This window comes from Pelomonas sp. Root1237, assembly GCF_001425055.1.
Taxonomy (GTDB): Bacteria; Pseudomonadota; Gammaproteobacteria; order Burkholderiales; family Burkholderiaceae_C; genus Pelomonas.
Window position 1 is genome coordinate 111,599 of record NZ_LMDK01000002.1, and the last position, 54,436, is coordinate 166,034.

Annotated in this window: 58 protein-coding genes (2 of these 58 cut by a window edge); 31 read left to right on the plus strand and 27 right to left on the minus strand. The window is 67.7% G+C overall.

Annotated features, from left to right (window positions below):
• From htpG to tldD, 5 genes are all read right to left on the minus strand, one after another.
• Positions 1-2: a 2-nt sliver of a molecular chaperone HtpG gene (gene htpG, locus ASC91_RS04620; protein WP_056192970.1), read on the minus strand. It extends 1,879 nt beyond the left edge of the window; a 2-nt sliver of its 1,881-nt coding sequence is all that appears in the window; only part of the start codon is in view: it crosses the left edge, with 2 bases visible at positions 1-2; the stop codon falls past the left edge of the window.
• 69 nt (positions 3-71) lie between these two features.
• Entirely contained in the window at positions 72-383 is a 312-nt protein-coding gene (locus ASC91_RS04625; protein WP_056192972.1) for a hypothetical protein, read from the minus strand.
• Between the two features lie 62 nt (positions 384-445).
• A complete protein-coding gene (locus ASC91_RS04630) occupies positions 446-1,153 on the minus strand; it encodes a PEP-CTERM sorting domain-containing protein (protein ID WP_157281151.1) in 708 nt (235 codons plus the stop codon).
• Between the two features lie 116 nt (positions 1,154-1,269).
• Positions 1,270-2,397, minus strand: a complete 1,128-nt coding sequence (locus ASC91_RS04635; protein WP_056192978.1) for a 3-deoxy-7-phosphoheptulonate synthase — start codon at positions 2,395-2,397, stop codon at positions 1,270-1,272.
• Positions 2,398-2,602: 205 nt separating this feature from the next.
• Positions 2,603-4,066, minus strand: coding sequence for a metalloprotease TldD (gene tldD / locus ASC91_RS04640; RefSeq protein ID WP_056192981.1), 1,464 nt, complete (start codon positions 4,064-4,066; stop codon positions 2,603-2,605).
• Positions 4,067-4,201: 135 nt separating this feature from the next.
• Between tldD and ASC91_RS04645 the strand changes: the two genes are divergently transcribed.
• Together ASC91_RS04645 and ASC91_RS04650 are read left to right on the plus strand one after the other, a co-directional pair.
• Positions 4,202-4,528: a hypothetical protein gene (locus ASC91_RS04645; RefSeq protein ID WP_056192984.1), complete on the plus strand. Its 327-nt coding sequence runs from the start codon at positions 4,202-4,204 to the stop codon at positions 4,526-4,528.
• Between the two features lie 149 nt (positions 4,529-4,677).
• The gene (locus ASC91_RS04650) at positions 4,678-5,865 is read left to right on the plus strand and encodes a sorbosone dehydrogenase family protein (RefSeq protein WP_056192987.1); all 1,188 of its coding nucleotides are present in this window, start codon (positions 4,678-4,680) and stop codon (positions 5,863-5,865) included.
• Here the strand turns inward: ASC91_RS04650 and rsmI are convergent.
• The gene (gene rsmI, locus ASC91_RS04655; RefSeq protein ID WP_056192990.1) at positions 5,843-6,763 is read right to left on the minus strand and encodes a 16S rRNA (cytidine(1402)-2'-O)-methyltransferase; all 921 of its coding nucleotides are present in this window, start codon (positions 6,761-6,763) and stop codon (positions 5,843-5,845) included. The genes ASC91_RS04650 and rsmI overlap by 23 nt on opposite strands.
• Here rsmI and ASC91_RS04660 point away from each other — a divergent pair.
• Genes ASC91_RS04660 through ASC91_RS04670 form a run of 3 tightly spaced genes read left to right on the plus strand, consistent with a single transcriptional unit; the run spans position 6,756 to position 8,397 of the window.
• Positions 6,756-7,148, plus strand: coding sequence for a YraN family protein (locus tag ASC91_RS04660; protein ID WP_056193141.1), 393 nt, complete (start codon positions 6,756-6,758; stop codon positions 7,146-7,148). The two genes, rsmI and ASC91_RS04660, sit on opposite strands and share 8 nt — an antisense overlap.
• A gap of 39 nt (positions 7,149-7,187) precedes the next feature.
• Complete coding sequence (locus ASC91_RS04665) at positions 7,188-7,766, plus strand: SIS domain-containing protein (RefSeq protein WP_056192992.1); 579 nt, start codon at positions 7,188-7,190, stop codon at positions 7,764-7,766.
• A gap of 19 nt (positions 7,767-7,785) precedes the next feature.
• Complete coding sequence (locus ASC91_RS04670) at positions 7,786-8,397, plus strand: BON domain-containing protein (RefSeq protein WP_056193000.1); 612 nt, start codon at positions 7,786-7,788, stop codon at positions 8,395-8,397.
• Positions 8,398-8,484: 87 nt separating this feature from the next.
• On the opposite strand, the gene ASC91_RS04675 is transcribed toward ASC91_RS04670, so the two are convergent.
• The 3 genes from ASC91_RS04675 to ASC91_RS04685 all read right to left on the minus strand — a co-directional run bounded on the left by ASC91_RS04675 (position 8,485) and on the right by ASC91_RS04685 (position 11,643).
• The gene (locus ASC91_RS04675) at positions 8,485-9,375 is read right to left on the minus strand and encodes an NAD(P)-dependent oxidoreductase (protein ID WP_056193003.1); all 891 of its coding nucleotides are present in this window, start codon (positions 9,373-9,375) and stop codon (positions 8,485-8,487) included.
• 10 nt (positions 9,376-9,385) lie between these two features.
• Positions 9,386-10,522 carry a PilT/PilU family type 4a pilus ATPase gene (locus ASC91_RS04680; RefSeq protein WP_056193006.1) on the minus strand — a complete coding sequence of 379 codons (1,137 nt, stop codon included), beginning with the start codon at positions 10,520-10,522 and terminating at the stop codon, positions 9,386-9,388.
• 77 nt (positions 10,523-10,599) lie between these two features.
• Complete coding sequence (locus ASC91_RS04685) at positions 10,600-11,643, minus strand: type IV pilus twitching motility protein PilT (RefSeq protein ID WP_056193010.1); 1,044 nt, start codon at positions 11,641-11,643, stop codon at positions 10,600-10,602.
• A 27-nt stretch (positions 11,644-11,670) separates the two neighbouring features.
• Here ASC91_RS04685 and ASC91_RS04690 point away from each other — a divergent pair, with 27 nt between their 5' ends.
• From ASC91_RS04690 to ASC91_RS04710, 5 genes are all read left to right on the plus strand, one after another.
• Positions 11,671-12,348 carry a YggS family pyridoxal phosphate-dependent enzyme gene (locus tag ASC91_RS04690; RefSeq protein ID WP_056193013.1) on the plus strand — a complete coding sequence of 226 codons (678 nt, stop codon included), beginning with the start codon at positions 11,671-11,673 and terminating at the stop codon, positions 12,346-12,348.
• Positions 12,345-13,022, plus strand: coding sequence for a c-type cytochrome (locus ASC91_RS04695; RefSeq protein ID WP_056193016.1), 678 nt, complete (start codon positions 12,345-12,347; stop codon positions 13,020-13,022). Before ASC91_RS04690 ends, ASC91_RS04695 begins: the two co-directional genes overlap by 4 nt.
• A complete protein-coding gene (locus tag ASC91_RS04700) occupies positions 13,019-14,296 on the plus strand; it encodes a cytochrome c (protein WP_056193019.1) in 1,278 nt (425 codons plus the stop codon). The genes ASC91_RS04695 and ASC91_RS04700 overlap by 4 nt, the downstream gene beginning before the upstream one ends.
• Positions 14,297-14,507: 211 nt before the next feature.
• A complete protein-coding gene (locus ASC91_RS04705; RefSeq protein WP_056193022.1) occupies positions 14,508-16,055 on the plus strand; it encodes a methyl-accepting chemotaxis protein in 1,548 nt (515 codons plus the stop codon).
• Positions 16,056-16,083: 28 nt separating this feature from the next.
• Positions 16,084-16,401, plus strand: a complete 318-nt coding sequence (locus ASC91_RS04710) for an energy transducer TonB (protein WP_056193025.1) — start codon at positions 16,084-16,086, stop codon at positions 16,399-16,401.
• A gap of 98 nt (positions 16,402-16,499) precedes the next feature.
• Here the strand turns inward: ASC91_RS04710 and ASC91_RS04715 are convergent, their stop codons facing one another.
• Positions 16,500-16,898: a cold-shock protein gene (locus tag ASC91_RS04715; protein WP_157281153.1), complete on the minus strand. Its 399-nt coding sequence runs from the start codon at positions 16,896-16,898 to the stop codon at positions 16,500-16,502.
• 108 nt (positions 16,899-17,006) lie between these two features.
• Between ASC91_RS04715 and ylqF the strand changes: the two genes are divergently transcribed.
• The 4 genes from ylqF to ASC91_RS04735 all read left to right on the plus strand — a co-directional run bounded on the left by ylqF (position 17,007) and on the right by ASC91_RS04735 (position 21,815).
• Positions 17,007-17,972, plus strand: coding sequence for a ribosome biogenesis GTPase YlqF (gene ylqF / locus ASC91_RS04720; protein WP_056193029.1), 966 nt, complete (start codon positions 17,007-17,009; stop codon positions 17,970-17,972).
• 65 nt (positions 17,973-18,037) lie between these two features.
• Positions 18,038-19,432, plus strand: coding sequence for a wax ester/triacylglycerol synthase domain-containing protein (locus ASC91_RS04725; RefSeq protein ID WP_056193032.1), 1,395 nt, complete (start codon positions 18,038-18,040; stop codon positions 19,430-19,432).
• On the plus strand, positions 19,429-20,595 hold the full coding sequence (locus tag ASC91_RS04730; RefSeq protein ID WP_056193035.1) for an acyl-CoA dehydrogenase family protein: 1,167 nt from the start codon (positions 19,429-19,431) through the stop codon (positions 20,593-20,595). The genes ASC91_RS04725 and ASC91_RS04730 overlap by 4 nt, the downstream gene beginning before the upstream one ends.
• Positions 20,596-20,612: 17 nt before the next feature.
• Positions 20,613-21,815: an acetyl-CoA C-acetyltransferase gene (locus ASC91_RS04735; RefSeq protein WP_056193038.1), complete on the plus strand. Its 1,203-nt coding sequence runs from the start codon at positions 20,613-20,615 to the stop codon at positions 21,813-21,815.
• A gap of 49 nt (positions 21,816-21,864) precedes the next feature.
• Here ASC91_RS04735 and ASC91_RS04740 read toward each other — a convergent pair whose 3' ends face one another.
• Positions 21,865-22,197 carry a YXWGXW repeat-containing protein gene (locus tag ASC91_RS04740; protein WP_056193040.1) on the minus strand — a complete coding sequence of 111 codons (333 nt, stop codon included), beginning with the start codon at positions 22,195-22,197 and terminating at the stop codon, positions 21,865-21,867.
• A 39-nt stretch (positions 22,198-22,236) separates the two neighbouring features.
• Positions 22,237-22,413: a hypothetical protein gene (locus tag ASC91_RS29950; protein WP_200955217.1), complete on the minus strand. Its 177-nt coding sequence runs from the start codon at positions 22,411-22,413 to the stop codon at positions 22,237-22,239.
• Positions 22,414-22,750: 337 nt separating this feature from the next.
• Here ASC91_RS29950 and ASC91_RS29240 point away from each other — a divergent pair, with 337 nt between their 5' ends.
• Complete coding sequence (locus ASC91_RS29240; RefSeq protein WP_157281155.1) at positions 22,751-23,005, plus strand: hypothetical protein; 255 nt, start codon at positions 22,751-22,753, stop codon at positions 23,003-23,005.
• Between the two features lie 9 nt (positions 23,006-23,014).
• Here ASC91_RS29240 and ASC91_RS04750 read toward each other — a convergent pair whose 3' ends face one another.
• Positions 23,015-24,178, minus strand: coding sequence for a YbfB/YjiJ family MFS transporter (locus tag ASC91_RS04750; protein WP_056193046.1), 1,164 nt, complete (start codon positions 24,176-24,178; stop codon positions 23,015-23,017).
• A gap of 79 nt (positions 24,179-24,257) precedes the next feature.
• Between ASC91_RS04750 and ASC91_RS04755 the strand changes: the two genes are divergently transcribed.
• Positions 24,258-25,079, plus strand: coding sequence for a zinc-dependent peptidase (locus ASC91_RS04755; RefSeq protein WP_056193048.1), 822 nt, complete (start codon positions 24,258-24,260; stop codon positions 25,077-25,079).
• Here the strand turns inward: ASC91_RS04755 and ASC91_RS04760 are convergent.
• The 7 genes from ASC91_RS04760 to ASC91_RS04790 form a co-directional block, all read right to left on the minus strand.
• Positions 25,076-25,630: a protein phosphatase CheZ gene (locus tag ASC91_RS04760; RefSeq protein WP_056193051.1), complete on the minus strand. Its 555-nt coding sequence runs from the start codon at positions 25,628-25,630 to the stop codon at positions 25,076-25,078. The genes ASC91_RS04755 and ASC91_RS04760 overlap by 4 nt on opposite strands.
• Before the next feature lie 131 nt (positions 25,631-25,761).
• Positions 25,762-26,565: a DUF2520 domain-containing protein gene (locus ASC91_RS04765; RefSeq protein ID WP_157281157.1), complete on the minus strand. Its 804-nt coding sequence runs from the start codon at positions 26,563-26,565 to the stop codon at positions 25,762-25,764.
• 35 nt (positions 26,566-26,600) lie between these two features.
• Positions 26,601-27,377, minus strand: coding sequence for a class I SAM-dependent methyltransferase (locus ASC91_RS04770; protein WP_056193056.1), 777 nt, complete (start codon positions 27,375-27,377; stop codon positions 26,601-26,603).
• A 58-nt stretch (positions 27,378-27,435) separates the two neighbouring features.
• Positions 27,436-28,575, minus strand: a complete 1,140-nt coding sequence (locus ASC91_RS04775; RefSeq protein ID WP_056193059.1) for an MFS transporter — start codon at positions 28,573-28,575, stop codon at positions 27,436-27,438.
• Between the two features lie 43 nt (positions 28,576-28,618).
• The gene (locus ASC91_RS04780) at positions 28,619-29,218 is read right to left on the minus strand and encodes a TVP38/TMEM64 family protein (protein ID WP_082532430.1); all 600 of its coding nucleotides are present in this window, start codon (positions 29,216-29,218) and stop codon (positions 28,619-28,621) included.
• A 67-nt stretch (positions 29,219-29,285) separates the two neighbouring features.
• Positions 29,286-30,977 (minus strand): gamma-glutamyltransferase, encoded by a 1,692-nt coding sequence (gene ggt, locus ASC91_RS04785; RefSeq protein WP_235531828.1) that lies wholly within the window; start codon positions 30,975-30,977, stop codon positions 29,286-29,288.
• 129 nt (positions 30,978-31,106) lie between these two features.
• Complete coding sequence (locus ASC91_RS04790; RefSeq protein ID WP_056193065.1) at positions 31,107-31,850, minus strand: Crp/Fnr family transcriptional regulator; 744 nt, start codon at positions 31,848-31,850, stop codon at positions 31,107-31,109.
• A 188-nt stretch (positions 31,851-32,038) separates the two neighbouring features.
• On the opposite strand from ASC91_RS04790, the gene ASC91_RS04795 reads away from it, so the two are divergent.
• Entirely contained in the window at positions 32,039-32,587 is a 549-nt protein-coding gene (locus ASC91_RS04795) for a hypothetical protein (protein ID WP_056193067.1), read from the plus strand.
• On the opposite strand, the gene ASC91_RS04800 is transcribed toward ASC91_RS04795, so the two are convergent.
• Together ASC91_RS04800 and ASC91_RS04805 are read right to left on the minus strand one after the other, a co-directional pair.
• Positions 32,584-33,258, minus strand: a complete 675-nt coding sequence (locus ASC91_RS04800) for a cytochrome b/b6 domain-containing protein (protein WP_056193069.1) — start codon at positions 33,256-33,258, stop codon at positions 32,584-32,586. The two genes, ASC91_RS04795 and ASC91_RS04800, sit on opposite strands and share 4 nt — an antisense overlap.
• Positions 33,233-33,724: a hypothetical protein gene (locus ASC91_RS04805; protein ID WP_056193147.1), complete on the minus strand. Its 492-nt coding sequence runs from the start codon at positions 33,722-33,724 to the stop codon at positions 33,233-33,235. Before ASC91_RS04805 ends, ASC91_RS04800 begins: the two co-directional genes overlap by 26 nt.
• Before the next feature lie 335 nt (positions 33,725-34,059).
• Between ASC91_RS04805 and ASC91_RS04810 the strand changes: the two genes are divergently transcribed.
• The 9 genes from ASC91_RS04810 (at position 34,060) to ASC91_RS04845 (ending at position 43,873) form a co-directional block, all read left to right on the plus strand.
• The gene (locus tag ASC91_RS04810) at positions 34,060-36,660 is read left to right on the plus strand and encodes a TonB-dependent receptor (protein WP_056193072.1); all 2,601 of its coding nucleotides are present in this window, start codon (positions 34,060-34,062) and stop codon (positions 36,658-36,660) included.
• 151 nt (positions 36,661-36,811) lie between these two features.
• The gene (locus ASC91_RS04815) at positions 36,812-39,283 is read left to right on the plus strand and encodes a DUF1549 and DUF1553 domain-containing protein (protein ID WP_056193075.1); all 2,472 of its coding nucleotides are present in this window, start codon (positions 36,812-36,814) and stop codon (positions 39,281-39,283) included.
• Between the two features lie 12 nt (positions 39,284-39,295).
• Entirely contained in the window at positions 39,296-40,732 is a 1,437-nt protein-coding gene (locus ASC91_RS04820; RefSeq protein ID WP_056193078.1) for a DUF1501 domain-containing protein, read from the plus strand.
• Positions 40,733-41,111: 379 nt separating this feature from the next.
• Positions 41,112-41,258 carry a hypothetical protein gene (locus ASC91_RS30170; protein ID WP_235531824.1) on the plus strand — a complete coding sequence of 49 codons (147 nt, stop codon included), beginning with the start codon at positions 41,112-41,114 and terminating at the stop codon, positions 41,256-41,258.
• Positions 41,259-41,377: 119 nt separating this feature from the next.
• The gene (locus ASC91_RS04825; RefSeq protein ID WP_056193081.1) at positions 41,378-41,761 is read left to right on the plus strand and encodes a cytochrome c; all 384 of its coding nucleotides are present in this window, start codon (positions 41,378-41,380) and stop codon (positions 41,759-41,761) included.
• Positions 41,758-42,144 (plus strand): hypothetical protein, encoded by a 387-nt coding sequence (locus ASC91_RS04830; protein ID WP_056193084.1) that lies wholly within the window; start codon positions 41,758-41,760, stop codon positions 42,142-42,144. Before ASC91_RS04825 ends, ASC91_RS04830 begins: the two co-directional genes overlap by 4 nt.
• Positions 42,141-42,710 carry a peroxiredoxin gene (locus ASC91_RS04835; RefSeq protein ID WP_056193086.1) on the plus strand — a complete coding sequence of 190 codons (570 nt, stop codon included), beginning with the start codon at positions 42,141-42,143 and terminating at the stop codon, positions 42,708-42,710. Before ASC91_RS04830 ends, ASC91_RS04835 begins: the two co-directional genes overlap by 4 nt.
• Positions 42,711-42,737: 27 nt before the next feature.
• Positions 42,738-43,193 carry a cytochrome c gene (locus ASC91_RS04840; protein ID WP_056193089.1) on the plus strand — a complete coding sequence of 152 codons (456 nt, stop codon included), beginning with the start codon at positions 42,738-42,740 and terminating at the stop codon, positions 43,191-43,193.
• A gap of 2 nt (positions 43,194-43,195) precedes the next feature.
• The gene (locus tag ASC91_RS04845) at positions 43,196-43,873 is read left to right on the plus strand and encodes a hypothetical protein (RefSeq protein ID WP_056193090.1); all 678 of its coding nucleotides are present in this window, start codon (positions 43,196-43,198) and stop codon (positions 43,871-43,873) included.
• A 53-nt stretch (positions 43,874-43,926) separates the two neighbouring features.
• Here the strand turns inward: ASC91_RS04845 and ASC91_RS04850 are convergent, their stop codons facing one another.
• Positions 43,927-44,727, minus strand: coding sequence for an ABC transporter substrate-binding protein (locus tag ASC91_RS04850; protein ID WP_162247737.1), 801 nt, complete (start codon positions 44,725-44,727; stop codon positions 43,927-43,929).
• A gap of 161 nt (positions 44,728-44,888) precedes the next feature.
• Between ASC91_RS04850 and ASC91_RS04855 the strand changes: the two genes are divergently transcribed.
• Entirely contained in the window at positions 44,889-45,569 is a 681-nt protein-coding gene (locus ASC91_RS04855) for a hypothetical protein (RefSeq protein ID WP_056193096.1), read from the plus strand.
• A 362-nt stretch (positions 45,570-45,931) separates the two neighbouring features.
• Here ASC91_RS04855 and ASC91_RS04860 read toward each other — a convergent pair whose 3' ends face one another.
• Positions 45,932-46,288, minus strand: coding sequence for a DUF2200 domain-containing protein (locus ASC91_RS04860; RefSeq protein WP_056193150.1), 357 nt, complete (start codon positions 46,286-46,288; stop codon positions 45,932-45,934).
• 76 nt (positions 46,289-46,364) lie between these two features.
• The gene (locus ASC91_RS04865) at positions 46,365-47,003 is read right to left on the minus strand and encodes a hypothetical protein (protein ID WP_056193099.1); all 639 of its coding nucleotides are present in this window, start codon (positions 47,001-47,003) and stop codon (positions 46,365-46,367) included.
• Positions 47,004-47,173: 170 nt separating this feature from the next.
• Here ASC91_RS04865 and ASC91_RS04870 point away from each other — a divergent pair, with 170 nt between their 5' ends.
• Together ASC91_RS04870 and ASC91_RS04875 are read left to right on the plus strand one after the other, a co-directional pair.
• On the plus strand, positions 47,174-51,970 hold the full coding sequence (locus ASC91_RS04870) for an NAD-glutamate dehydrogenase (RefSeq protein ID WP_200955218.1): 4,797 nt from the start codon (positions 47,174-47,176) through the stop codon (positions 51,968-51,970).
• Positions 51,971-52,016: 46 nt separating this feature from the next.
• On the plus strand, positions 52,017-52,355 hold the full coding sequence (locus ASC91_RS04875) for a thioredoxin family protein (RefSeq protein ID WP_056193102.1): 339 nt from the start codon (positions 52,017-52,019) through the stop codon (positions 52,353-52,355).
• Here the strand turns inward: ASC91_RS04875 and ASC91_RS04880 are convergent.
• Positions 52,352-52,780, minus strand: coding sequence for a VOC family protein (locus ASC91_RS04880; RefSeq protein ID WP_056193105.1), 429 nt, complete (start codon positions 52,778-52,780; stop codon positions 52,352-52,354). The two genes, ASC91_RS04875 and ASC91_RS04880, sit on opposite strands and share 4 nt — an antisense overlap.
• A 218-nt stretch (positions 52,781-52,998) precedes the next feature.
• On the opposite strand from ASC91_RS04880, the gene ASC91_RS04885 reads away from it, so the two are divergent.
• Complete coding sequence (locus tag ASC91_RS04885) at positions 52,999-53,253, plus strand: hypothetical protein (protein WP_056193108.1); 255 nt, start codon at positions 52,999-53,001, stop codon at positions 53,251-53,253.
• A 14-nt stretch (positions 53,254-53,267) separates the two neighbouring features.
• Here ASC91_RS04885 and ASC91_RS04890 read toward each other — a convergent pair whose 3' ends face one another.
• Positions 53,268-53,753 (minus strand): AAC(3)-I family aminoglycoside N-acetyltransferase, encoded by a 486-nt coding sequence (locus ASC91_RS04890; protein WP_157281161.1) that lies wholly within the window; start codon positions 53,751-53,753, stop codon positions 53,268-53,270.
• Between the two features lie 194 nt (positions 53,754-53,947).
• Between ASC91_RS04890 and ASC91_RS04895 the strand changes: the two genes are divergently transcribed.
• Positions 53,948-54,436 carry the beginning of a cellulase family glycosylhydrolase gene (locus ASC91_RS04895; protein WP_200955219.1) on the plus strand. The gene runs 2,100 nt beyond the window's last position, so 489 of the gene's 2,589 nt are visible here — the first part of the coding sequence; it begins with the start codon at positions 53,948-53,950; its stop codon lies beyond the right edge, outside the window.

Sequence of the window (54,436 nt, forward strand, 5' to 3'; positions counted from 1 at the left end):
ATGGTGAGGTGTCCATCAAAACAAAACGCGGCCTCAGGTCGGGCCGCGCGGCAGGAGTTCAAGTGGGGGCGTCAGTAGGAAACTGCAAGCCGTGGCACATCGACTTTGATCAGCGCCTTGGACAGCGAACCAGCCGCCGCGCGGGCGTAGTCCAGCGCCCAGGCGGCATCGGCAAACGCGGCCGGCCCTGCGGCCAGCGCGACGCCCACCAGCTTGTCGGCCAGCAGCACCTTGCCCGAGCCTCGCAGGGGCTCGCACTCCAGGCGGACGAAGTTCTCGTCCAGCCAGCGGCGGGCGGCCTCGAAGCCCAGCACCTCGGTGCCGTCGAGCTGGATGTCGACCGGCGCGCCGGTGGCGAAGATGACGGTGATCCGGGCTTGCATGGCCCGGATTGTGTCAGTGGACCGACGATCCGGGTCGAGGACGACTGCTGGAGGACCCGCGCTCAGTCACGCGACCGGGGCAGGGCTTGGCGCCGCCCCAGGACAGTCAGCGATGCAAGGCCGAGCATCAAGCTCAGCCAGGCTGCGGGCTCCGGCACGGGAGACTGCGGGTCGTTGGCGCCCAGGGTCAGGTCGTCCCACACCACCTTGCCCGGCTGCCCGGTAAACACCACCGACTTCGCCACGCCCGAGAAGGAGTACCCGCCCGGCCCGAAGGGGCACCGGCTGGCGTTGTAGGCCGCGCAACCTGGCGAGCCCGGCAGCAGCACCAGCGGCGGCGCCAACAGTGCACCGTTGCCGCCCAGGCCGCTGTAGGCAGAAATAGTTGCCACCGAGCCAGGCGCCACCGCGTAGCTGAAGCCGATCGCGAAGCTGAAGCCGCTGGGAAAGTCGAAATACGTTGAGGTGCCACTGCCGATGCCCATACCGCCCTGCGACGAGGTCACCGACAGGCCGCCGCGCGAGGCATTCGAGCAGCTTCCGCCCAGCGCATTCAGGCAAACCGCCACCGCGTTGCTCGCGAAGGTCGCGCCCAGATTGGCGCCCGTCGTGCCCTGGCTGCTGGTGCCGCCGCTGTAAAAGCTCAGGATGTCGGCGTAGCTGGTGCTGGGATAAGTGGCGTTCACGCCTTCGAACCCAATGACCACCACCGCCTGCGCGGGGGCGGCGAGCAGGGCAGAGAAAGCGGCCGCAAGCAGTAGATGTCGCATGGTGCTGATCCTCAGGATGCCCAAAGGCTCAGGCTACTCCCGGGCGCGCCGGGCCGCGCCCCCGACCCCTTGATTTACCCCTTGATTCGGGGGCCCGCACTCAAGCGCCAGTGCGATCAGGCCCGTGTCGCGCGAACCGCCTCGGACAGCACGTCCAGCACGGCCAGGGAGTCGTCCCAGCCCAGGCAGGCATCGGTGATGCTCTTGCCGTATTCGAGTGCGGCCGGGTCGTCCTTGCCGGGCGTGAACTTCTGGGCGCCGTCATGCAGGTGGCTTTCCACCATGACGCCGAAGATGCTCTTGCCGCCCTCGCGCATCTGGCCGGCAATGTCGCGCGCCACGTCCAGCTGGCGCTGGTGCTGCTTGCTGGAGTTGGCGTGCGAACAGTCCACCATCAGGCGCTGCGGCAGCTTGGACTTGGCCAGGTCAGCGCAGGCCTCGGCGACACTCTTGGCGTCGTAGTTGGGCGCCTTGCCGCCGCGCAGGATGACGTGGCAGTCGGCATTGCCGCGCGTCTCGACGATGGCGACCTGGCCGTTCTTGTGCACCGACAGGAAGTGGTGGCCGCGGGCGGCGGCCTGGATGGCATCGGTGGCGATCTTGATGTTGCCATCGGTGCCGTTCTTGAAGCCGATGGGCGCCGAGAGGCCCGAAGCCAGCTCGCGGTGCACCTGGCTTTCGGTCGTGCGCGCACCGATGGCGCCCCAGGCGATCAAGTCGCCGATGTACTGCGGCGAGATGACGTCAAGGAACTCGCTGCCGGCCGGCACGCCCAGGCGGTTGATCTCCAGCAGCAGCTGGCGGGCGATGCGCAGGCCTTCGTCGATGCGGTAGCTCTCGTCCAGGTAGGGGTCGTTGATCAGGCCCTTCCAGCCGACGGTGGTGCGTGGCTTCTCGAAGTAGACGCGCATGACGATCTCCAGCGTGCCGGCGTACTTCTCGCGCTGCTCCTTGAGCTTGCGGGCGTACTCGATGGCGGCCGTCGGGTCGTGGATGGAGCAGGGGCCGATGACGACGAGCAGCCGGTCGTCCTCGCCGCTCATGATCCTGCGGATGCGCTGGCGGGTCTGGCCGATCAGGTTCTCCATCGCCGTGCCGCGGATGGGGAAGAAGCGGATCAGATGTTCCGGCGGCGGCAGCGGCGTGACGTCGACGATGCGCTCGTCGTCGGTGGCACTGGTCTTGTCGTCCTGGGAGTACCAGCGCTGGGCTTCGGGTTCGACGGAGGAGACTTTGGCGTTCATCGGATCAGCCTTTCAGAAAACAAAAAACCGCCGGGCTTTGCGGGCCCGGCGGTTTGTAGGGAGTCTGGGTTCAGCGCGCGCGCTCAGGACTCTCCACCGCCGGGGCGGGGAAAAAACCAAAAGCTAAAGTAAGCAGCGCGGGACATGGGAGCGGAATCTAGCACGCTGGCCGGCGCAGTCGTTCGTGAAGCGCCAAGCCAGGCTTTCAAGCCGTGCCACCCACCGTCAATCCCTCGATCCGCAACGTCGGCTGCCCGACCCCCACCGGCACGCTCTGCCCTTCCTTGCCGCAGACGCCCACACCGGTGTCCAGCGCCATGTCATTGCCGATCATGCTGACGCGGGTCAGCGCGTCCGGGCCGTTGCCAATGATGGTGGCACCCTTGACCGGGTACTGGATCTTGCCGTTCTCGACCCAGTAGGCCTCGCTGGCCGAGAACACGAACTTGCCGCTGGTGATGTCGACCTGGCCGCCGCCGAAGTTGGTGGCGTACAGGCCCTTCTTGATCGACGCGACGATCTCCTTGGGATCGTCCTTGCCGCCCAGCATGTAGGTGTTGGTCATGCGCGGCATCGGCACATGGGCATAGCTCTCGCGGCGGCCGTTGCCGGTCGGGGCGACCTTCATCAGCCGCGCATTCATCGCGTCCTGGATATAGCCCTTCAGGATGCCGTCCTCGATCAGCACATTGCGCTGGCTGGCACAGCCCTCGTCGTCGACGTTGAGCGAGCCGCGGCGGTCGGGGATGGTGCCGTCGTCCAGCACCGTCACGCCCTTGGAAGCCACGCGCTGGCCGATGCGGCCGGCAAAGGCGCTCGAGCCCTTGCGGTTGAAGTCGCCCTCCAGGCCGTGGCCAACAGCTTCATGCAGCAGCACACCGGGCCAGCCCGGGCCGACCACGACGACCATCTCGCCGGCCGGCGCCGGGCGGCTTTCCAGATTCGTCAGCGCGGCGTGCACCGCCTGCTCGACATAGCTGGCGATCATCTCGTCAGTGAAATAGGCCAGGCCGAAGCGCCCACCGCCGCCGCCCGAGCCGACCTCGCGGCGGCCATTGCTCTCGGCGATGACGGTGATGGACAGGCGCACCAGCGGGCGCACGTCCGCTGCCAGCGTGCCGTCGGCACGCGCGATCAGCACCACCTCGTGCTCAGCGGCCAGGCCGGCCATGACCTGAGCGACGCGCGGGTCCTTGGCGCGGGCCATCTTCTCGGCGCGCTCCAGCAGTGCGACCTTGGCGGCACTGTCGAGGCTGGCAATGGGGTCGGACACGCCGTACAGCTCGCGGCTGCCGGCCACGCGACCCTGCGAAGGCACCTTGACCTTCTTGCTCTGCCCAGCCGCGGCGATGGTGCGCACGGTGCGCGCGGCATCCAGCAGCGAATCGAGCGAGATGTCGTCCGAGTAGGCGAATGCCGTCTTCTCGCCGGCCACGGCGCGCACGCCGACGCCTTGGTCGATGCTGAAGCTGCCGCTCTTGACGATACCCTCCTCCAGGCTCCAGCCCTCGGCGCGCGTGGTCTGGAAGTAGAGGTCGGCGTCGTCGACGCGATGCTCGGTGATGAGGCGCAACGCCTGCGAGAGCGAGGCCTCGGTCAGGCCGAAGGGCTCCAGCAGTTGCGAGCGGGCGGTGGCCAGGCGGGCCAGGGTGGGTTCGACGGCGATCATGGCTTGATTCTAGGAAGTCGGGCGTCAGGCATTGGAAGACATGGACATCCTTCTTTACCGGCAGGGTGTCAGCCGCGCGGAAAAAGGCGTCGTTGTGGACAGACCTTGCAACCCGACGTCCCCAAGGAGTCCCCGATGAAGACCTTTCACAAAGCCCTGATTGCCCTGCTGACCCTCTCCGGTGCCAGCGCCTTCGCACAGACGCCCGGCACCAACACGCCTCGCATCGACCAGCGCGAGGCGAACCAGCAGGCCCGGATCGCGCAAGGCGCCGCCAGCGGCAGCCTGACGGCCCACGAGACCCAGCGCCTGGAGAAGGAACAGGCTCGCGTCGACCACGCCGAGGCGAAGGCCAAGGCCGACGGCACCGTCACCGCCAAAGAGCGCCGCCGCCTGACCGCCATGCAAGACGGCGCCAGCCGCGACATCCACCGCAAGAAGCACAACGCCCGGGAGCAGTGACGCAACGCAGCCGCGTGTCGAGCCAGATGACCCATGCATTACGCCTGCTAACAAATCCATCCCTGGCGGTGGCCTGCTAGGGATGGCCGGCGAGGCGAGGCCCCGCACAGCATGCGGCGTATCCGTCCTTCACGGATTTGGAGCGCCGCATGAAGCTTTTCCCGCTCGCCACGCTGGCCCTGGCCGCTGCTGCCGGTCCTGCCTTCGCCGCCACCCTGGTCGGCTCGGGCTATGAGCAGCCCGTCTTCCTGACCGCCCCCAGCGGCGATTCGCGGCTCTTCATCGTTGAGAAGACCGGGCGCATCAAGGTGCAGGACAGCGGCGGCACTGTTTCGACCTGGCTCAACCTGTCTGGGCAGGTCGACACCGGCGGCGAGCGCGGCCTGCTGGGCCTGGCCTTCGACCCCGGCTTCGCGAACAACGGCCGCTTCTATGTCGACTACATCGACAAGACGACACTGAGCACCGTCGTCGCGAGCTACACCGTCAACGGCGCAGGTGCCGTGGACCTGGCCAGCGCCAAGACGGTCATCACGGTGGCCCAGCCGGCCGGGCGCAGCAACCACAAGGCGGGCTGGATCGGCTTCAGCGCCGCGGATCCTGGCCATCTCTACGTGGCCACCGGCGACGGCGGCAGCGGCAACGACCCCGACAACAACGCCCAGAACCTTTCCAGCAACCTCGGCAAGCTGCTGCGCATCACGCCCAACGCCGCGGGCGGCTACACGGTGCCAACGGACAACCCCTTTGTCGGCGTGGCCGGCAATGACGAGATCTGGGCCTATGGCTTGCGCAACCCCTACCGCAACAGCTTCGACCGCCAGACGGGCGACCTGTGGATTGGCGACGTGGGCCAGGGCGCGCGGGAAGAAGTGGATTTCGCTTCCGCTGCCTCGGGCCTCGGCCGTGGCGCCAACTACGGCTGGCGCGTGCGCGAGGGCACGATCGCTACGCCCGGGATCAGCGACCCCACGCCGCCCAACCTGACCGAGCCTATCTACGACTACGGCCGCGCCAACGGCGATGCCACCGTCATTGGCGGCTATGTCTACCGTGGCGGCGCGGATGCCAGCCTTGAGGGCAAATACGTGTTCGGCGACTACATCTCCGGCCGCATCTGGACCCTGAACGGCGGTACCGCCACGCCACTGGCCTCGCCCTTCGGCGGCTCGACGCTGACCAGCTTCGGCGAAGGAGGCAATGGCGCCCTCTATGCCGTCGGCATTGACGGCAATGTCTATCTGCTCGCTGCCGCGGTGCCCGAGCCCGCGCCCGCGCTGTTGCTGGCCCTGGGCCTGGCGGCCGGCAGCCTCTTCACTCGTCGCCGCCGCGCTTGAGGGCCAGACCGGCGTCGTAGAGGCGGTTGCGCGGCGCGCCGCTGATCTGCGCGGCCAGGGCGACGGCCTGCTTGAGCGGCAATTCGGCGACGAGCAGGGCCAGCACGCGCAGGGCCTCAGTGGGCAGTTCATCGTCCGCCGCGGCCTGCGGCGCCAAGGCATGCAGCACGAGGACGAACTCGCCACGCTGGCGCTGGGCGTCGGCCGCGAGCCAGGCCGGCAGCGTCGCAGCCTCGGCGGTGTGGATGCTCTCGAACTGCTTGGTCAGCTCGCGGCAGACCGTCACGCGGCGCGTCGGCGCCAGTTCGGCCAGCAGTGCAATCACCTCGACGATACGGTGCGGCGCCTCGAACACGACCTGGCTCTGGCCTTCCACAGCCAGCACCGCCTGCAGCGCCGTGCGGCGTTCGCCGGCCTTGGTCGGCAGGAAGCCGGCAAACGCAAAGCCCCGGGCCGCCGTGTCGCCAGCCACACTAAGGGCCGTCACCGCGCTGCTCGGCCCGGGCAGGGGCAGCACGCGGTAGCCGGCTGCGACCACCTCCTGCACGAGCACGGCGCCGGGGTCCGAGATGGCCGGCGTGCCGGCGTCGGAGGCATAGGCCACGCGCTCACCAGCGGCCAGCCGTGCGAGGACAGTGGCGCTGGCCTCGCGCTCGTTGTGCTGGTGCAGCGCGATCAGCGGCTTGTGCAGGCCCAGATGGCGCAGCAACTGAGCTCCCTGGCGCGTGTCCTCGCAGGCCAGGGCATCGGCCAGGCTTAAGGCATGGATGGCGCGCAAAGAGATATCAGCCAGATTGCCGATCGGCGTCGCGACGAGATAGAGCGTGGCGGCCGGATACTGCTGGCCGCCGGCTGCGGCTTGTGCGGCCTGACGAAGCACAGAGGCATCAATGTTCAAGTGGGGCTCTCGTTCAAAACCTGACCGGGCCGAGATCGGCCTGGCGGGCGAGGACGCGGCGCTTGCGCATCTGCAGCGCGCCGGCCTGCGCCTGGTGGAGCGGAATTATCGAGTCGGCGGCGGCCCCAACCGCCGTGCCGGCGAAGTTGACCTGATCCTGCAGGACCGCGACGGCACCCTGGTCTTCGTCGAGGTGCGGGCAAGGGCGAGCGATTCGCATGGCGGGGCGGCCGCCAGCGTGACGGCCAGGAAGCAGCAGCGCCTGATCTACGCGGCCCAGCACTATCTGCTGCGCCACGCCAGCCCACCGCCCTGCCGTTTCGACGTCGTCGCCATCGACGGCGCTGAACTCACCTGGCTGCAGGCCGCCTTCGATGCGGGTTGATACCGACGCTGCTGCTGCGCTGACTATGATCCCGCCCCAATGATCGAGCAACGCATCCAGCAGCAATTCTTCGAGAGCGCCGACCTGCTCTACCAAGCCGCCGAGCAACTGGCGCGGCCCCTGGCGATGGCCGCGCAGATGGTGGTGGACGCCGTCACTGGCGGCAGCCGCATCCTGTGTGCCGGCCAGGGCCTGGCCAGCATGGACGCCGACTACCTGGCCGCCCGCCTGGCCGGCCGCTTCGAGCAGGAGAGGCCTGGCCTGGCCGCCTGGAGCCTGTCCGCCCAGGCCCGTGACGCCGCGGGCGTGGACCTGGCGCGCCTCCTGCAGGCCCATGGCCACCCGGGTGACGTCCTCGTCATGATCGAGCCCCTGCGCGAGCAGCGCGACGCCTGGCAGTCAGCCGTGGCCGTGGCCCATGCGCAGGAGATGAGCATCATCGCGTTGACCGCCCAGCCACCGGGCGCCGCCGACGAATGGCGCGGCCTGCTGCAGGACACCGATATCCAGATCCGCGTCAGCCACGGCCGCGAGCCACGCGTTGTGGAAGCCCAGCGCGTGCTGCTGCATGCGCTGGTCGACGCCGTCGACCTGCAACTGCTCGGCAGCGACGAATAACCTTTTCGATGGAAGCCTGATGAAAAAACTCACCCTGTCCCTGACCGCCGCCATCCTCGCCAGCACGCTTGCCACCGGGTGCGCACCACTGCTGATCGGCGGCGCGATGGTGGGTGGCGTCAGCGTCGCCACCGACCGCCGCACCTCGGCCACCCAGCTCGAGGACGAGACCATCGAGATCAAGGCCGGCGCCCGCATCCGCGAGCAGCTGGGCGACAAGGTGCACATCAACGTCAACAGCTACAACCGCGTCGCGCTGATCACCGGCGAGGCCCGCAACGAAGCCGACCAAGCTCAGGTGGAGCGCATCGTCGCCGGCGTCGAGAACGTCACCAAGGTGCTGAACGAGACTGCGGTCACGATGCACAGCGCACTGAGCGGTCGCTCCAACGACGTCGTCATCCAGGGCAAGGTCAAGGCCTCGTTCATCGACGCGCGCGACCTGCTGAGCAATGCCTTCTACGTTGTCGTCGAGCGCGGCCAGGTCTTCCTGATGGGCCGCGTGACCGAACGCGAGGCCAATCGCGCCACCGAGATCGCGCGCCAGGTCGGCGGCGTCAAGAAAGTGATCCGGGCGTTCGAGATCATCAGCGAAGACGAACTCGCTCGCCTCACACCGAAAAAGCAGTAGCTCTGAGCACAGCCACAGAGGCACGGAGACGCAGAGGAATTCGCTGAGGCTTTCTCCGTGCCTCTGTGACTCTGTGGCTTTGTTGGGTCAGAGACGCTTGATCAAGCTGGACGTGTCCCAGCGATTCCCGCCCATGGACTGGACGTCCGCATAGAACTGGTCCACCAGCGCCGTCACCGGCAGGCGTGAGCCATTGCGGCGCGCCTCGTCGAGCACGAGGCCCAAATCCTTGCGCATCCAGTCGACCGCGAAGCCGAAGTCGAACTTGCCTTCGACCATGGTCTTGCCGCGGTTGTCCATCTGCCAGCTTTGGGCCGCACCCTTGCCGATGACTTCGAGTACCTGGGTCATGTCCAGGCCGGCGTTCTGGCCAAAGCGCACGGCCTCGGACAGGCCCTGCACGACACCGGCGATGCAGATCTGGTTGACCATCTTGGCAAGCTGCCCCGAGCCCGGGCCGCCGAGCAGGGTCACGGCCTTGGCGAAGGCCAGGGCGATGGGTTTCACCATGTCAAAAGGGGCCGCATCGCCGCCACACATGACGGTCAGGGCACCGTTGACCGCGCCGGCCTGGCCACCGGATACCGGCGCATCAACGAAGGCGACGCCCCGCTTGGCTGCCTCGTCGTGCAGCTCGCGAGCCACGGCCGCCGAGGCTGTGGTGTGGTCCACGAAGACGGCTCCCGAGGTCATACCGGCGAGTGCACCTTCGTCGCCGAGCGCCACCGAGCGCAGGTCATCGTCGTTGCCAACACAGCAGAACACGAACTCCGCGCCCCGGGCGGCCTCAGCTGGCGTGGCGGCAAAGGCACCTCCGTATTCCTTGACCCAGGCCTCGGCCTTGGACTGCGTGCGGTTGTAGACGGTGACCTGGTGGCCAGCGCGCGCCAGATGGCCGGCCATCGGATGGCCCATGACGCCCAGGCCCAGGAAGGCGACGCGGCGGGCGGGAACGGGGTCGTAGCTGCGGGTGGTCATGAGCAATGGGTCAAAGGATGGTCAGGTGTTCGGTGCCGCTGGACAGGTCGCCGCTGCGGGCGCGCTCGCTGTTGAGCTTGATCTGCAGGCGCAGGTCGTTGACCGAATCAGCATTGCGCAGCGCGTCTTCGTAGGTGACCTTGCCGGCCTCGTAGAGGTCGAAGAGGGACTGGTCGAAGGTCTGCATACCTTGCTCGCGGGAGCGCTTCATCAGCTCCTTGATCTCGGTGATCTCGCCCTTGAAGATCAGGTCTGAGATCAGCGGCGAATTCAGCAGTATCTCGACCGCGGCGACGCGTCCCTTGCCTTCGCGGCGCGGCAGCAGGCGCTGGCTGATCAGTGCGCGCAGGTTCAGCGACAGGTCCATCAGCAACTGCTGGCGGCGGTCTTCGGGGAAGAAGTTGATGATGCGGTCCAGCGCCTGGTTGGCACTGTTGGCGTGCAGCGTCGCCATGCACAGGTGGCCGGTCTCGGCGAAGGCCACCGCGTGCTCCATGGTCTCGCGGTCACGCAGCTCGCCCATCAGGATGACGTCGGGCGCCTGGCGCAGCGAGTTCTTCAGCGCGGCCTCCCAGCTGTCGGTGTCCAGGCCCAGCTCGCGCTGCGAAACGATGCAGTTCTTGTGCGGATGCACGAACTCGATCGGGTCCTCGATGGTGACGATGTGGCCGTAGGTCGTCTCGTTGCGCTCGTCGATCATCGCGGCCAGCGACGTGCTCTTGCCCGAGCCGGTGGCGCCGACGACGATGACCAGGCCGCGCTTGTGCTGCACCACCTCGCGCAGGATGACCGGCAGGTCCAGCGACTGGATGGTGGGCAGCGTCGACGGAATCGTCCGCAGCACCAGGCCGACCTGGCCCTGCTGCAGGAAGGCGTTCACGCGAAAGCGCCCGACGCCATGCGGCGAGATCGCGAAGTTGCACTCCTTGGTGCGCTCGAACTCGGCCGCCTGCTTGTCGTTCATGATGGCCCGCGCCAGCTGCAGCGTGTGCTGGCCGGTCAAGGGCTGGGGCGAGACCTTGGTCAGCTTGCCGTCCACCTTGATGGCCGGCGGGAACTCGGCCGTCAGGAAGAGGTCGGAGCCCTTGCGCGACAGCATCAGCCGCAGCAGGTCGTTGATGAACTTGGAGGCCTGATCGCGTTCCATGAATGGCTTTCTATGCGTGCGGCGTTTTGCCGTCACTCACGTGGCGAGCCACATGAGTGACGTCAAATTTCCCGGGACTAGCCCGGGAAATTTTCCGGGAATTTCGCTTTCGAGCGAGCTTCGGCGGGCGAAATGATGTTGCGGCGGACGAGGTCGGTCAGGTTCTGGTCCAGCGTCTGCATGCCCTGCGAGTTGCCCGTCTGGATGGACGAGTACATCTGCGCCACCTTGTTCTCGCGGATCAGGTTGCGGATGGCCGAGGTGCCCAGCATGATCTCGTGCGACGCGACGCGGCCGGTGCCGTCCTTCAGCTTGCACAGGCTCTGCGAGATGACGGCCACCAGCGATTCGGACACCATCGCCCGCACCATCTCCTTCTCGGCCGCGGGGAAGACGTCGACGATGCGGTCCACCGTCTTGGCGGCCGACGAGGTGTGCAGCGTGCCGAACACCAGGTGGCCCGTTTCCGCGGCGGTCAGCGCCAGCCGGATGGTTTCCAGGTCGCGCATTTCGCCCACCAGCACGCAGTCCGGGTCTTCGCGCAGCGCCGAGCGCAGCGCGTTCGCGAACGAGTGCGTGTGCGGGCCGACCTCGCGCTGGTTGATCAGGCTCTTCTTGGATTCGTGCACGAACTCGATCGGATCCTCGATGGTGAGGATGTGGCCGTACTCGTTCTCGTTGAGGTGGTTGACCATGGCGGCCAGCGTCGTGCTCTTGCCCGAGCCGGTCGGGCCGGTCACCAGCACCATGCCGCGCGGCTTGAGCGCCAGTTCGGCGAAGACCTTGGGCGCGTTGAGCTGCTCCAGGCTGAGGATCTTGCTTGGAATGGTCCGGAATACGGCGCCCGCGCCACGGTTCTGGTTGAAGGCGTTGACGCGAAAGCGCGCCAGGCCCTGGATCTCGAAGGAAAAGTCGACTTCCAGCGTCTCCTCGTACATCTTGCGCTGGGAGTCGTTCATGATGTCGTAGACCATGTCGTGGACCGCGCGGTGGTCCAGGGCCTCGACATTGATGCGGCGCACGTCGCCATGCACCCGGATCATCGGCGGCAGGCCGGCCGAAAGGTGCAGGTCCGACGCCTTGTTCTTGACCGAAAATGCCAGCAGCTGAGTGATGTCCATGATGATCTGTGGAGTGCTCGGACCATTATGGCGATCTCCGACTCCCTCCAAGCCACCAAAAATCGCATCGCTGCGGCATGTGCCTCGGCCGGCCGCCCACCCCAGGCGGTCCGTCTGCTCGTCGTCAGCAAGACCTTCCCGGCCTACGCCGTGCGCGAGGCCTTTGAGGCCGGCGCCCGCGCCTTCGGGGAAAACTATGTGCAAGAAGGCCTGACCAAGGTCGGCGAGCTGAGCGATCTGCGCGGCCAGATCGAATGGCATCTGATCGGCCCGCTGCAGTCCAACAAGACCAAGCCCGTGGCCGAACAGTTTGATTGGGTGCACAGCGTGGACCGGCTCAAGATCGCCCAGCGGCTGTCCGAGCAACGGCCGGCCGAGCTGGCGCCGCTCAATGTCTGCCTGCAAGTCAACATCAGCGGCGAGGCCAGCAAGAGCGGCCTGCTGCCCGATGACGTGGCGGCGCTGGCTCGCGAGGTCGCAACCTTGCCCCGGCTGCAGCTGCGTGGCCTGATGGCGGTGCCCGAACCCGGCCCCGAAGCGCTGGCGCAGCATCGGGCCATGGCCGCGCTGTTCGAGACGTTGAAGCAGGCCGGCTTGGCCCTGGACACGCTGTCGCTGGGCATGAGCGCAGACCTTGAGGACGCCATCGCGGCCGGCTCGACGATGGTGCGCGTCGGCAGCGCCATTTTCGGAGCGCGGGGGTGAAGGCCGCCTGGCTGCTGACCCTGACCGCGCTCGCGGCCCAGGCCCAGCCCGTCCCTGACACGCTCGCGCAGCGAGCGTTGGCCTGCACCGGCTGCCATGGCAAGGAGGGGCGCGCCGCACCCGACGGCTACTACCCCCGTCTGGCCGGCAAGCCGGCCGGCTATCTCTACAACCAGTTGCTGAACTTCCGCGACGGCCGGCGCGACTACGGTTTGATGAGCGAACTCATCGCGCCACTGTCCGACGCCTATTTGGAGGAGCTGGCCGGTCATTTCGCATCGCTGGACCTGCCCTATGCGCCACCGCAGAAGTCTGGCCTTCCGGCTACCGAGCTGGCCCGCGCCGAGGCGCTGGTCAACCGCGGCGACGCCGCCCGCCGCCTGCCGGCCTGCACCGCCTGCCATGGCGAGCGCCTGACGGGGACTCAGCCCGCCATACCGGGCCTGCTTGGTCTGTCACGCGACTATCTGAACGGCCAGCTCGGCGCCTGGCGCAGCGGACAGCGCCGCGCCCAGGCGCCGGATTGCATGGCGCATATCGCCAAGACCCTGACCGAGCCTGAGATCAACGCGATCACCCAATTCCTCGCCGGCCGGGCCCTGCCGGCCGACCCGCATCCCGCGCCCACCCTGGCTGCCCCGCCGCCGTTGCGCTGCGGCGGCCTGCCGCCATGAAGCGCCTCTTGATCGGCCTCGCGTTGCTGGCCCTGCTGGCCATTGCCACCGCTTTCGGGTTGCTGGCCTGGCAACGCGCCCTGGGCGACGCAACGCCGCCCTCCGCCGCACCCGTCAGCCTGGAACGCGGCGCCTACCTCGCTGCCGTGGGCAATTGCGCCGGCTGCCACACGGCCCGCGGTGGTGAACGCCTGGCCGGAGGCCGGGCGATCCCGACGCCTTTTGGCACCGCCTTCTCATCCAATCTGACGCCCGCCGCCACCGGCCTGGGTGGCTGGACCAGCAACGACTTCTGGCAGGCGCTGCATTTCGGCCGCAGCCGCGACGGTCGGCTGTTGGTGCCGGCTCACCCGATCACCAACACCACCCTCGTCAACCGCGAGGACGCCGACGCCCTGTATGCCTGGCTTCAGGCCCAGCCGCCCGCGACCGCGCCACGCCGCGAGCATGAGCTGCGCTGGCCTTACGGGAGCCAGCTGGCCGTCGCCGTCTGGCGGACCTTGTACTTCCGGCCCGGGGTCTATCAATCCGACCCGGCCCGGGACGCGGCCTGGAACCGCGGCGCCTATCTCAGCCAGGGCCTGGCCCATTGCAGCGCCTGCCACGCCGGCCGCGATGCCCTGGGTGGCGACCGTGGTGCAGCGGATTTCCGCGGTGGCCTTCTGGCCGGCCTGGGCTGGGTGGCCCCTTCGCTGCATGACCCGGCCGAGGCCGGTGTGCAGCGTTGGCCGACTGAGGTGCTGCAACGCTGGTTGCGCGACGGCAAGGCGCAAGGTCATGTGGCGCTCGGGCCCATGGCCGAGGTCGTCATCGGCAGCACCGCGGCGCTGGACGATGCCGACCTCGCCGCCATGAGCAGCTATCTGCGTGCCTTGCCCGAGCAGGCCGTTGCCCGCTCCGAGCCGGCCGAGCCGGATGCGCGCCGCCGCAAGCGCGGCGCCGGCCTCTACCGCGAGCACTGCGCAGCCTGCCACGGCGAGCAGGGCCAGGGGCGGCGCGACGCGAGCGGTGCCCCCGCCTACCCTGCGCTGGCCGGCAGCCGCCTGGTCACCCAGGCCAGTGCCGCCAACCTGATCCGCCTCATCGAGCGCGGCGGCTTCGCGCCGGCGACGCCCGGCAACCCGCGCCCCTACGGCATGCCGCCCTTCGCGGGCGTGCTGGGCGCCGAAGACCTGGCCGCGCTGACCAGCCATCTGCGGGCATCCTTCGGCCACGCTGCCGGCGAAGTCGATGCCGTCGAGGTGCTGAGGCTGCGCGCCGTGGCGGCCCGTTGAACCCACAAGCCCCTGGGCGCGGGGGGCCGACGTGAACGACTTCACGCAAGCCTGCCGCAGGCAGGTAGCAAATGGTCACAGGTCGCGACACACTGCGCGCGGCTCCCGGGTAGGGCCGTCAAAAACAGGGCCGAGAGCCCTACAGTCGTCGTTGAATTCAAGAGCGGCAGCCCGCCGCCGATACCCGATCACCGGACAAGGACCTGAACAGATGAACTTCCTGACGCAATTGCGCATCGGCCATCGGTTGGCCTTGAGCTTTGGCCTGCTCATTTTGCTGCTGGTGGGGATCGGCATTTACGGCGCGAAGAATGCGAACGGCCTGGCCAAGGATCTGGACCGCACCGCCAACTCCAGCCTCTTCAAGATTGGCGCAGCCAACGGTCTGGAAAGCCAGGTCAACATCATTTCCCGCGCCGTGCGTGACTTGCTGCTGCTGGATACCGCTGGTGCCATCAAGAAGCAGAAGAAGGCCGTCACCGACGCACTTGAAGAAGGCGAAAAGCAGCTCAAGAGCCTGGAAGACGCTGTCTCGGGTGACGGAGAAAAGGCCGCCATCGCCGAGGTGCGGGGTCACAAGGCCAAGTTCCTGGCTGCACTCGAAAAATTCCAGAAGATCCAGACCGACGGCACGCCCGACGAGGCTCGTGAAAGCCTGATAACCGACCTGCGCCCCGCCCAGGCGGCCCTGCAGGAAGGCCTGAAGAAGCTGGTCGACATCCAGTTTGAAAGCGGCAAGGCACTGGCCACGTCCGGTGTCGAACTGGCCCGCTTCTCCGTCTGGGTGACCATCGTCCTGCTGGTCGTGGCCGTGGTCATCGGCATCGGTGGCGGCCTCGTCATCACCCGTTCCATCGTCGCCCCGGCCCGCAAGGCCCAGCTGGCCGCCGAGGCCATTGCCGCCGGTGATCTGACGCAGGACATCCAGGTCGAAGGCCGCGACGAACTCAGCCAGATGCTGCAGGCCATGAAGGACATGCAGCAGGCTCTCTCGGGCGTTGTGCGCGATGTGTCCACCGCCGCCAGCGAGGTGGCCCAGAACTCCGGCTCCATCGCCGACAGCAATTCCAACCTGGCCGAGCGCACTACGCGTTCCGCCGCCAGCCTGCAGAACACCGCCGCTTCGGTGGAAGAGATCGCCTCCACGCTCAAGGGCGCCAGCGATCTGACCCGCCGCGCGGCTGGCATCGCCGTGACGGCCCGCCAGGCCGCCAGCAATGGTGGCGCCGTCGTCTCCAAGGTCGTCGAGACCATGGAAGAGATCAGCGCCAGCTCCAAGAAGATCGGCGACATCATCGGCGTCATCGACGGCATCGCCTTCCAGACCAACATCCTGGCCCTGAACGCGGCCGTGGAGGCCGCACGCGCCGGCGAACATGGCCGCGGCTTCGCCGTGGTGGCCGCCGAAGTGCGTGCGCTGGCTCAGCGCTCGGCCGGCGCCGCCAAGGAAATCAAGGTGCTGATCCAGGAATCGACCGTCAAGGTCGAGAACGGCACCACGCTGGTCAACAACGCCGGCGTCACCATCCGCAGCGTCGTCGACGAAGTCAACAACATGGGTCAGCTGATCGAGGAAATCTCGCACTCGGCCCAGGAGCAGGCCACGGGCGTCGGCGTCGTCAACGGCGCGATGAACGAGCTCGACAAGGCCACGCAGCAGAACACCAGCCTGGTCGGCGACCTCAGCCGCTCGGCGGACGCCCTGCGCGACAGCTCGACGCGGCTGATCGAGGCGGTCGGCTTCTTCCGCGCCGCCTGACCCCATCAATTACTTTCCGAGGCTCGCCATGTCATTCCTGCGTTCCGCCACCATCCTGGCCGCCAGCCTGATGCTGGCCCTGGCCGCTCAGGCCGCACCCAAGGTCGTCAAGAAGGTGCCGCCTGAGTTCCCAGCCGAGGCCTCCAAGAAGGGCATCTCCACCGGCTCGGTCAAGGCCAAGATGACCATCGAAGCCGACGGCAAGGTCAGCGACGTCGAGATCGTCGAAGCCGAACCCAAGCGGGTCTTCGACCGCGCCGTGAAGGCGGCGCTGATGGAGTGGAAGTTCGAGCCCGGCGAAAAGGCCACCCACGAAGTCAAGCTCGTCTTCAAGAACGAGGACTGAAACCCGACCGAGCACAGTGCCTGCGCACTGTGCGACGCGGGTTTCAGGACAGCCGGCATGCAGGCCGGCTGGCATGAGCAGCGCCCGAGAGCCGCGCCTCAGCGCTTCATCACCGGCAACTCGCCGGTCCGGTCCGCGGGCTGCCACCAGTGCACCCCACCCGCCACCAGCATCACCGTGACCACGGCGCCCCCGGCCAGCAAGCCCAGGCGCCGTTTCTTTTGGGCCTGACGGGCGCGGACGCGGGTGCCGCCCGCCGATGCGCGCAGCGCCGGGCTGAGATGGGCCTGCGACAGCCGCTTCAGATTCACCGCCTGCTTGCGGCCGTCACGGCTCGTGACAATTTCAAAGCTCAGCGGCTCGTCCATCCGAGGACCCTCGCCGTCTGTCGGGAACGCGGCCAAGCCGACGAAGACTTCCTCTCCCCCGCCAGAGGGCCGGATGGTGCCGTAGCCGGCATCCTGGTTCCACGCGCTCAGTACGCCTTCGAATCTCATATTCACCTCAACGACTACCCCCAGATCTTGGGGGATGCGGCGCAGATCGCCGCAACCGGATGTAAGCCACCGACAATCCGCCCTCCCAGATTCCCACCTCCCCTGCGCATGCCCATCAACTGGTTCCCCGGCCACATGAATTCCACCCGTCAGGCGATCAAGGATCGCGTGAAGGCGGGGCTGGACGTGGTCATTGAACTGCTCGACGCGCGCCTGCCCGGCTCCAGCAGCAACCCGCTGCTGGCTGCACTGACGACGGGCCGGCCGTCGCTGAAGGTACTGAACAAGCAGGACCTGGCCGACCCGGCCCAGACCGCCGCCTGGCTGGACTACTACAACGCCCAGCCGCACACCCGCGCCATCCCGCTGGACGCCGGCGACAAGGCGCCGGCGCGCGCCCTCATCAAGGCCTGCCGCGAGCTCGCACCGCTGCGCGGTGACATGCACAAGCCGCTGCGCGTGCTGATCTGCGGCATTCCCAACGTTGGCAAGAGCACGCTGATCAACACCCTGGTCGGCAAGCGCGCCGCCAAGACCGGAGACGAGCCTGGCATCACCAAGATCGAGCAGAAGTTCGTGCTGGAGAACGGCTTCTACCTGTTCGACACGCCAGGCATGCTGTGGCCGCGCATCGCCATCGAGCAGAGCGGCTACAACCTGGCCGCCAGCGGCGCCATCGGCCGCAATGCCTTCGACGAGGAAGAGGTGGCGCTGGAGCTGATTGCGGTGCTCAAACGCCACTACCCCGAGCGCCTGCAGCAGCGCTACGGCCTCGCCGAGCTTGGCGCCGACGACGCCGTGCTGGAGGCCATCGGCACCAAACGCGGCGCCAAGGTGCGCGGTGGCGGTGTGTTGATGCACAAGGCCGCCGAGGCGCTGCTGATGGACTTCCGCGGCGGGGCGCTCGGTTGCATCACGCTGGAAACCCCGGACGAGATGAAGGCCTGGCGTCGAGCAGCAGCCGACGAAGAGGAGCGCAAAGCCGCCGAGGCGGAAGCTGCGCGTCTGGCCGACAAGGAACGCCGCAGCGGCAAGCGAAAGTCGTCCAGCGGGGACGCGGAAACAAGCGCGTAAATTCCCGGCCTTGACCGTCTCACCGGCGCGCCTATGCTGGGCCGCCCGGAACGACACGAGACATCATGAGCCGACTCTCCCTGCTCGACCTCGCCTTCTTCATTGCCGAAAGCGAGGCCAGTCCCAAGCATGTGGCGGGCCTGCACATCCACCAGATTCCCAAGGGTGGCGGCGCCAACTTCGCCAAGCAGCTCTATGAGGAGTTCCTGACCCACACCGACGTGCAGGCGCCCTTCGATGCCGTCATCAACTTCGTCTCGCCCACGCTGATGCCGAGCTGGAGCACGGCCGAATCGGTGGACCTGGCGCAACACGTCTTCTTCCACAAGCTCAAGGCCGGCCAGAACGACCGCGAGGCCCTCTATGCCTTTGCCGCGGAGTTGCACGAACCGGTGCTGGACCGCAGCCGGCCGCTGTGGGAGGTGCATGTCATCGCCGGCCTGTGGGACAAGCAATTCGCCATCTACTACAAGATGCACCATGCCGTGGCCGACGGCATCACGATGACGCGCTGGGGCGTCGAGTCGCTGCGCGAGACGCCCGACGACGACACGGTCACGCCGGTCTGGACCTTGTCGCACGCGCGCCGCGCCAGCGGCCTGTCGCGCAAGAAGCGGCTGGATCAGGCCGTCGCCGGCACCGTCTGGAAGCAGCTCACCGCCAACAGCAAGCGCGCCGTCGGCATCGGCCGGCTCACGGCCATGCTGGCGCTGGAAGCCATCAAGCTGACCAAGAACGCCATCGCCCTGCCCTTCATGGCCAGCCGCGGTACACCCTTCACCGGCAATGCCACGCCAGGCCGCCAGTTCGCCACCACCGCCGTGCCCATGGCCCGCATCGACGCCATCCGCAAGGTGTCGCGCGCCACGCTCAATCATGTGGCCCTGACCTGCCTGGACGGCGCCATGCACCGCTACCTGGCCGACGAGGGCATCGAGCTGGACCGGCCCATCACCATACAGATGCCGGTCAACCTGCGCCGCGAAGGCGAGAAGAGCGGCGGCAACAAGATCGGCATCATCCTGGTCGACCTGTCGCCGCCCACCGATGACGCCTATGTGCGGCTGCGCAATGTCGGCTATTCGCTGCGCAATGTGCGCACGATGATCGACGCCGTCGCGCCCGAGGCGGTCGAGACCTACACCATCCTGACCGGCCTGCTCGGCCAGATCGCCGGCATGCTCAAGCTGGCCGATGTCGTCACGCCGATGGGCAACACGCTGGTGTCCAACGTGCCAGGGCCGGCCGAGCGCCTGTACATCAAGGGCGCACCGTTGCTGGAGATGCACCCCATGTCGACACTGCCGGCCACCCATCTGCTCAACATCACGTTGTTCAGCTATGCCGGCACTCTTTACTTCGGCCTGATTGCAACCGACGCCCTGCCCAACCTGGGCCGGCTGGCGGCCTATGTGGAGGAAGAGATCGCGACGCTGGAAGAAGCCGTCGGCATTTCATGAGTCTTCCGCTCTTCCCCTCGAACTGGATGACCGAGGAGCACCACCTGCTTCAGGACAGCGCCGCGCGCTTCTTCAGCGAGCGCTGGGTACCGCGCGCCGCCGCCTGGCGCGCAGCGGGCCTGATGGAGCGCGACACCTGGCACGAAGCCGGAGCCCAGGGCCTGCTGTGCGCGGCCATGCCGGAAGCCTTCGGCGGCAGCGGCGGCGACTTCGGCCATGAGGCCGTCATCGTCATGGCGGCGGCGCGGGCCAACCTGGGCGGCTTCGGCGGCAGCGTGCACTCGGCCATCGTCGCGCCCTATCTGCTGCGCCACGGCACTGACGAGCAGAAGGCGCGCTGGCTGCCAGCGATGGCCACCGGCAATCGCGTTGGCGCCATCGCGATGACGGAACCGGGCACGGGCTCTGACCTGCAGGCCATCCGCACCCGCGCACGCCGCGTCACTGACGAAAAGGGCGACCACTACGTCATCAACGGGCAGAAGACCTTCATCACCAATGGACAGAACGCCGACCTCATCGTCATCGTCTGCCGCACCGGGGACGCACCGGGTGCCAAGGGCTTGTCACTGGTCGTCGCGGAGATCGATGCCGGCACGACGGGCCTGACGCGCCGTCGCCTGGACAAGATCGGCCTGCACGCCCAGGACACCAGCGAGCTTTTCTTTGATGAGCTGCGCGTGCCGGCCGCCAACCTGCTTGGGTCAAGCGAGGGCCTGGCCTTTGGCCAGTTGATGGGCGAACTGCCGCAGGAACGCCTCGTCATCGCATGCCAGGCCGTCGCGATGACGGAACGCGCGCTGGACGACACGGTGGCCTACGCCAAGCAGCGCGAGGCCTTCGGCCAGCCGATCTGGAACTTCCAGAACACCCGTTTCGTGCTGGCCCAGGCGCAGAGCGACGTGCTCGCCGCCCGCGCGCTGCTCGATGCCGCCATCTCGGCCCATCTGAAAGGTGAGCTCGACGCCGCCCGCGCGGCGCTGGTGAAGGCCTGGTGCAGCGACCTCGCCTCGCGGCTGACCGACGCCTGCCTGCAGCTCTTCGGCGGTTATGGCTACATGCTGGAGACGCCGATTGCCGAACTGTGGGCCGACGCCCGCGTGACGCGCATCTACGGCGGCACCAATGAAATCATGAAAGAGCTGGCTTCGCGATCCATGTGAGGCCCCTGGAGACCCCCATGTTCGACGCCTATCTCTACGGCCATTGCCGCACGCCGCGCGGCAAGGGCAAGCCCGACGGTTCGCTGCACGCGGCCACGCCGATCTGGCTGGTGCGCAGCGTGCTGCAGGCCCTGCAGCAGCGCACCCGGCTCGACACGTCGTTGGTCGACGACGTCATCCTTGGCTGCGTGACACCCATCGCCGAGCAGGGTGGCGACATCGCCCGCATCGCCGTGCTGGACGCCGGCTGGGCGCAGTCGGTGGGCGGCGTCACGCAGTCACGCTTCTGCGCCTCGGGGCTGGAGAGCGTCAACCTCGCAGCGGCCAAGGTGGCCAGCGGCTTCGAACGCCTGGTCGTGGCCGGCGGTGTCGAGAGCATGAGCCGCGTGCCCATGGGCAGCGACGGCGGCGCCTGGATGCTGGACGAGCGCGTCGTCAGCGCCATCGGTTTCGTGCCGCAGGGCATCAGCGCTGATCTGATCGCGACGCTGGAGGGCTTCACGCGCGATGAGCTCGACGCCTACGCGGCGCGCTCCCATCAGCGAGCCACCGCGGCGCGTGCCGAAGGACGCTTCGCGAGCGCGCTGGTGCCGGTGCATGACGAAGCCGGCGCCCTGCTGCTGGCCGAGGACGAAACCATCCGCCCACGGACATCCATCGACACGCTGGCTGCGCTGAACCCCAGCTTCATCAAGCTGGGCGCGAAGTTCGACGGCCTGGCATTGCGCAAATACCCGCAGGCGTCGGCGATCGAACACCGCCACCATGCCGGCAATTCATCGGGCATCGTTGATGGCGCAGCCCTGATGCTGGTGGGCTCCAAGGCCGGCGGCGAAGCGGCGGGAGTCAAGCCCCGCGCGCGCATCCGTGCGGCCGCCGTCGTCGGCAGCGAGCCGACCATCATGTTGACCGGCACGACACCAGCCTGTCAGAAGGCACTGCGCCAGGCCGGCATGCAGGCGTCCGATATCGACCTGTGGGAAATCAACGAGGCCTTCGCCGCGGTGCCGATGAAGACGGCGCGCGATCTGGGCCTGGACCTGGATCGCGTCAACGTGAACGGCGGTTCAATTGCGCTCGGCCACCCGTTGGGCGCAACCGGCGCCATGCTGCTGGGCACCTTGCTCGATGAGTTGGAGCGACGCGATCTCCAGACCGGCGCCGTGACGCTGTGCGTCGGCGGCGGAATGGGCATCGCCACCATCATCGAACGGGTCTAGGGCCTGTCGCCCGGCGGCAATGGGTCCCATTGCCGCCGGGAGACAGGCCCTACAGCCTGATCCAGCCGCCGGCACGCAAATGCCAGCGGCCACCGCGGCTCTCCCAGCGGTGAGGCTCATAGCGATAGCCGGCACGCGGGCGCTCGTAGTAGCCGGGCACCCAGTGGTGACGGCCGCCGTTCCAGCCCCAGTAGCCATTGACCCAGACTGCGCCCGTATAGGGCGTGACGGGCACGACCTCGGCATAGGGTGCGGGAGGCGGCGCGTCGACCACGATGGCCGAGCCACCGTCGTAGTAGCCGGCCCGGTGGGCAGGCACGACCACGCAGGCCGACAGCAGTGCAGATGAAGCCAGGGCGAACGCCAGAGTGAGTCGTTTCATCGGAATCTCCAGGCCGCCTCAGGGAGACGGCCCATTCGGTTACCTCGAGCCAGGCTGAACGTAGACGCTGCCGCGGTAGTAACCGCCGTCACGTTGGTGGCCGCCATCCCGGTAATAGCCGTCCCTGTGGTAACCGCCGTGGCGGGCCGGCACGATGATGCAGCCCGACAGCAGGGCGGTAGAAATCAGGGCAATGGCCAGGGCCAGTCGTTTCATGAGGATCTCCAGGCCACGAAATACGCGGCCGTGCCCCACTAACCGCCACGAGCCCGCGGCGGATGACGGCGTCACACAGAGTTACTCCGTGGCGGACTGTTGCTGCGGCTTCAGATAGCAGCCCATCCAGGCGATGAAACGCGCCTCGGTCGCGCTGCACCCTGGGCCGGCCCACCTCGTGTTCGTGCTGCACGGCGTGTTGGTCGGTGCCGAACCTGCTGAGCAGGTTGCCGCTGCCGGCACCGCTGACAGCGGCCTTGATGTCACGGGATCACGAGGGAATCAGGAGGTCTGGCCCGCGGTATTCTGCGGCGCTTCACCCGAACCGACTTTCGACATGAAACGAATCTTCCTGACGCTGCTGCCGCTCGCACTGGCCGCCTGCGCTTCGACGACACCGCCCGCCCAAAGCGGCGCCCAGGCTGCGGCCGACAACGGCACCATCTGCGAGCGCGACTCACCCACCGGCAGCATGCTGCCCAAGACGCGCTGCACCACCGCCGCTGAACGCGAGGCGGCGCAGCGCAGCACCCAGGCCGTCAGCGAGGCCGTGCGCAACCAGCGCTCCGCCCCTCCCGGCAAGGGCAGCTGAGGCAAAGGCTCAGCGCGATTCCCGCAGCAGCGCGGCCAGGCAGGCCATGCCGGCCGCCATCACGGCTGCCGTCAGCCACAGCGCGACATCGAAGCCGCCGCCGGCCTCGACCATCCGACCGGTCAGCGCAGGCGCGCTGATCTGTGCCATGCCATAGCTCAGCGTCAGCCGGGCCATCGCCTTGCCTGGATTGGCGGGTGAATGCCGGCCAACCAGAGCCAGCGTCAGGCTGACGATACCGATGAAGGTCGCGCCATACAGCAGCGCGCCCGCCAACGCGGCCACCAGACCGCTGGCCAATATCGGCAGCAACACGGCGAAGATCTGCACGCCGAAAGCGATCAGCAGCGCGCCAACGTCGCCCGTGCGGCGCGCAATGCGATCCCAGACGAACACAGCCGGCGTCGCCGACAAGCCCACCAGCAGCCAGGCCCAAGGCCCCTGTCCGGCCAGCAGCGGCTGAGCCTCGACGATGGCGACAGTGAAGGTCGCGTTGACGACGAAGCCCCAGCCCGCGCAGAAATAGGCCGCCACCATCAGCGCCATCCAACGCCGGCTGGGTGCTGCATCGGACGCGGCTTTCGCGGCCGGCGGCGGCACCGGCGGGCGCCAGGCCCAGGCCGGGATCAGAAAGACCAGGCCGAGCAAGGCAAAGCCTTGCCACTGCGCCGTCCAGCCCAGGTCCCACTGCGTCATGCCCATCGCACCCAGGGCCGACACGACGATGCCCAGCCCCAGGCCGATGAAGTAGATACCCAGCTCGGGCCGGTGCCCCGACCGGATCAACCAGCCCTGCACCAAGCCCGAGCCCAGCAGCATGCCGGCCGCGCCGCACAGGCCACCGACATAGCGCGACAACGCCCAGGCGCCGAAGCTCGTGCTCCAACCCATCAGCGCGGTGATGACCAAAGCCGTCGGCAGGCCCCAGCTGTACAGGCGCTGGCGCCAGGTCGGGCTCTCGATCCACGCCGCCAGCAGCGCGCCGCTCATATAGCCCGCGTAGTTGATGGCCGCCAGCAGCCCGCCGTCGGCGACGCCCAGGCCCGCCTGGGCCTGCATCTGCGGCAACAGCGGCGTGTAGGCGAAGCGCGCGAGGCCGATGGTCAGCACCAGCGCACAGATGCCACCCAGCAGAACCTGCCAGGCGCGCAGACGGAATTCGGGCTCGGCCATGGCCGCAGGTTAAGCGAGCCGGGCATACCCCAGGCACTGGGGGGCTTGCAAAGCGTGCGGCCGGGCCCAGTTGCCCAGCATGCCGCTGTTCATCTGCTTCTGCCTCGTCCTGCTCGCCGCCGCCGGTATCGCGATGTGGCCGCTGTGGGTGCGCCGCCGCCGCGAGCGCATCGCCAGCCGCCCCTTCCCGCAGTCGTGGCGGCGCCTGCTGCGCCGCCATGTGCCGCTGGTGTCCCGGCTGCCGGCGCGCCAGCAACTGCGCCTGAAAGGGTTGATGCAGGTCTTCCTCGCCGAGAAGCCCATCCTCGGCTGCCGTGGCCTGCGCGTGACGGACGAGATCCGCGTCACCGTCGCGGCCCTGGCCTGCCTGCCACTGCTGGGTGCGGCGCGCGGCGTCTACCCGGAGCTGCGCCAGGTGCTGGTCTACCCCGGCGCCTTCGTCGTCGACCGGCCGGTGACCGAATCGGGCGGCGTGCTGTCAGACCAGCGCCGCGTGCTGGCTGGCGAGAGCTGGAGCCAGGGCCAGGTGCTGCTGGCCTGGGATGAAGTCAAGCGTGGTGCGGCCACGCCGGGCGATGGGCACAACGTCGTCATCCACGAGTTCGCGCATCAGCTCGACCAGGCGGGCGGCCCGGCCAATGGCGCGCCGGCACTGCCGTCAGCCGAGGCCTACCGGCGCTGGTCGACGGTGATGCAAAACGAGTTCGATGCACTGCGCTGGCGGCTGGCCCGCGGCGAGCCGGGGCTCATCGACGCCTATGGTGCGACCGACCCGGCGGAATTCTTCGCGGTGATCAGCGAGCTATTCTTCGAGCGGCCGATCGAGCTGGCCGCAGGTCACCCGGCGCTGTACAGCGAGCTCAGTGGCTACTACCGACTGGACCCGGCGAGCTGGAACTAGAAGCCGAGGCTGGCCAGCAGGTCGTCCACATCGTCCTGCTTGAGCGCCTTGTCCGGCGTCTGCACGCCACCAAGCTCGGCGGACACGGCGGCAGCGGCCGGTGCGGGCAGGGACTGGACAAGATCCTTCAGCGGCGGCTCGGCGCGCTCCAGCATCTTGCTGACCTTGTTGATGACCTGGCCCGAGAGATCCTGGAAGTCCTGCGACATCATGATCTCGGTGTGCAGCGACTTCTCGCGCGCGGCGAAGCTCGCGGCGTCGGCGGCGTAAGCGGCGCACAGCTTCATCAGCGCGCGGGCGCGGTCGGCGCTGATGTTGCTGGACAGGGCCAGGCGGTTCAGCGCGTCGGACAGCTCGCGGCCCTTCTTGCGCACGGCCTCGGCGTCGTCCTGGGCGGCTTCCACCAGGTTGAGCACCTTGGTGGCCGCCTGCTCGGTCATGCTGCGCACATAGGCCAGGCGCTCGCGCGCATCGGGCAACTCGTCGACCACGTCATGCAGGATCTGGGCGGCGTCGGCCCGGATCATGGCCTGGATGGACGCGTCGGACATGTGGAACTCCCTGAATGGGCCCGACAGCAGCGACGGGGCTACAACCAGTTTAGAAGCGCCTCTACGGCGCGCAATTGCCCGGCAGATGGTCAAGCGCTGCCGAACGCGGCCTTTGTCACGCGGGTTGCAATTCAGGGCGCCGCGAGCAGTGCGCGCAAAGCCGCGGCCTGCGTCACGTCGAGGCGGCCAGCTTGCTCGGCCAGCAGAAGCTGGCGCCGGCCCAACGCCAGCAGCAGGTCAGCATCCAGCCCGGCAGACGCCAGCGCCTGCAGATGGCGGCCCAGCACGCCGGTGTCGCCGCGCGCGACAGGCCCCGAGACGGCACCGGCCAGGCCACGGTCCAGGGCGGTGTCCAATGCGCCGCGGGTCAACGGCACCAGGGCCGGCAGGGCTTGGGCCCGCGCCAGTCCAGCGGCCGCCCACAGCGTTTGGGCTTCGGCCAGCACGGCCAGCACGCCGCTGGCGGCCAGGTTGGCCGCAGCGTGATAGGCAGCCCGCGCCTGAGCCGTCATCGGCGACGGCAACGCCAGTGGCACCAGGCCCAGCACGTGAGCGAGTGCTTCCAGCGCAGGCCGGTGTGCTGCATCCGCCTCGATACCGACATGCACGCCGGCGAGGCCGGCATCACCGGCCAGCAGTTTCAATGGGTGAAAGCCTGCCGCGGCCGGCGCCGGGCCCAGCGCGGCCAGCGGCGTCGCGCCACTGCAATGCAGGCCCAGTTGGCCGGCGCGCCACGGCAAGGCGGCGGCGGTCGTGGCGATCTGATCGTCGGGGACTGTCAGCCAGACCCAGTCGGCCGCCTGGGCGGCATCGGCCATTGCGAACTCGCCTTCACCCGGCGAGCGCCGACCAACGACAACCTCCTCGCCCGCCGCTCGGAACGCCGGCACCAGCGCCCTGGCCAGCCGGCCGTACCCGATCACAGCATGTCTCATGAGTGGGCGCGGGCGAAGAAGGTGCGAATGCCTTCTCAGGGCTTGACGAACTTCAGCGTCATGCGGTCACTCTCGCCGATGGCCTGGTACTTCGAGCGGTCCTTGTCCTTCAGCGCATAGGTCGGCGGCAGCGTCCAGACGCCGTCGGGGTGGTCGGCCGTGTCCTTGGGGTTGGCGTTGACCTCGCTTCTGCCGGCAAGCTTGAAACCCGCGTTCTCGGCGAACTTGATGACGGTGGCCTCCTGCACATAGCCGCTCGGGGCCTTGGGGTCCTGGGTGCGCGAGACCGGCAGCCGGTGCTCCTCGACCCCCAATGTGCCGCCAGGCTTCAGCGCCTTGAAAGCGGCGTCGAAGACGGCCTGGGCCGTGCCACCGTTCATCCAGTTGTGCACATTGCGGAAGGTCAGCACCGCATCGGCGCTGCCGGCCGGGGCGATGTCAAACACGCCCTTGGCCGGGTCGAAGGCCGTGATCTTGACCTTGCCGTAGACGCCCATCGAATCCATCTTGGCCTTGAAGCGCGCGCTGCCGCCGTCGGCCGCATAGAGCTGACCTCCTTCGCGCAGATAGGGGGCAAGGATCTCGGTGAACCAACCACCGCCCGGGGCGAGTTCGACGACGGTGTCGGTCGGCTTGATGCCGAAGAAGCTCAGCGTTTCGTAGGGGTGGCGTTGCGCATCGCGGGCGACATTGCCCACCAAGCGGTTGTCGGCGGCAACGGCGGCCTTCAGCGGGTCGGCGTCGTGAGCTTGTGCGCCCGCAGCAGCAAACATGGCGGAAGTGGCGAGAGTGGCGATCAGCCAGGTCTTCATAGGGAGTGTCTCCTTGTGGAACAGCCAGTATCCGGTGCTCGTCGGCCCCTGTCCAAGGTCAGCGACGGAATGCCAAAGACGCCAGACCAAGCAGGGCCAGCGCGGCGCCAAACAGGCCCAGCGCATGCAGGCCGAGCCCCTTCAGCACCATGCCGCCCACGCTGGCGCCCAGCGTCGCACCGACATAGATGGCCGAGGCGTTCAACGCGAACAGCACCGGCAGCCGGGCCGGGTCCAGCGCCGCCAGCCGCGCCTGCTGCGGCACCATGAAGCTCCAGCCGAACACGCTCCAGGTGAAGACCAGCGCCCCCATCACCGCAAGCGGCCAGGTCGGCAGGGTCAGCGCCGGCATCAGCAGGCACTGTGCCAGGCACAGCAGCACCAGCGTGCGGCGCGACCCGATGCGGTCGGTCAGCCGGCCGCCCATTGCATTGCCGGCGACGGCGCCCAGGCCGAACAGCAGCAGCATGCCGGTCACGCCGTCGCGGCTGAGGCCGTAGACGGACTCCAGCAGTGGCGCCACAAAGGTGTAGCAAACATAGAGCGCGCCGATGAAGAGTGCCGTGAAGGCCACTGCCCCCATCAGCCGGCCACTGCGCAGCACGGCGCCAAGGCTCTTCAGGCTGGCCACCGGCACCGCGATGCCGGCCGGCAGGGCCACCACCATGGCGGCGAGGCTCAGCAAGGTCAGCACGGCGACGACGACAAAGGCCGCCTGCCAGCCCAGCGCATAGCCCAGCCAGGCGCCGGCCGGAATGCCCAGCACCTGGGCCAGCGTCAACCCGCCGAAGACGATAGCCAGGGCCCGGCCCTGCTGGCCCGGCCCGGCCAACGCAACGCCGACCGAGGCGGCCACCGGCGTGACCAGGCCGCCGCCCAATGCCATCACGGCGCGCGCCGCCAGCAGCAGCGCAAAGCCGGGCGCCAGCGCGGCCATCACGGCACCCAGCGCAAACAATGCCAGGCCGATGGACATCAGCCGCCTTCGGTCCAGCCTCCCAGTGGCCGCCACCAGCAGCGGCGAGGCGACCGCATAGGTGCCGGCATAGACGCTCATCAGCGCACCGGCTTGCGCCCGGTCGACGCCGAAGGCCAGCGCCACCGGCGACAGCACGCCGACGACCACGAAGGCGCCCATGCCGATGGCGAAATTGGCCAGGGCCAGCAGCCAGAGCTGGCGGGAGGTGGACGAGGTCATCACTCCATCATCGCCAGCGCCGCGAGGCCCTGCCAGGCCGGGGTCAATGCGCGGCCCACCCCATCCAGACGGCGAGCGTGTCGAACAGCGTCGTGATGACCAGGATGGGCAGGGGCAGGCCCAGCAGCGTGCCGATGACATAGTCGCGCAGCCGCACGCCGGACAGCGCCAGCGTGTAGTTCAGCGCCGGCACCGAGTGGAAGACCGTGCGCAGCAGCACGACACTGCGCACGGGATGGGCGTCCAGCTTCGCGAACAGGCGGCGCGCCAGCCGGTTGTCCAGCTCACGCAGCGCGTCGGCACCCAGGGCGCGCACGACGACAAACGTCACCGTGCAGGCGATGCAGGCCGCGACATAGGTCGTCAACGCGCCCCACGCCGGCCCAAGGGCCAGCACCGCCGCGGCGAGGAAGAAGGCGCCGGGAATGTGTGCCAGGTTGGCCAGCACGAACATCGCCGTGAAGGCTGCAAAGCCCCAGAGCCGGTGCTGGGCGAAACCCTCGCGCACGGCCTGCAGGCTGATCTGCTGGCGCAGGCCGGTGACCTCGACGACGCCCCAGAGCAGCACCACGAAAAGCAGAACCGCCAGCCAGCGCCAGCGCTGAGGCGCGGGCGCGGGGGTGGTGGTGTCGGCAGGCTTCAACGCTTGGGCTTGGGCGGCTTCTTGGAGCCGGAAGTATCGGCGGGTCGGGCGGGCCGGTGAGGGCCCTTCAGTAGCCCGCCGCCAGCCCGGAATTGCGCCGCGGATCGTTGGCCCCGTAGTAGCGGTTCTTGCCCACCGGCTTGCCGCCGAGCCTGGGGGCGCCGACCAAGATGCTGGCGAGGTGGTTGGCGGGTTGCGGGTCGGCGAACTTCTGGCCCCAGCCCTCGAGGATCTTGCGCGTGTCTGGCGACAGCGCGAAGGCCTCGACGTTGGTCGCTTCGGGCAGCCACTGCTGGTGGAAGCGCGGCGCGTCCGTCGCCTCCTGCACGTCCATGCCGTAGTCGATGACGTTGATCATCGTGTGCAGCACCGCGGTGATGATGCGGCTGCCGCCCGGCGTGCCGACGACCATCACCGTCTTGCCGTCCTTGGTGACGACGGTGGGGCTCATGGACGACAGTGGGCGCTTGCCGGGCTCGATGCGGTTGGCCTCGCCCTGCACCAGGCCGTAGAGGTTGGGCACGCCCACCTTGGCGGTGAAGTCGTCCATCTCGTCGTTCAGCAGCACGCCGGTCCCGGCCGCGGTGACTCGGGCACCGAACCAGTCGTTCAAGGTGTAGGTCACCGACACGGCATTGCCCCATTTGTCGACGATGGAGTAGTGCGTGGTGTTGCTGCCTTCGTGCGGCGAGACGCCGGGCTTGATGTCCTTGGAGACGCCGGCCTTGTTCGGCGCGATGACGGCGCGCAGCTGGGCCGCGTAGTCCTTGCTGAGCAGCCGGTCCAGCGGGTTCTTGACGAAATCCGGGTCGCCCAGGTAGCTGTTGCGGTCCACGTAGGCGTGGCGCATCGCCTCGATCTGGTAGTGCACCGCCTGCGCGGAGCGAAAGCCCAGTTCCTTGAGCGGGTAGCCCTCCAGGATGTTCAGGATCTCGCAGATGATGACGCCGCCCGAACTGGGTGGCGGCGCTGAGACGACGTGATAGCCCCGGTAATTGCATTCCACTGGCGGCAGTTCGCGCGTCTTGTACTGGTCGAGGTCGGCGGCGCTCAGGATGCCCTTGCCCGCCTGGCTGGAGGTGACGATGGCGGCGGCCACAGGGCCTTTGTAAAAGCCCGCCTCGCCCTTGTCTCGAATGGCCTTGAGCGTGGTGGCCAGGTCCTTTTGCACCAGCTTCTGGCCGACCTGGAAAGGCTCGCCCTTGTTCAGGAAGATGGCCGCGGTGGCCGGGTCCTTGCGGAAATCGTCGGTGGCGGCGTGCAGCATGTCGATGTCGCCCTGGTCGAGCACGAAGCCCAGCTCCGCGTAATGGATGGCCGGCGCGATGACCGCGGCGCGCTTCATCGTGCCGTACTTGCCCAGTGCGTACTCCAGCCCCGACACGCTGCCCGGCACGCCCACCGCCAGATGGCCCAGCGTGCTCAGGCCCTTGATGACGTTGCCGTCCTTGTCGAGGTACATATTGGCCGTGGCAGCCAGCGGTGCCTTCTCGCGGAAGTCCAGGAAGGTCTTGCGGCCATCGGCCAGCTGCACGGTCATGAAGCCGCCGCCGCCCAGGTTGCCCGCCGCGGGGTAGACCACCGCCAGCGCATACCCCACCGCCACGGCCGCATCCACCGCGTTGCCGCCGTCCTTCAGCACGTCCACGCCAATGCGGGTGGCCAGGTGCTGGGCCGTGACCACCATGCCGTTCTCGGCTGCCACCGGGGCCTGCGAGGCCGCCTGGGCCACGCCCGCCGTGAGCAGTACGGCCACCATCACCAGGGAACGCGATTGCAGTTTCAACGCCAATGTCATGCGGAAGCTCCGTCCGGGTGTCTTCGATGACGGCGACCTTACTGCGCCACCGGGCGCTTGCCACTCCCCTGGTTCGCGCGGCGCGCTGAGTCACTGCAGCAGCGTCCGGGCGACGCCGCGTTGCACGTAGGCACCCAGCGCCGCCACGTCGGGGATGCAGATATCGCGGCGGCCACGTTCGGTGAAGGCGATCAGTTGCTCGCGAGCCAGCCTGGTCAGCGCGCGGCTGACCGTCTCCACCGTCATGCCCAGGTAGTTGCCGATCTCGGCGCGCGTCATGCGCAGGGTGATCTGGTCGCTGCGCAGGCCGCACTGGGCCATGGCGTCGGCCCAGTAGCGAAGGAAGTCGGCCACGCGGGCATCGGCCGACAGCGTGCACAACGACAGCAGGGAGTCGCGGTCGCGGCTGATCTCGCGGCTCATGGCCGAATGCAACAGGCCGAGCAGCGGTGCATGGCGGGCGCAGGCAGCGAGCAGCGCGTCGTAGCGCACGCTCCACACCTCGCCGGTGTCCAGCGCGATGGCATCACAACCGTAGCGGCCGGTCGCAATGCCGTCGAAGCCGAGCCAATCACCCTTGAAGTGCAGGCCAACGACCTGCTCGCGGCCATCCGCGGCGAGGTTGAGGGTCTTGAAGAAGCCCGAGTTGATGACATGCAGGCTGGCGAACGCGTCGCCCGTGCGGTAGACGCGGTCGCCGGCGTGCAGGACGCGGCGGCTGATGTCCACGTGGGCCTGCAGACCCTGCAGCGTGTCGGCAATGCGTTGGGGCGCGGCGGCCGGCGCGCGCAAGGTGGGATGGGCGGCGGCGGGAGTCATCGTGGCGGTCAGCATTTCGGGGTGTCCTGGGCGGCGTGTGGCAATGGACAGCAGCGTAGAAACCGGCCAACAACTGCCGAGCAATGGCGCACATCACTGGGTAACGCTCGGTAAACCGTTGGTAAACAGCCGTGCGTACTTGATCTGCGTCAGGCCCGGTCCGCGCTGTACCGCCTAGCCTTGCCGGACATGCACCCAATGCCATGCTCAAACACAAATCTCTCTGGTCACTGGAAGGGCTGACGCGCGACGACCTGCTGACGCTGATCGGCCGGGCTCGGCAGTTCAAGCGCGGCGCCGGCCCGGGTGCGCTGCTGCGCGGCAAGAACCTGGCGTTGCTCAGCGACGACCACGCCAGCCTCGAAGCCGAGGCCTTTCTCCTCGCCGCCACCGAGCTCGGCGCGCAGGTGGCGCGCGTTCGCGCGACCAGCCCCGGCCCGGCCGACCGCCGCGACCCGCGCGACATGGCCGGCCTGCTCGGCCAGCTCTATGACGGCATCGAATGCCAGGGCGTGGCCGAGGCCGACCTGCGCCAGCTCGACCGCGACGCCGGCGTGCCAGTCTTCAATGGCATCGCCTCGCCGGGCCACCCGCTGCAGATGCTGGCGGCGCTGATGACCTGGCAGGACCTCAGCGGCGATGCGACGCTACCGATGCCGCTCGCCCCGCCCACCCAGCCACTGCCGGCCGAAGCAGTTGCCCGCAACCACCATCTCCTGCTGCAGGCGGTGCTGAGCGGCGCGCTGGCTTAGAAACGCGCCGACGCCCACAGCAGGCTCCAGGCGGCCGCCGCCAGGCCAAGGCTGAGCAGCACCCAGCCCAGCCGCGACCGCTCCGCCGCGGCCGCCGGAGCGCCGGGCTGATGGCCTCGCCACATCGCGCGCAGCAGCGGCTGGCGGCAGATGAAGACATGAGTGGCAATGGCCGCCAGGTGCAGGCCCAGCCAGGCATAGAGCAGCTTGGCCGCAACCTTGTGCCAGCTGGTCAGCTTCAGGCTCAGGTCTTCCTCGATCCAACTCGACCAAGGCCCGGCGAAACCGATCTCGTCGTTGCCGAACAGGCCGGTCAGCACCTGCGTGAACAGCAGCGCCAGCACGGCGAAGACGGACAGCGCGCCCAATGGGTTGTGGCCCAGGCCCTGCCAGCGCCCGCGCAGATAGGCCCACAGGCGCGTGGGCGCGGGCCAGAACTGCGCGAAGCGTGCATAGCGCGTGCCCCACAGCCCCCAGCCGAGGCGAAACACCAGCAGGGCCGCAATGGCCTGGCCAGCACGGGCATGCCAGCTCATCCAGGCGCCACCGGCGAGACCCGTCGCTATGGCCGCCGACACCAGGCCCACCAGGGCCCAGTGAAAGACGCGCAGCGGCAGGTCCCAGACGGGAACCTCGCCTGCGTGCTCAAGGCTGGCGAGCTGCTGCGACATCGGTGCTTCCGGCAGCCGCCTGTGCGCGTGGCGCCGGGGGCTGGATATGGGCGACGGCCTTGCCGCCTTCCTGCTCGTAGTCCTCGCTGCCGGTCGCACCCGCAACCCGATAGCCCTTCTCGGCCAGCAGGTCGCCCGCCCGGCCGGCACGCACGGCGTGGTTGGAGACGGTCAGGATGGCGCGGTCCCTGGGCAAGTAGGCCAGGTGCTTTTCGAGATCCTTGTTCTGGATGTTGAGGAAGGCCGGGAAGCTGCCGTACTTGATCAGCTCGTCGGGGCGGCGCAGGTCCAGCACCAGCAGCTTGTCCGGCTGGGCCAGCAGGGCGTCGACCTCGGCCGCCTTCAGGCGCGGGGTCTTGTATTTCCATTCGGCGGCTGCGGCCGGCGCTGAAGCGGCCGTCTGGGCGTGAGCGACGGCGGTCAGGCTAAGCAGAGCGCCAACGGCCAGTGCGTGCAGTGTTTTCATGATGAGGTCAAAGGAGTGGCAGACCTCGCCCACAGCGCAGCTTCCGTGCCAGAACGCAAACAAGCCACAGAGACACGGAGACACAGAGGACAGGCATGAATTTCTCTGTGCCTCTGTGCCTCTGTGGCTGTGTTCCAAGCCGCACGATTTGCTGACCTGCTGTTCAACAAGCAACAGCACCCACTGCGCGATCACACGCACGACTCGCAACGGGGCCATGAAAACCGCCAAAACGCCGCCTGCCAACGCGAAGCGCAATTGCTTAGACGCCCAGCGTATTGGGCACGCTCCCTGCAATGAAGTGCCCGACCCCGCCCTATCGATCACTCCATTCCATGACGACCCAACATCGCTTTCGCCCGCATCCACTGACCGCGCTGATCGCCGCCCTCGCTGCTGGCAGTGCCCTCGCCCAGGAAGCCGCCGCGCCCGCGCCGGCCGAAGACAACACCCAGGCCCTGGGCGCCGTCACCGTGCGCAGCCGCAACCGCATCGAGAAGCTGCAGGACGTGCCGCTGTCCATCTCCGTCATCCAGGGCGCCGAGCTGGACCGCCTGGGTTCCGTGGGCATCGACGACGTCACCAAGCGCGCCGCCAACGTCAGCTGGAACCTCGGCAACCAGCGCACCAGCAGCATCTCCATCCGCGGCATCGGCAAGATCGGCCAGACCGAGGCCCAGGACCCGAGCGTGGGCATCATCGTGGATGGCGTTTCCTATGCCTACAACGCGCTGACGTCGAGCTTCGACTTCGTCGACATCGACACCGTCGAGGTCACGCGCGGGCCACAGGGCACGCTGCTGGGCAAGAACGCCAGCGTCGGCAACATCATCTTCACGACCAAGCGCCCGAGCTTCACGCCGACGGCCGACTTCACGCTGGGCTTCCGGCAGCGCGACGGTTTGTTCGCCACCGCGGCCGTCGGCGGCCCCATCGTCGATGGCCTCATCGCCTGGCGCGGCACCTTCTCCGCCAACAAGGGCGCCGGCGACATCAAGAACGCCTACAACCGCGACATCAGCTACACGAACACCGACCGCATCTCCGGCCGCGTGCAGTTCCTCATCACGCCGTCGCCGGACTTCAAGGCCCGCTTCGCCTTCGACCTGCAGCCACGCGCCGGCGAGACGACCAACGGCCGCAGCTTCCCCGTCATCAACCCGCCGACGACCTACTCCAACGGCGCCCCCATCACGACGGTGACCAACGAGCAGCGCCTGGGCCGCCGCTGGTTCAAGGACAACACCGGCTACTCGCTCGCCGACTATCAGAACCTGCTGACCACCGACTCGGTGCGCGGCCTCGTCACTGGCAGCTCGGGCGCCACGGCCGACCTGAACTGGCAGCTCGGCAGCCACACGCTGACGTCCATCACCGCCTTCAAGAGCTACCACTTCAACTCGGTGAACGACGACGCCACGCCCTTTGACGTCTACCGCAATGCCGGCGGCTTCTGGAACGACTATCGCCAGGCCACGCAGGAGCTGCGCCTGACGTCCGCGCCGGGCGGCTTCGTCGACTACCAGGCCGGCCTGTACTTCATCAAGGTGGACAACACCGCCGACTACCGCCGCTGGTGGGGCAACGACGCCGGCGCCTGGTTCGCCACCAACGCGCAGTACGGGCGGCTCGATGCCGACGGCGCCGGCCGCGACCTGCTGCGCAACAGCCTGGCCAACGTGAAGGCCTCGTACAACAGCCCGACCGGCGTGCAGGACATCCGCAACAAGAGCGCGGCCATCTTTGCCCAGGCCAACTGGCACCTCAGCGAGGCGCTGACGCTGACCACCGGCGCCCGCCTGACGCGCGAGGACCGCCGCAACACCGGCACCAGCCGCATCACCAGCGACGGCAGCGCGCCCGAGCTGAACCCGGTCAGCGTCAACGGCGTCGCCCTGGGCGGCTTCGCCACCAACGCGACGGGCGACCTCGCCGCCGGCAACACGGCCGAGCAGATCGCGCTGGCCAACGCCACGGCGGCCAAGTACTTCAACGTGCCGACCTACGCTGCCCTGAGCGCCGCGCAACGCCGCCAGGTCGCCGATGCCAAGGCAATCCGCCAGGCCAACATCGGCGTGCTCTTCCCCACCACCGAGGCCGAGCCCTTCAAGAAGACGCAACCGGCCTGGGTGCTGAGCCCGAGCTACAAGTTCAACCGCGACCTGACCGGCTATGCCTCGCTGCAACACGGCGAGAAGGCTGGCATCGCGCAGTTCGTCAACGGCGTGTCCTCGCCCGTCGAACCCGAGAAGACCGACAGCTTCGAGCTGGGTTTCAAGTCGGCGCTGTTCAACAAGACGCTGATCCTGAACGCCGACGTCTTCCAGACCCGCATCAAGAACTACCAGCAGAGCGTGCGCGTGCTGGACGTCTACACGACGACGCAGACCAACGACGGCACCCGCTACTACACCAGCGCCACCGGCAACGCGCCCAAGGTCGAGGTCAAGGGCCTGGAGATCGACGGCGTCTACGGCGGCATCCGCGACCTGACGGTGCGCTTCTCGGCCGCTTACAACGACGCCAAGTACAAGTCCTTCCCGAACGCCGCCCAGCGCATCGAGGACGCCTACCCCGGCTCCGCGCCCTATACCGACATCAGCGGCCGGCCGCTGGCGGGCGCGGCCAAGTACACCGGCAACATCGGCGTGGACTACCGCCAGCCGGTCTGGGGCGACAAGGAGATCAACTACACCGGCAACGTGGCCTTCTCTTCGTCCTACTACTCGGACGTCAGCCTCTCGGCCTATTCCATCGTGCCCAAGAGCACGACGGTGGACGCCGGCATCGGCTTCGGCACGCGCAACAAGAGCTTCAACGTCAGCCTGATCGTCAAGAACCTGTTCAACGACGACACGGTGCGCTCCATCAACAGCACCAGCTACACGCCGGCCATCCCGCGCAGCGTGGGCATCCAGTTCATGGCCAGGTTGTAAGCGCTGTCGATCCGTCAACAGCGTTTCAACAGCGCTGTTGACGCCACCGAAAATCTGCCCTTCTTTTGGCCCGATTCGCGCCGTTTTTGCTGGCGCGTTTATTGCGCTGACCCCTTCAGTTCCGTCTTTGCCATTTCCCCGGGAGACCTACGTGCCCAAGTTCCGGATCGCCCCTCTTGCTCTCGCCGCCCTGCTGGCCGGCGTTGCCACCCTCAGCCCCGCCGAGGACTACGCGCCGCCCGGCGGCTTCACCAAGGGCAGCGAGCGCCCCTGGTCCTACACGCCACTGAACACGCAAGTCGCCACGCCGGCCACCAAGGCCAAGGCCTGGGTGCGCCAGCCGCTGGACGCCTTCGTGCTGGCCAAGCTCGAGGCGCAAGGCATCGCCCCCTCGCCCGAGGCCGACCGTCACGCCTACATCCGCCGCGCGACGCTCGACACCTGGGGCATCCTGCCCACGCCCGAGGAGGTCAACGCCTTCGTGGGCGACAAGTCGCCCAAGGCGCATGAAAAGCTCGTCGAGCGCCTGCTGGCCTCGCCGCGCTACGGCGAGCGCCAGGCGCGCCGCTGGCTGGACCTGAGCCGCTATGCCGACAGCGATGGCTACAACACCGACGGCACGCGTCCCAACATCTGGCGCTACCGCGACTACGTCGTCAACGCCTTCAACGCCGACAAGCCCTTCGACCGCTTCGTCAAGGAACAGATCGCTGGCGACGAACTCTGGCCCGAGCGCACCGAGGCCCTGATCGCCACCGGCTTCCTGCGCAACCTGCCCGACGAGATCAACGCCCGCGACCTGAACCTGAAGAAGCAGGAGGTCGCCAACGACCTGACCGACACCGTCGGCGCCGTCTTCCTCGGCACCACCATCGGCTGCGCCCAGTGCCACGACCACAAGACCGAGAAGATCACACAGAAGGAGTACTACGAGTTCCAGGCCTTTTTCGCCAACACCAGCTGGAAGGACGATGTCTCGCCGCTGACGGGCAAGGCCAAGGCCGACTACGACGCCCAGCTGGCCAAGTGGGAAGACGCGACCAAGGACATCCGCGAACAGCGCGACGCGCTGCTCAAGCCCATCATCGAGAAGCTCGAGACCGATCGCCTGTCGGGCTTCGTGCCGGCCACGCGCGAGTCCATCAACAAGCCGGCATCGGAGCGCAATGCCTACGACCGCTGGATCTACCACCGCAACCTGTGGACCCTGTCGGGCCGCACGCGCAACGCCGAGAACCAGCTCAAGACCAAGGACAAGGAGGCCTACGCCAAGTACGACGTGCTGACGGCGCAGCTGAAGAAGTTCGACGCCCTCAAGCCCAAGGATCCGGGCAATGTCTCCACCATCGTCGAGCTGGGCAACGACGCACCGCCCACCAAGGTCCTCTTCAAGGGCATCTACGACCGACCGCTGCAGGAGGTGCAGCCCGGCCTGCCCGCCCTGTTGACCGACGCCTCGCTGAAGATTGCGCCGACGGCCACGTCGTCGGGCCGCCGCACGGCCCTGGCCAATTGGCTGGTCAGCCCCGACAACGGCCTCACCGCCCGCGTCTTCGTCAACCGCCAATGGGCCCAGTTCTTCGGCCGCGGCATCGTCGAGACCAGCGCCGACTTCGGCAAGACCGGCACCAAGCCCACCCACCCCGAGCTGCTCGACAAGCTGTCGGCCGACTTCGTCAAGAACGGCTGGAGCGTGAAGACGCTGCACAAGCAGATCCTGCTGTCCAGCACCTACCGGCAGGCCAGCCAGGCCCGCGAGGTCAAGCAGGACCCGGACAACAAGCTGCTGTGGGCCTTCCCGCGCCAGCGCCTGGAGGCCGAGCAATTGCGCGACTCGCTGCTGGCTGCGTCCGGCCTGTTGGAGGAGAAGCGCGGCGGCCCGTCGGTCTACCCGCCCATTCCGCCCAACTTCGACATCGGCGGCCAGCGCAACCGCTGGCAGACGTCCGAGGACCCGCGCGACCACAACCGCCGCAGCCTCTACGTCTTCGTGCTGCGCAACTCGCCCTATCCGCTGCTGGAGACCTTCGACTGGGCCAACCCACAGTCCCCTCACTTCAAGCGCGACGTGACGACGACGGCGCCACAGGCCCTGGCCCTGGTCAACAGCGACCTCGTGCTGGGCTGGAGCCAGGCTCTGGCCGGCCGTGTCATCCAGGAGGCGCCTGCAGGTGAGTCCGCGCAGATCGACCGCGTCTACGAGATCCTGTTCTCGCGCAAGCCCACGGCCGCGGAGAAGACGAAGCTGGTCGCCTTCCTGAACGCTCAGGAGACCTTGCAGACGGCCCAGGCCGGCGAGGTCAAGAAGCCGCATCTGCCCGAGGGCTGGGGCGTAGATCCCAAGCTCGCCAGGCAGATCGACGGCTTCTACAAGGCGGCCTACAAGCGCGAGCCCGACCGCTACGAGCGCACGGCCTTCCTGTCCTATCTGGATCAGCAAGCCGCCAAGCGCAGGAAGGGCGATGGCGGCGACGACGCTGCGGATGACGGCGGTGGCACGGCCGTGGCCGCCACGCCGACGGCCAGCGCCTCCGTCAAGGGCCAGAACAAGGCCCGCGCCGCCGCCTTCGTCGACCTGGTCCACACGCTGGTCAACACCAACGAATTCACCTATCGCTTCTAAAGAGGTCAGCCCATGAGCCACTCTCACGATCATTCCCGCCGTCACTTCCTCGGCCACGCCGGTGCCGCCACCTTCGCCGCTTTCGGCGCGGGCAGCTTCGGCGGCATCTCATCCGCCTTCGCCAGCGAACTCTTCGACCCGACGCTGCCGCGCCAGCCCCACCACCCGGCCAAGGCCAAGGCCGTCATCTGGCTGCACATGGCCGGCGCGCCCAGCACGCTGGACCTGTTCGACCACAAGCCCGAACTGATCAAGCTGGCCGGCACACCGCTGCCCGACAGCTTCGGCAAGGACCTGAAGACGGCCACCGACGGCGGCGTGGGCAACCTTTACGCCAGCAAGCGCACCTGGAAGCAGCATGGCGAAAGCGGTGCCTGGGTGTCGGACCTGCTGCCCCACATCGCCAAGCAGGCCGACGACATCGCCTTCCTGAAGGGCAGCAAGACCGAGGGCAGCACCCACGTCATCGCGTCGCTGAAGCTGCACACCGCCGGCCTGGTGCCGGGCCGCCCGGCCCTGGGCTCGTGGGTGCAGTACGGCCTGGGTTCGGCCAACCCCGACCTGCCGGCCTTCGTCGTGCTGCCCACGGGCGTGGGCTCAGCCGGCGGCGGCCGCGGCGCCGTCATCTGGAGCAGCGGCTTCCTGCCCGCCGCCCTGCAGGGAACGCCCTTCCGCAAGGGCGACTCGCCCATCCTGCACCTGGCCCGCCCCGACGGCATCACGGAAAAGGAGCAGCGCGCCCAGCTCGACCTGCTGCGCGCCCTGAATGGCGAGCACGCCGAGCGCTACCCCGGCGACACCGAGTTGATCGCCCGCGCCAAGAGCTATGACCTGGCCTACCGCATGCAGGTCTCGGCGCCGGAGGCCGTCGACCTGGCCAAGGAAACCGCGGCCACGAAGACGGCCTACGGCATCGGCACCAAGGAGACCGACGAGTACGGCACGGCCCTGCTGCGCGCCCGCCGCCTGGTGGAGCGCGGCGTGCGCTTCATCCACGTCATCTCGGGCGCGCCGGACAACAGCGTGGACTCGTGGGACGCCCACAACAACCTCGAGAAAAACCACGCGGTGATGTGCAAGCAGGTGGACCAACCGGTGGGCGCGCTGCTGGCGGACCTGAAGGCGCGGGGGCTGCTGGAGACGACGCTGGTGGTCTGGGCGTCGGAATTCGGGCGCACGCCGTATGGGCAGTCAGGCAACGGGCGGGATCACAACCCCTGGGGCTACACGCAGTGGATTGCGGGGGGCGGCATCAAGCCGGGGACGTATGGCGGCACCGATGAGATCGGGCTGCGGGCGGAGACCGGAGTGATCGATACGTATGACCTGCAGGCGACGCTGCTGCATCAGCTGGGGCTGAACCACAAGAAGCTGGTGTTTGCGCATCAGGGTCGCGCGGAGAAGGCGACGACGGTGTTTGGCGATGTCATCAAGGAGATCCTGGCTTGATGTGAGGGTTGCTGTGGCGGGGCGTGCGTCTGTTCGCTGCATTGCCGGGAGTCCGTCCCGGCGGCCGGGTAACTTTCTTCTGCGGGGCCAGAAGAAAGTCACCAAAGAAGAGGCCCTGAACCGCACTCGTTCGCCACGCCACCATCAACGGCGCGCGAAAACGTCCACCTGCACCGCGCCCCGACGCGATCCGCTGCGCTCTCGCTGCTGTCCCTATGACGAGCACCAAACATCGCCACATCCCGCCCGTTAACGCGCGGCTGCACGCCGGGCTCACCAGAAAACCGAAGACAGCGTCGCTCGGGCGACGCGACGGACCCGCCCACTCGGCGCGTCGCCCGAGCGACGCTGTCTTTCTTGCATTTCTCGTGAGCCCGGCGTGCAGCCGCGCGTTAAGCGGACAGGTGGTGCGGTGGATGCCATTGGTGACAAGGACAGCAGCGAGAGCGCAGCGGGTCGCGTGAAGGCGCCGTCCAGTTCCGAGCAACGCGAGCGCTCCATCCTGCTCGAGTGCGGATTGCATTGAGCGCTCCTCTTTTGGTGACTTTTCTCTGGCGCGTCAGAGAAAAGTTACCCGCCCTCGCGGGGCGGATTCCCGCGGCACTGCACACGAGTCATAAGGACCTCTGCAAAGACATCCAACAAATGAAAACGTACCCGGCGCTAACCGCCCTCATCCCCCTGCTGATCGCCACCACCGTCCTCGCCGCCCAAGCCGAGCTCAGTGCCGACGAGATGCGCAGCGCCGAAGACACGCTGCGCGATCTCGACTCCAACGTCAGCCTGCAGAACCGCAAGGCCCTGGACGAGGCGCGTGAACTCGCGCGCTTCTTCCAGCAGGTCGGCGCCCACTACACGGCTCAGCCCGATGCGGCCCGCGGCGTCGACTTCGCGCGCAAGTCGCAGGACCACGCGCAGGCCATCGCCGCCGCCGTCGAGGCCGGCAACTACGACGCCGCGCAAGACGCGCTCAGCGACCTGACGCGCAGCTGCAAGGCCTGCCACGAGGTCTACAAGACCAAGAAATGAAGAAGCAAGCTCCCTTCCTCATCTCCATCGCCCTGCTCGTGGCGCCGCTCTGCCACGCCGCTTCCAAGCTGGACCTCGGCATCTGGATGCGCTCCATCGACCACAAGTCGGTCAGCGTGCAGAAGGCCCTCGGCGCCGGCCGCCACGACGAGGCCGCGGTCGATGCCCAGGCCCTGCAGAAGCTCTATGCCGACATGACGGCCTTCTTCGAGAAGGACTACCCGGCCGCCGATGCGGTCGGCTTCTCGCGCGAAGGCGAGCGCCAGGCCGCCGCCATCACCACGGCGCTGGCCGCTGGGGATGTCGCCAGCGCCAAGGGCGCCGCGCGCGCCATCGCCCTCGCCTGCAACGACTGCCACGACCCCTACAAGCCCCTGCCATGAAAAAGACCCTCGCCCTTTCCCTGCTGGCGCTCGCCGCCAGCGCCCACGCCGCGTTGAAGCCCGGTGACGCAGCGCCCGACTTCCAGGCCACCGCAGCCCTGGCCGGCAAGACCGTCGACCTGCAACTCAAGGATGCCCTCGCAAAAGGCCCCGTCGTCGTCTATTTCTACCCGGCCGCCTTCACCGGCGGCTGCAACCTGCAGGCGCACGAGTTCGCCGAGAACCTGGCCCGCTTCACGGCCGCCGGCGCCACCGTCATCGGCGTATCCGGCGACGGCATAGCCCGGTTGCGCGAGTTCTCGGCCGACCCCGAGACCTGTGCCGGCAAGCTCGCTGTCGCCTCGGATGCCGACGGCCACATCGCCCGCGCCTTCGACATCGCCACCACCGCGACACCGCCCGGCCGCAAGACGACCAAGGGCCAGGACATCACCCACGCTCGCGCCGAGCGCACCAGCTTTGTCCTGAGTCGCGAGGGCCGCGTCGTCGCCACCGTCGGCGGCCTGGCGCCCGCGGCCAACGTGGCCGCCGCGCTTGCCGAGGTCGAACGCCTGGCCGGCCACTGATCCCTTCCCCAACCACCCACCACAACGATGAAACGACTCCTCATCATCACAGCCGCACTGCTCGCCAACGCCGCCCAGGCCCAGCAGGCCCCCAAGCCCGAACAGCTCATCAAGTGGCGCCAGTCGGCCTACCAGGTCATCGGCTGGAACACCGGCCGCGTCAAGGCCAACGTCGACGGCACGTACAACAAGGACGACGTCATCCGCGCAGCCAACACGATTGCCGCCGTGGCCAATGGCGGGCTGCCCTCGCTGTTCCCGGCTTCCACCGAAACCGGCAAGGGCTGGCACGACACCTCCGTCAAGCCGACGCTCTTCAGCGACGCCGCCGGTGCCGCCGCCGCCCAGGCCGCCTTCGGCAAGGAAGCCAATGAGCTCGCGCGCGTCGCCCAGGGCGGCGACGTGGCCGCCATCAAGGCCCAGCTCGCCGCGCTGCAGAAGACCTGCAAGGCCTGCCACGACGACTACAGGAACAGCAATTGATCATGAAGACTTCGCTTCTCGCCACCACGCTGCTGCTTGCCGCCAGCGCCCAGGCCCAGACCCCGCCAGCCAACGCCGCCAGCGCCCCTCCCCCGCCGCCGTTCACATTCTTCGTCACCAGCACTGGCGGCGGCAACGGCGCCAACTACGGTGGCCTGGAAGGTGCAGACGCGCACTGCCAGAAGCTCGCCGAAGGCGTGGGCAACCCCTACAAGACTTGGCGCGCCTACCTCAGCACGCAAGGCGCCGGTGGCGTCAACGCCCGCGACCGCATCGGCAAGGGCCCGTGGACCAATGTGCGCGGCCAGGTCATCGCCCGCGACGTGGCTCACCTGCACGGCGACACGCTGGAGCAGGCCCAACTCGGCAGCAACCTGACCCGCAACACGGCACTCACCGAAAAGGGCGAGCGTCCCAAGGCCGCTGGCGACACGCCCAACGAGCATGACATCGTCACCGGCTCCACGCCCGAAGGCCGTGCCTTCCCCGAGGGTGCCGACAAGACCTGCCGCAACTACTCGTCGGGCGCCGAGGACGGCTCGGTGCAACTCGGCCACTTCGACCGCACCGGCGGCGGCAATGCCTCCTGGAACTCCGCCCACGCCAGCCGCGGCTGCAGCCAGCCCAAGCTGGTGGCGACGGGTGGCGCGGGCCTGCTCTACTGCTTCGCGGCCAACTGAAGATGTAAAGGCCGGTGGCGCCCGCCATCGCCTTCTTCAATGGACCGACCGGTTCAGGGCAGGGAACTCAGCGCCTCGGCACGGGGCAGGTAAGCGCTGAAGATCTTGTAGAGGGTGCCGTCCGCCCGCATGGCCGCGACGGCATCCTGGATCTTGCGGGCGTCGCTTTCGCGGACCCTGGCCTTGGAAAGCGCGAAGCCCGCGGCGTAGTTGTCGTCCGGGAAGGCATCGATGACCGTGACCCGGCCCTCCAGCTTGCTGTCCGCAAGAATTCGCCCCCACACGACAGGTTCGGACAGAAAGGCCGCGTCACGCCCCAGCGCGACGAGCCTGGCCGCCGTGTTGGCGTCGGCGTACTCGTCCACCCGCCCCTGCTGGCGCAGCTTGGCGATCCACTGGTCCCACTGCGGGCCATGCCTGAATCCCTTGACGACCGCCAGGCGCAGTTCGCCGTGCTCGGCGAACGTCTCCAGCGTGGGGACCGGATAGGGCAGGCCTTCTCGAACCAGCAGCCGGTTGCGCCCGCTCATATAGATCACAAACCGCGCAAAACCATTGCGTTCATCCGTCTCGATGGCCGACACCGTCATGTCGAGGCCGCCATGGGCCAGGTCGGCCCAGGTGCGGACCCTGGAGTCCACGAAGGTCTCGAACTTGCAGCCGGTCCGACGGCCCACTTCATCGACGATGTCGACGTCTATGCCCGCCGTGCTCAGCCCCGCACGCCGAAAGGCCAGCGAACCATATTCGTACAAGGCGACACGGTACGGCCCGCACGCGACCGGCTGCGCCAGTGCTTGCACGCTGGCTGTGGCCAACCAACCAGCCGTCACCCACATCCTGACCTTGCCCATGCCTTCACTGCCCATCAAAGCTGGGCCAAGTATCTATTGGCGGCGGGGAGGAGGCGCATGGAGCCGCATTCGCTGACATCTTTGGCCTTGCCCGTGATTGAAACCGTGGAGGGCGGCTTAGCGACTGCGGACAATCAGCAGCACAAGGAGCCGAGAACCCCATGCGCATGATCCTGGTCACGTTGCTCTCGCTGCTAAGTCTGTCGCAGGACGCGGCTGCCTGCAGCGTTTTGCCAAGTTGGCGCCCGCCCACGGTGGAGACTGCGCTGAGCCAAGCTGCGGTCGTGCTTCAGGCGAAAGTCATTGCGGTGCAGCGTGAAGCAGGAGTGTCTTTGGCAACCGTGTCGGTTGAGCACGTGCTTAAGGGCAAGTATTCAGGCCACATTGTGGAAACAGGCGGCGGCAGCCTCTGTGGGATAGGCACTTTCAACGTTGGTCAGACCTACGTGCTCTTCTTTGAACAGCGCGGAGAGTGGTGGGTTAATGCGCTCGTGCAGCCTCATGCCACGGCGGTGCTCGGGTCGCGTCGTCTGGACGCGAGTGAAGTGATTCCAGCCGTCGCTGCGATCTCGAAGCAAATTGGCGAGGTGCCTGGCGTTTGGGTGCCAGAAACCCAGTGGGATTTGCCGGCGTATAAAACGACGTTGTCCCACTTGAAGCTACTGGCGAAGCGTGAGCAGGAATACCAGCTACAACTTAGGCATCGGACTTGGTTGGTGTGGGCTGGCCTGGCGCTCGCGCTGATGGCGGGCTTCGCAGGAGCAGTTGGTCTTCGCAGCCGGAGGCTGCGTGCCAAGCGCCGCGCATTGGGCAGCACGTTTGAACGGCCTTCGGACCAGTAGCGCGAGATGCCCGCTTCCAGCCTTTATTGGCGCTCTGTGCTTTGCTGTTCGTACTGAACTGGGTCGGGTTGGTGCGTGCAATGTTGGGAATAACTCGTTCGCACTCGTTTGCGCCGCCGTTCTTGGCCGGCATCCTGGCCAGCGTTCTTCTTGCCCTTACCCCAACGATGAGGCCAATGCCTACTGGGCGTTGCCGCAGGTGCTTGATCCAAGCATAGCCTTCATGATTTCTTGCCTGGGGGTGCAGAGGGTCACACGGCGCTTCTATTGGAAGCGTTGACTGAAGCGGCGGGTCCGCTATCAGCCGAGGCTGCGTGAGAACGCGTCAACGGACCTCGGAGCGCCCCGCCGGATTGCACCCGTCACGACGGCTGCCTCAGGATCTTCTCCATCGCCCTGCCCTTGGCGAGTTCGTCGATGAGCTTGTCCAGGTAGCGCAGCTTCTGCATCAGCGGGTCTTCGATCTCTTCCACCCGGATGCCGCACACCACGCCCTTGATGAGGGCCACGCTGGGATTCAGTGCCGGCGCCTGGGCAAAGAAGGTCTCGAAGTCCGTGGACTGGTCAAGTTGCTGCTGCAAGCCTGCGGCGTCATAGCCGGTGAGCCAATGGATGATGCGGTCGACCTCATCCTTGGTCCGGCCCTTGGCCTCGGCCTTGCGGATGTACAGCGGGTACACCCTGGCAAAGGGCATGCTGAAGATACGGTGGCCGGCCATCGTCATTGCTCCTGCGGATTCAAGGGGTCGACGGGCGATGCTGACACAAGCACCGTTCTACAGGCCGCGGTCGGCTTCACTTGGCGACTCCCCGCACCTTCATCGTGTGCGTGAGGCTCATCCGGTCGATGTCGTCGATGGACATGATCGGCGCATACATCAGGTCGGTTGGGTCGGTGGTCCGCGTCCAGCCCAGCTTCATCTCGCCGACGATGCGCATCAGCATCTTCTGCAGGCGCAGACCGATGAGCTCCGCCGACGCGGGCTTGCCGTCCTTGCTGGCTCCCAGTCGGGCCAGGGACAGCACCGAAGTGCGGGCCATGGGGCTGTGGGCCGAGTACTGGAACCGGAAGTTGCGCTCGCGCGAGTTGATGTCCCGGTCCGTGACCACGATGAAATAGGTCCGCGGGCCGGCGTCCTGCAGCCGTTTCGCGAGCGTTGTACCAAAGGCCAGATAGTCCTCGACCGCGTACTGTTGGGTGCCGGGGATGGGGTCGGCCACGCCCGAGGGCATCAGCAGCGAGGCCTTGACCCACACACCGGCTTCCTGGGTCAGCGATCGGGCGACGCCGGCCGCGAACTGCTCGGGAATGCCGTCGGTGGGGATCACGTACAGCGCCACCGCGTCCACCGGGCTGGATGGCACGAGGCGGTCCGGCTGCGCGTTCGCCAGCAAGGGGATGAGCAGCGAGAGCAGGAGGACGCGACGGTGCATGCGATGCCTGGGTCTGGGGGTGACGGGTGGCTGGCATGGTGCCACGACCCAAGATGCGCTGGAAGCGTGTCCAGGCAGGCGTAACCTCCGCTTGTCAACACTTGGCACGGCGCTGCTGGCGCGCGAACATGCCCGGCGACTTGATGCAAACAAAGCGGCAGGAGACAAGCATGCTGGTGCAGACAACCCCCTCGGGCCCGCGGGCCGAGCGCATGGACGAAGTCGTCAAGCTGGTGCGCGCCAAGACCAGCGCCGACCAGCGCGAGACGCTGTCGGATTTCGTGCAGCGCTACTTCGGCCAGGTCGACCCGCAGGAGCTGGCCGAGCGCCAGGTGGCCGACCTGTACGGCGCGGCGGTGTCGCACTGGAGCTTTGCCCGCAAGCGCGAGGTCGGCCGCGCGCGGGTGCGGGTGTTCAACCCGACGATTGCCGAGCACGGCTGGCAGTCGACCCACACCGTCATCGAGATCGTCAACGACGACATGCCCTTCCTCGTCGACTCCGTGACGATGGAGGTCAACCGCCATGGCCTCACGCTGCACCTGATCATCCACCCGGACGGCGACGGCACGCTGCAAGGGCTGGCGGCCGACGGCCTGCGTGAATCCTTCATCCATGTCGAGGTGGACCGCATTCCCGAGCCGGCCCGGCTCGAAGCTCTCGCAGCCGACGTGAGCCGCGTGCTCGACGACGTGCGCTCGGCCGTGGCGGGCTGGCGCGCCATGCGCCAGCGCATGCAGGACATCGTCGATGAGCTGGAGCAGCAGGCGCCGCCCCTGCCGGCCGACGAGTTGGCCGAGGGCCTGGACTTCCTGCGCTGGCTGGGCGACAACCATTTCACCTTCCTGGGCTACCGCCGCCACGGCCTGGCCAGCATCGACGGGCAGGACGTGCTGACCGTCGTACCTGATTCGAGCCTGGGCATCCTGCACGACGTGGCCTCGCTGGATGCGGTGGCCGCCTTTGCCGCCCTGCCACCCGAGGTGCGCGCACAGGTGCGCCGGCCCGAGCTGCTGGTGGTGACGAAATCGACCGCGCGCTCCACCGTGCACCGGCCGGGCTACCTGGACTATGTGGCCGTCAAGCGCTTCGGCCCCGACGGCACGGTCGTCGGTGAGGACCGCTTCCTGGGCCTGTTCACCTCCACCGCCTACAGCGCCAACCCGGCCGACATCCCGCTGCTGCGGCGCAAGGTGGCCGACGTGGTCGCGCGCGCCGGCTTCACGCCAGGCGGCCATGCCGGCAAGGCCCTGATCAACATCCTCGAGACCTATCCGCGTGACGAGCTGTTCCAGACCAGCAACGACGACCTGCTGCAGACGGCGGTGGGGATCCTGCACCTGGGCGAGCGCCAGCGCTTCCGCCTGTTCGTGCGGCGCGACCCGTTCCAGCGCTTTCTGTCCTGCCTGATCTACGCGCCGCGCGAGCACTACACGACCGAGTTGCGCCAGAAGTGGCAGGCCATCCTGCTGCAGGCCTTCAACGGCAGCGGCTCGGAGTTCAACGTGCACCTGTCGGAATCGGTGCTGGCGCGCATCCAGATGACGATACGCACCCAGCCGGGCCAGATCCCCGCCTTCGATGTGCGTGAGCTGGAAGCGCGCCTGGCCTCGGCCGCGCGGCGCTGGGACGACGACCTGAAGACGGCGCTGGTTGAGGCGACCGGCGAGGCCCGCGGCATCCAGCTGCTGCGCCAGTTCGGCAGCGCCTTCCCCGCCTCGTACCGGGAAGAGTTCGAGGCCCGCGCGGCGGTGCCCGACGTCGAGCTGATGACCCGGCTCACTGATGCCGAACCGCTGGGCATGAACCTGTACCGCCCGCTCGAGGCGCCGCCCGGTCATCTGCGCTTCAAGCTGCTGCGCCGGGGTGAGCCGCTGACGTTGTCGAACAGCCTGCCGATGCTGGAACACATGGGCATGAAGGTGCTCGACGAGCACCCCTACCGCATCGCGCCGCTGGACTCGGCGCCGATCTGGATCCACGACTTCGGGCTGATGGGCAGCGCCGACGCCGAGGTGGAAGTGGCCGCGCTGCACCATGTGTTCGAGAACGCCTTCGCCGCCGTGCTGCGTGGCGAGGTGGAGGACGACGACTTCAACCGCCTCGTCGTGGCGGCACGCCTGACGGCCGAACAGATCGTCGTGCTGCGCGCCTATGCCAAGTACATGCGGCAGATCGGCTTTGCACTGTCGCAGTCCTTCATCGAGGCCACGCTGGCCGCGCACGCGCCAATCGCCGCCCAGCTCGCCCGGCTCTTCGAGCTGCGCTTCGACCCGGCCGGTGGCGCCAATGCCGAAGCCCAGGCCGCGGAGCAGGTCAAGGCCATCACGGCCGCGCTGGAACAGGTCGAGAACCTGTCGGAGGATCGCGTGCTGCGCCAATACCTGGCGCTGATGCTCGCCACGACGCGCACGAACTTCTGGCGCCGCGATGCGGCAGGCCAGCGGCGCAGCTTCCTGTCGTTCAAGTTCGATTCGTCCAAGGTGCCGGGCCTGCCCGCTCCGAAGCCGATGTTCGAGATCTTTGTCTACTCGCCCCGCTTCGAAGGCGTGCACTTGCGCGGTGGCCGGGTGGCGCGCGGCGGCCTGCGCTGGTCGGACCGGCCGGAGGATTTCCGCACCGAGGTGCTGGGCCTGGTGAAGGCGCAGATGGTGAAGAACACCGTCATCGTGCCGGTGGGGTCCAAGGGCGGCTTCGTGCTGAAGAAGGCGCCGCCGTCCAGCGACCGCGAGGCCTTCATGAAGGAGGGCGTGGCCTGCTACCAGAACTACCTGCGCGGCCTGCTGGACATCACCGACAACCGCGTGGGCGACAAGATCGTGCCGCCGCCGCAGGTGCGCCGCTATGACCAGGACGACCCCTATCTGGTCGTCGCCGCCGACAAGGGCACCGCGACCTTCTCGGACTACGCCAACGGCATCAGCAAGGAGTACGGCTTCTGGCTCGGGGACGCCTTCGCTTCCGGTGGCTCGGTCGGCTACGACCACAAGGCCATGGGCATCACGGCACGCGGCGCCTGGGAGTCCGTCAAGCGGCACTTCCGCGAGATGGGCGTCGATACGCAGACCACCGGCTTCACGGTGGCCGGCGTGGGCGACATGTCGGGTGACGTGTTTGGCAACGGCATGCTGCTGTCGCGCCACATCCGCCTGCTGGCGGCCTTCGACCACCGCCATATCTTCCTGGACCCGACCCCCGATGCGGAAAGCTCGTTTGTCGAGCGCGAGCGCATGTTCAAGCTGCCGCGCTCATCCTGGGCCGACTACAACGCCAGCCTGATCTCGGCGGGCGGCGGCGTGCATGCGCGCAGCGCCAAGTCCATCCCGATCACGTCCGAGGTGAAGCAGGCGCTGGGCATCACCGCCGACACGATGACGCCAACCGAGCTGGTCAATGCCATCCTGAAGGCGCCGGTCGACCTCATCTACAACGGCGGCATCGGCACCTATGTGAAGGCCTCGACCGAGACCCACGCCCAGGTCGGCGACCGCGCGAACGACGCACTGCGCGTCAACGGCGGCGAGTTGCGCTGCAAGGTGTTTGCCGAGGGCGGGAACCTCGGGTGCACGCAGCGCGGGCGCATCGAGTACGCGCTCGCCGGCGGGCGCATCAACACCGATGCCATCGACAACTCGGCGGGTGTCGACACGTCCGACCACGAAGTCAACATCAAGATCCTGCTCGGCCTGGCCGTCAGCGAGGGCGAGCTGACCGAGAAGCAACGCAACACGCTGCTGCCGCAGATGACCGACGACGTCGCCGCGCTGGTGCTGCGCGACAACGTCTTCCAGACCCAGGTGCTCTCGGTCACTGGGCATATGGCGCCGCAGCTGATGGACGCACAGGCGCGCTTCATGCAGTACCTGGAGAAGGCCGAGCGGCTGGACCGCGCGATCGAATACCTGCCGTCCAACGAGGAGATCGCCGACCGGCGCGGCAAGGGCCTGGGGCTGACCAACCCCGAGCGCGCCGTGCTGCTGGCCTACAGCAAGATCTGGCTCTATGACGAGCTGCTCGGCTCCACGCTGCCCGACGACCCCTGGGTGTCGACGGCGCTGGGGCGTTACTTCCCGGCGCTGCTGCAGGACAAGTTCAGCGGCTATATGCAACGCCACCCGCTCAAGCGCGAGATCATCGCCACGCACGTCACCAACAGCATGGTCAACCGGGTCGGCAGCACCTTCGTGCACCGCCTGCTGGAGACCACCGGCGCGCGCGCCTTCGAGATCGTGCGCGCCTACCTGCTGAGCCGCGAGATCTTTGGCATGGTGAGCCTGTGGCAGGGCATCGAGGCGCTGGACAACAAGGTGGCCGACGAGCTGCAGTCGCGCATGCTGATCGACACCAGCCGCCAGCTTGAGCGCGGCACCAAGTGGTTCCTGCGCTCCAACCGCCTGGTGGACGACATGGGCGCCACCATCGAGCACTTCACGTCCAACGTCACCAAGCTCGCCGCGCGCCTGCCGCAGCTGCTGGATGCCGACGAGCGTGCGCGCGTCGACGCTGCGGCAGCCAGCTACATCGCCGGCGGCGTGCCGCGCGAACTGGCCGAGCGCGTGGTCACCTTCGGCACGCTGTACGCGACGCTGGACATCGCCGAGATCGCCGGCAGCGCCCGTTGGCCGGTGGAGCTGGTGGCGGCCATCTACTTCGACCTTGCGAACCGCCTGGGCATGCCGTGGCTGCGCGACAAGATCACCGCCCTGCCCGGCGACCAGCACTGGCAGATGCTCGCCAAGGGCGCCATGCTCGACGATCTGTGGGGCCTGCAGCGCTCCATCACCGGCGCGGTGCTGGCCGGCGGCGGCAACCACGATTCGCCCGACGCCCTGGTCGAGGCCTGGCAGGCCAGCAACGGCCGCACCATCGAACGCGCGGAGCAGTTGCTGGGTGAGCTGCGCGCGGTGCCGGCGCCGGACGCGGCGATGCTGTCGGTCGCGTTGCGGGAGTTGCGTGGCTTGACCTAGGCATCGCGTTTGCCGTGGCTGGTCGACATGGCTGCAGGAGATCCCGATGAGCCCTCCCTATTCCAGTGACGAACCACCCCGCGCCGAGGTCGACGCCATGGCTGGCAGCACCGTGCTCGAATTCGGCGCCAACTGGTGCGGCATCTGCCAGGCCGCGCAGCGAACCATCGGCGACGCGCTGACGGCACATGCCGGCGCACCGCTGCGCCACCTGAAGATCGAGGACGGCCCCGGGCGGCCACTGGGCCGCTCGTTCCGCATCAAGCTGTGGCCGACGCTGGTGATGCTGCAGGACGGGCGGGAGGTCGCGCGTGTCGTGCGGCCCGGCGGCACACGCGAGATCGCCGAGGCGCTGGCAGGGCTTGGCGGCAGCCGGAACGGCTAGAAAATCACCTTGACCGAGTCCGCGCTGCGCTCTGCCACGCCATGGAAGACCGCCTCGATGTTGTTGCCGTCGGGGTCGACGACGAAGGCGGCGTAGTAGCCCGGGTGATAGGGCCGCTCGCCCGGCGCACCGTTGTCCTTGCCGCCAGCCGCCAACGCGGCCTTGTGGAAGGCATCGACGGCGGCTTTGCCCTTGGCCTGGAAAGCCAGGTGCACGCGCCCGGTCAGGTCGCCTTGCGCGGCTTTGCTGTCGGCGGTCGAAACGAAGAGTTCATCCGCCCAGAAGAAGCTGTCGCCGGTGCCACCGATGGGAATCTCCAGCACCTTGAAGACCGCCTCGTAGAAACGCTGGCTGGCCGCCAGGTCGCGCACGACGAGTTGGATGTGATCGACCAGCCGGCCGCGGTGCAGTTCCTGGGTTTCCATGGGCGTTCCAGTGCCGGGTGAGTGGAAGAGCCATGTTAGGAGCCGGCTCCCGCCAAGAGTGTTTCAACAGGATTCAGGCCCGGTCGAGCCGACCCGTCCGTCCCACAAATCCGCAGTTCATCCGCGCGCGCCGGCGATTCATCGCCTGCCGCTCGCGGCGGGGGGCGCGTCTGCAGACACTGCAATCACTGACACAGCCAACCCCACCGGAGCCCACCATGAACACCGCCGCCAAGACCTTCGTCATCGCCATCGCCTCTGTGGCCGCCGCTGCCGCCATGGGCGTGGGCCTGGCCAACCACACCGCGACGCCGGCGACCGAGATCGTGAAGCTGGAGCGCGTGGTTGTGGTCGGCAAGCGTGCCGATGCGATGGTGGTCGCCAAGCTGCCGCGCGTCGTCGTCGAAGGGCATCGCAGCGCGCCGGCCGAAACGGCGGTAGCCGCAGCCCAGACGGCCGTCTGGCTTGTCTGAAACCCGCGCTGCTGTCAGTCACCCACCCGCCGCTGGCGGGTTTCTTTTTTTCGGTCTGCAGGCTCGATGTCGAAGTGCAGGACGTCTTCCCGGACGCCCAACTTGCTGTAAAGCGCAATCGCCGGGTCATCGCCGTGATCTGCCTGCACAAAGATGGCGTAGAAACCTCGAGCCGCGGCGAGCCGCTGCAGCTCTCGGATCATGGCTGTCGCGATGCCCTGCCGCCGATGGTGCTCGGACACCGCCAGGTCGTAGATGTAGAACTCCGAGCGCTGCTGCTCGAACTTGGGCAGCACGTAGCCTGCCAGTCCGCCCACCACATCGTCTCCATCCAGCGCGCAGATCGCGATGAAGGTCTGGCTGCTCAGCAGTTGGCTGAGATAACCGTCTTCCGGTTGCCACCTTGAGTAGGTCGACACGTCGTCAAAAGCTTGCCCGAGGAGATCAAGCATGCGGCGCATCAAGGGCAAGTCGTCTGCGCAGAGAACTCGGATGACCATGGTGCTGGACGTTGGTAGATGTGGCCGCGTCATTCTGCGCCTTGCAAATAATGGAACCGATTCCATTCATCAACCCGGGAAAATACTGAAAGTGTCCAGCCCCCAAGGACGCTCCCCACGCATTGTTGACAGGATCTCCGCCCGTCTTGGATACTTGATTGGAACCGGTTCCAATCTATAAACGGAGACAAGACGTGGCAAAACGATGGTTCGTGGGAGGCGCCGCCTCGCGCCTGGGCAGTTCCGCGCGTGACGCTTTACTGGGCGGCGTGATGGGCGCGGCGCTGCTGGCCGGTTGTGGCGGCGGTGGAGGCTCCGGCAGCAACGCAACCGTTCCATCACCCAGTACACCTCCTGTCACCAGCGAAGGCCTCACCCTGCTGAAAACCGACGGCACCCAGTGGGTCAACGCCAGCGGCAAGCAGGTCTTGCTCAAGGGCACCAACCTCGGCAACTGGCTGGTGCAGGAGTTCTGGATGATGGGCCAGGGCGGCAATGGCGTGACCGACCAATGCACCCTCGAAGCCAAGCTGACCGAGCGCTTTGGCTATGACGAGAAGGAGCGCCTGATCAAGCTCTTTCGCGACAGCTGGATGACCACACGCGATTGGGACCAGCTGCAAGCCTTCGGCTTCAACATCGTCCGCCTGCCCATCCTGTGGAGCGTGATCGAAGACGAGAAG

Coding starts and splice junctions, on each gene's coding strand:
- ASC91_RS04625 (WP_056192972.1), bottom strand. CDS start 383: ATGCAAGCCCGGATCACCGTCATCTTCGCCACCGGCGCGCCGGTCGAC.
- ASC91_RS04770 (WP_056193056.1), bottom strand. CDS start 27,377: ATGAAGACCTGGCTGATCGCCACTCTCGCCACTTCCGCCATGTTTGCT.
- ASC91_RS04650 (WP_056192987.1), top strand. CDS start 4,678: ATGAAGCTTTTCCCGCTCGCCACGCTGGCCCTGGCCGCTGCTGCCGGT.
- ASC91_RS04880 (WP_056193105.1), bottom strand. CDS start 52,780: ATGGAAACCCAGGAACTGCACCGCGGCCGGCTGGTCGATCACATCCAA.
- ASC91_RS04725 (WP_056193032.1), top strand. CDS start 18,038: ATGAGCCGACTCTCCCTGCTCGACCTCGCCTTCTTCATTGCCGAAAGC.
- ASC91_RS04870 (WP_200955218.1), top strand. CDS start 47,174: ATGCTGGTGCAGACAACCCCCTCGGGCCCGCGGGCCGAGCGCATGGAC.
- ASC91_RS04835 (WP_056193086.1), top strand. CDS start 42,141: ATGAAAAAGACCCTCGCCCTTTCCCTGCTGGCGCTCGCCGCCAGCGCC.
- ASC91_RS04700 (WP_056193019.1), top strand. CDS start 13,019: ATGAAGCGCCTCTTGATCGGCCTCGCGTTGCTGGCCCTGCTGGCCATT.
- ASC91_RS04820 (WP_056193078.1), top strand. CDS start 39,296: ATGAGCCACTCTCACGATCATTCCCGCCGTCACTTCCTCGGCCACGCC.
- ASC91_RS04830 (WP_056193084.1), top strand. CDS start 41,758: ATGAAGAAGCAAGCTCCCTTCCTCATCTCCATCGCCCTGCTCGTGGCG.
- ASC91_RS04765 (WP_157281157.1), bottom strand. CDS start 26,565: ATGAGACATGCTGTGATCGGGTACGGCCGGCTGGCCAGGGCGCTGGTG.
- ASC91_RS04660 (WP_056193141.1), top strand. CDS start 6,756: ATGTTCAAGTGGGGCTCTCGTTCAAAACCTGACCGGGCCGAGATCGGC.
- ASC91_RS04710 (WP_056193025.1), top strand. CDS start 16,084: ATGTCATTCCTGCGTTCCGCCACCATCCTGGCCGCCAGCCTGATGCTG.
- ASC91_RS04805 (WP_056193147.1), bottom strand. CDS start 33,724: ATGAAAACACTGCACGCACTGGCCGTTGGCGCTCTGCTTAGCCTGACC.
- ggt (WP_235531828.1), bottom strand. CDS start 30,977: ATGGTGGCCGTACTGCTCACGGCGGGCGTGGCCCAGGCGGCCTCGCAG.
- ASC91_RS04715 (WP_157281153.1), bottom strand. CDS start 16,898: ATGAGATTCGAAGGCGTACTGAGCGCGTGGAACCAGGATGCCGGCTAC.
- ASC91_RS04705 (WP_056193022.1), top strand. CDS start 14,508: ATGAACTTCCTGACGCAATTGCGCATCGGCCATCGGTTGGCCTTGAGC.
- ASC91_RS04810 (WP_056193072.1), top strand. CDS start 34,060: ATGACGACCCAACATCGCTTTCGCCCGCATCCACTGACCGCGCTGATC.
- ASC91_RS04800 (WP_056193069.1), bottom strand. CDS start 33,258: ATGTCGCAGCAGCTCGCCAGCCTTGAGCACGCAGGCGAGGTTCCCGTC.
- ASC91_RS04670 (WP_056193000.1), top strand. CDS start 7,786: ATGAAAAAACTCACCCTGTCCCTGACCGCCGCCATCCTCGCCAGCACG.
- ASC91_RS04760 (WP_056193051.1), bottom strand. CDS start 25,630: ATGTCCGACGCGTCCATCCAGGCCATGATCCGGGCCGACGCCGCCCAG.
- ASC91_RS29240 (WP_157281155.1), top strand. CDS start 22,751: ATGAAACGAATCTTCCTGACGCTGCTGCCGCTCGCACTGGCCGCCTGC.
- ASC91_RS04630 (WP_157281151.1), bottom strand. CDS start 1,153: ATGCGACATCTACTGCTTGCGGCCGCTTTCTCTGCCCTGCTCGCCGCC.
- ASC91_RS04665 (WP_056192992.1), top strand. CDS start 7,188: ATGATCGAGCAACGCATCCAGCAGCAATTCTTCGAGAGCGCCGACCTG.
- ASC91_RS04755 (WP_056193048.1), top strand. CDS start 24,258: ATGCCGCTGTTCATCTGCTTCTGCCTCGTCCTGCTCGCCGCCGCCGGT.
- ASC91_RS04825 (WP_056193081.1), top strand. CDS start 41,378: ATGAAAACGTACCCGGCGCTAACCGCCCTCATCCCCCTGCTGATCGCC.
- ASC91_RS04685 (WP_056193010.1), bottom strand. CDS start 11,643: ATGGACATCACTCAGCTGCTGGCATTTTCGGTCAAGAACAAGGCGTCG.
- ASC91_RS04795 (WP_056193067.1), top strand. CDS start 32,039: ATGCTCAAACACAAATCTCTCTGGTCACTGGAAGGGCTGACGCGCGAC.
- ASC91_RS04875 (WP_056193102.1), top strand. CDS start 52,017: ATGAGCCCTCCCTATTCCAGTGACGAACCACCCCGCGCCGAGGTCGAC.
- ASC91_RS04865 (WP_056193099.1), bottom strand. CDS start 47,003: ATGCACCGTCGCGTCCTCCTGCTCTCGCTGCTCATCCCCTTGCTGGCG.
- ASC91_RS04855 (WP_056193096.1), top strand. CDS start 44,889: ATGCGCATGATCCTGGTCACGTTGCTCTCGCTGCTAAGTCTGTCGCAG.
- ASC91_RS04645 (WP_056192984.1), top strand. CDS start 4,202: ATGAAGACCTTTCACAAAGCCCTGATTGCCCTGCTGACCCTCTCCGGT.
- ASC91_RS04675 (WP_056193003.1), bottom strand. CDS start 9,375: ATGACCACCCGCAGCTACGACCCCGTTCCCGCCCGCCGCGTCGCCTTC.
- ASC91_RS04850 (WP_162247737.1), bottom strand. CDS start 44,727: ATGGGCAAGGTCAGGATGTGGGTGACGGCTGGTTGGTTGGCCACAGCC.
- ASC91_RS04740 (WP_056193040.1), bottom strand. CDS start 22,197: ATGAAACGACTCACTCTGGCGTTCGCCCTGGCTTCATCTGCACTGCTG.
- ASC91_RS04775 (WP_056193059.1), bottom strand. CDS start 28,575: ATGACCTCGTCCACCTCCCGCCAGCTCTGGCTGCTGGCCCTGGCCAAT.
- ylqF (WP_056193029.1), top strand. CDS start 17,007: ATGCCCATCAACTGGTTCCCCGGCCACATGAATTCCACCCGTCAGGCG.
- ASC91_RS04840 (WP_056193089.1), top strand. CDS start 42,738: ATGAAACGACTCCTCATCATCACAGCCGCACTGCTCGCCAACGCCGCC.
- ASC91_RS04890 (WP_157281161.1), bottom strand. CDS start 53,753: ATGGTCATCCGAGTTCTCTGCGCAGACGACTTGCCCTTGATGCGCCGC.
- ASC91_RS04750 (WP_056193046.1), bottom strand. CDS start 24,178: ATGGCCGAGCCCGAATTCCGTCTGCGCGCCTGGCAGGTTCTGCTGGGT.
- tldD (WP_056192981.1), bottom strand. CDS start 4,066: ATGATCGCCGTCGAACCCACCCTGGCCCGCCTGGCCACCGCCCGCTCG.
- ASC91_RS04680 (WP_056193006.1), bottom strand. CDS start 10,522: ATGGAACGCGATCAGGCCTCCAAGTTCATCAACGACCTGCTGCGGCTG.
- ASC91_RS04845 (WP_056193090.1), top strand. CDS start 43,196: ATGAAGACTTCGCTTCTCGCCACCACGCTGCTGCTTGCCGCCAGCGCC.
- ASC91_RS04790 (WP_056193065.1), bottom strand. CDS start 31,850: ATGCTGACCGCCACGATGACTCCCGCCGCCGCCCATCCCACCTTGCGC.
- ASC91_RS04885 (WP_056193108.1), top strand. CDS start 52,999: ATGAACACCGCCGCCAAGACCTTCGTCATCGCCATCGCCTCTGTGGCC.
- ASC91_RS04635 (WP_056192978.1), bottom strand. CDS start 2,397: ATGAACGCCAAAGTCTCCTCCGTCGAACCCGAAGCCCAGCGCTGGTAC.
- ASC91_RS04690 (WP_056193013.1), top strand. CDS start 11,671: ATGGCGATCTCCGACTCCCTCCAAGCCACCAAAAATCGCATCGCTGCG.
- ASC91_RS29950 (WP_200955217.1), bottom strand. CDS start 22,413: ATGAAACGACTGGCCCTGGCCATTGCCCTGATTTCTACCGCCCTGCTG.
- ASC91_RS04860 (WP_056193150.1), bottom strand. CDS start 46,288: ATGGCCGGCCACCGTATCTTCAGCATGCCCTTTGCCAGGGTGTACCCG.
- ASC91_RS04735 (WP_056193038.1), top strand. CDS start 20,613: ATGTTCGACGCCTATCTCTACGGCCATTGCCGCACGCCGCGCGGCAAG.
- ASC91_RS04730 (WP_056193035.1), top strand. CDS start 19,429: ATGAGTCTTCCGCTCTTCCCCTCGAACTGGATGACCGAGGAGCACCAC.